This is a genomic window from Amycolatopsis acidicola (assembly GCF_007713735.2).
Lineage (GTDB): Bacteria > Actinomycetota > Actinomycetes > Mycobacteriales > Pseudonocardiaceae > Amycolatopsis_E > Amycolatopsis_E acidicola.
This window is the reverse complement of sequence record NZ_VMNW02000068.1, coordinates 1-50,081: the sequence shown is the minus strand read 5'-3', so window position 1 is coordinate 50,081 and position 50,081 is coordinate 1. Positions and strand designations below refer to the sequence as shown.

Below are 50,081 nucleotides of genomic sequence, written 5' to 3'. Positions count from 1 at the left end.
GGCTAGGTGGACTTCGATGCGTAGGTCCTCGTCGCCGGGCGCGAATTCCAGCTCCTCCACGTTTCCTGCCGCGCGCAGGTCCGCGCCGATCGACGTCAGCGTTTCCACCTGGGCCGCGGGGCCCGCGATGCGCACCGCCTCCACCGGGGAACGCATGGAGCGCTTCGCATCGCTCTTGGCCTTGCGGATGGCGCTGATCGCGGTGCTGGCCAACGTGATCACGTCGGCACCGGCATCCGCGCCGGACGCCACCGGCCACTCGGCCAGGTGCACCGACTCGTCGTGCCACCACGACCACGCCTCTTCCGTGCAGTACGGCAGGAACGGCGCGAACAACCGCTGCAACGAAGACAACGCCTTCCGCAACGCCAACCGGGCCGATTGTGTTGCGGCGCCGCCATCTTCGGCGTACGCGCGCTGCTTGATCAGCTCCAGGTAATCGTCACAGAAGAACCAGAAGAACCGCTCGATCCGCTCCAGCGCGGTCGTGTACTCGAACGTCTCCAGCGCCGAAGTCGCCTGCCGGATCACGTCGTCCAGCGAGGCGAGCATCGCCTTGTCCAGGGTCTCCGTGACCGACGCATCGGCGGCGGGCTCCGGGAAGCTCAGCGCGAACTTGCTGGCATTCAACAGTTTCGTCGCCAGCCGGCGCCCGATCTTCATCTGCCCCTGGTCGAACGCCGTGTCCGTACCGGGCCGCCCGTTCGCCGCCCAGTAGCGCACCGCGTCCGGGCTGAACTGCTCCAGCAGGCCCAGCGGCGTGACGACGTTGCCCTTGGACTTCGACATCTTCTTGCGGTCCGGGTCGAGGATCCACCCGGACAACGCGGCGTGGTACCACGGCAGCGAGTCGTTCTCCAGCTGCGCGCGCAGCACCGTGGCGAACAGCCAGGTGCGGATGATGTCGTGCGCCTGCGGCCGAAGATCCATCGGGAACGTCTGCGCGAACAGCTCCGGCTTCTCCTCCCAGCCGCACACGATCTGCGGCGTGAGCGAGGACGTGGCCCAGGTGTCCATCACGTCCGGGTCACCGGTGAACCCGCCGGCGACCCCGCGCTGGTCCTCGCTGTACCCGGCGGGCGCGTCGGACGACGGGTCGATCGGCAGCTGCGACTCGTCCGGCAGGATCGGCGCCGAGTAGTCCGGCTCCCCGTTCTCGTCCAGCGGGTACCAGACCGGGAACGGCACGCCGAAGAACCGCTGACGGCTGACCAGCCAGTCACCGTTCAGCCCGCGGACCCAGTCGTCGTAACGGGCCTTCATGTACGACGGGTGCCACTGCAGCTCGTCACCGCGCCGCAGCATCACGTCCTGCTTCTCGATGGACTTGATGAACCACTGCCTGCTGGACACGATCTCCAGCGGCTTGTCGCCCTTTTCGTAAAACTTGACCGGGCGCACCGTCTTCTTCGGCTCGCCGTCGAGGTCACCGCTTTCGCGCAGCATGTTCACGACGCGTTCCTTCGCCGTGAACACCGTGGCGCCCGCCAGCTCCGCGTACGCCTTGCGCCCGGCCTCACTGTCCAAACCGGACGGTGCGTCGGCGAGGATCCGGCCGTCGCGGCCGATGATCGTGCGGGTGGGCAGCTTCAGCTCGCGCCACCACTGCACGTCGGTCAGGTCGCCGAAGGTGCAGCACATCGCGATGCCGGCGCCACGGTCCATCTCCGCCGCGCGGTGCGCCACGACCGGCACCTCGACGCCGAACACCGGCGAGGTGACCGTCTTGCCGAACAGGCCCTGGTAACGCTCGTCGTCCGGGTGCGCGATCAGCGCGACACAGGCGGGCAACAGCTCGGGCCGGGTGGTCTCGATGTACACCGGGCCCTCGGGACCATGGAAGGCGACGCGATGCCACGCGCCCGCGTGCTCACGGTCCTCCAGCTCGGCCTGCGCGACCGCGGTGCGGAAACCGACATCCCACAGCGTCGGCGCTTCGGCCTGGTACGCCTCGCCGCGGCCGAGCAGCCGCAGGAACGCGCGCTGCGAGACGCGCTGGGCGTACGTGCCGATCGTGGTGTACGTCAGCGACCAGTCGACCGACAGGCCGAGGTGACGCCACGTCTCCTCGAAGGCCTTCTCGTCCTCCGCGGTCAGCAGCTCGCACAGCTCGATGAAGTTGCGGCGCGAGATGTCCTGGACCGGGCGCTCGCCCTTCTTCACCATCGGCTCGGGCGCCTGGTAGTCCGGGTCGTACGGCAGCGACGGGTCACACCGCACGCCGTAGTAGTTCTGCACCCGGCGCTCGGTGGGCAAGCCGTTGTCGTCCCAGCCCATCGGGTAGAAGACGCGCTTGCCCCGCATCCGCTGGAACCGCGCGATGACGTCGGTGTGCGTGTAGGAGAAGACGTGGCCTACGTGCAGCGACCCGCTGACGGTCGGCGGCGGGGTGTCGATGGAGAACACCGCGCTGCGCTCACCGGGAGCTTCGAACCGGTATACGCCGGTCCGCTCCCACTGGTCCGCCCACTTGGCATCCAGACCGTCCAGCGCTGGGCGGTCAGGCACGTTCGGCGTGGTCTCGGACACGCTTGTTGCCACCTCATCTGTCGCGTTTCGGGAAGTAGATACAGCTTAGCCGGGGACCCATAGCAGGTTTCCAGCGCGGGCACCACCGTTCGGAGCAGCAGTCAGCGAAACCATGATCGACAAGACAAATTGACCAGCCAATCCGGCAGCTTGGTCGCCAGATCGCGCAAACTGATCAGCGAAATCAGGCACTGTTGCCCAGCGCCCGGAACACTGTGCAGGCTCGTTCCCATGGACCTCACGCAACTCCACCGCCTGATGCTGGTGGCCCGGCGCGTCGACGAGGAGGCGATCGCCCTGCAGCGCCAGGGCGTGCTTCCGGGGTACGCGCCGATGAAGGGCCAGGAGGCCGCGCAGGTGGGCAGCGCGGCGGCGCTGGACCGGGCCCGTGACTTCGCCTTCCCCAACTACCGCGACCTCGGCGCGGCGGTCGCGCTCGGCGTGGACCTGCCCGCCTACCTCGCCACCCACCTCGGCACCTGGCACGGCGGCATGTACGACCCGCTGGCCTCCCGGTTCGCGCCGTTCAACGCGGTCGTCGGCGGCCCGGTGACGCACGCGGTCGGCTGGGCGATGGGCGCCCGGCTCGACGGCACGCGGGGCGTGGCCCTCACGTACTTCGGTGACGGCGCGAGCTCGCAGGGGGACGTGCACGAGGCGATGAACTTCGCCGCCGTGTACCGGCTGCCGGTGATCTTCTTCTGCCAGAACAACGGCTGGGCGATCTCGGTGCCCACCGACAGGCAGGTGGGCGGAGGCTCGGTCGCCGCTCGCGCGCAGGGCTACGGCATCGAGGGCGTGCGGGTGGACGGCAACGACGTGCTGGCCGTGCACGAAGCCACCCTGGCGGCGCTGGAGCGCGGCCGCGCCGGAGAGGGCCCGACTGTCATCGAGGCCATGACCTACCGGATGGGCCCACACTCCACTTCGGACGATCCCGGCCGCTACCGCACGCTGGCCGAGGAGCAGGAGTGGGCCGAGCGCGACCCGCTGACGCGCGCGGCGGCGCAGCTGCCGGAAAGCGTTGTGGCGGAAGCGGAACAGCACGCGGCCGAGGTCACCAGGCAGGTCCGCGAGGCACTCACCGCGATGGGTGACCGGCCGGGCGAGGAGCTGTTCGACTTCGTGTACCGGGAGCCGACCAAGGCGCTGCTGGCGCAGCGGCGGGCGTGGAAGGAATGGGCCGATGCCTGAGTTTTCCTTGCAGCAGGCGCTGAATCTCGCGCTCCAGCACGCGCTGGATGACGACGAGCGGGTGCTGGTGTTCGGCGAGGACGTCGGCGGGCTGGGCGGCGTGTTCCGGGTGACCGACGGCCTGCAGGCCAAGTTCGGCGAAGACCGTGTGTTCGACACGCCGCTGGCCGAGTCCGGGATCATGGGCATGGCGGTCGGCCTCGCGCTCGCGGGCTGGCGGCCGGTGCCGGAGATCCAGTTCGACGGGTTCGGCTACCCCGCGATCGACCAGATCGTGAACCAGGTGGCGCGGATGCACTACCGCAGCCGCGGCGCCGTTTCGATGCCGGTCACGTTGCGGCTGCCCAGTTTCGGCGGCATCCGCGCCCCGGAGCACCACGGCGAAAGCCTGGAGGCGCTGTTCGCGCACGTGCCGGGGTTGAAGGTGGCGTCGCCGTCGACGGTGGCCGAGGGATACCACCTGCTGCGCCAGTCGATCGCCGACGAGGACCCGGTGATCTTCATGGAACCCAAGGCGCGCTACTGGAACCGCGAGCTGTTCGACCCGAACGAGCCGGTGGACACGCCTCCGCCCGGCACGAGCCGGGTCGCGCGGCCGGGCAAGCACGCGACGCTGATCGCTTGGGGCGCAATGGTTCCCCGCTGCCTGCAGGCCGCGGAGCTGGCCGCCGAGGACGACGTCGAACTCGAGGTGCTGGACCTGCGCTGGCTCAAACCGATCGACGCCGACGGGCTCGCCGAGTCGGTCGGCCGCACGCGACGTGCCGTCGTGGTGCACGAAGCGCCACTGACGGCCGGCCTCGGCGCGGAGGTTTCCACGCTGGTGAGTGAACGCTGCTTCGACACCCTGCGCGCGCCTGTGCAGCGCGTGACGGGCTACGACGTGCCCTATCCGTCCGGTGCGCTGGAGGACGAGTACCTGCCGAGTATCGACCGCATCCTGACCGCCGTGCAGACCGTGCTGGAGTACCGCCGTGGCTGAAGTGACGTTCCCGCTGCCCGACCTCGGTGAGGGCCTGATCAGCGCGAAAGTGCTGGAATGGCTGGTCTCCGAGGGGGAGTTCGTCGAGCGCAACGCGCCCCTGCTGGAAGTGGAGACCACGAAGGCGGCCATCGAGATCCCGTCGCCGCAGTCCGGCAAGATCCTGCGGCTGCACGTCGGCGAGGACGAGGAGCTCGCGGTCGGCGAGCCGCTCGTGACCTTCGTCGTCGACGACGACAAGGCGGGCATCGTGGGCACCGTGCCCAAGGAGAAGAAGCCGGCCCGGCGGGTCCGGCTGACCCCACCGGAGGACTGAGCGTGTACGCGATCGCGGGCGACGGCTGCAAGATCTGGTACGACGGCGGCAGCCAGGCCGTGTTGCTGATCCACGGGTTCGCCTCGGACAGCAGGCACAACTGGACCGCGCCGGGCTGGGGGCGGGTGTTCCCCGGCGCGGTGGTGGCGGATCTGCGCGGGCACGGGCAGAGCGACAGGCCGCGCGCGGGCTTCACGCCGGAGCAGCTCGCGGCCGACATGGCCGCGGTGCTCGACGCCGCCGGACTGACCACAGTGGACGTCGTGACCTATTCGATGGGCGGGATCGTCGGCTGGGAACTGGCGCGCGCCGGGCGTGTGCGGCGGCTGGTGATCGGCGGCCTCGGCGGCGGCACGGCGTCGAGGGCGGACTTCGAACGTGTACTGGAAGCCTTGCCGGGCAATGACGATCTCCAGCCGTGCATCGACGGCATGGCCGGGCGGCGGCTGGCGGGCGAGCCGCCCGTGCCGGTGTTGTTCGCCGCCGGGGACGCCGACGAACTCGCGGGAGACGCGGCCGCTTTCGCGGAAAGCCTCGGCGCGCCGTTCGTCTCGCTCGGCAAGCGCAACCACTTCAACGCGATCTCGAGCCGCGTGTTCAAACAGGCCGCGCTCGAGGCCTTCGGGAGCTGACGATGTACCCACGAATCCGGCCGGTGCTCGACGACATTCCGGTGTACACCCCGGGGAAAGCGCTCTCCGGGCTGGTGAAACTGTCCAGCAACGAGAACCCGTTCCCGCCGCTTCCCGGTGTGCTGGAGCGCGCGACGGCGGCGGCCACGAACCTGCACCGCTACCCGGATCTCGCGGCCACGGAGCTCACGGCGGAGCTGGCGCGGCACCTGTCCGTGCCAGCCGAGACCCTTGCCGTGGGCACCGGCAGTGTCGGTGTGCTGCAACAGATCGTGCAGTCGGTGGCGCAGCTCGGGGACGAGGTCGTGTACCCGTGGCGGTCGTTCGAGGCTTACCCGATCGTCACGCGGATCGCCGGCGCGACGCAGGTGGAGGTGCCGCTGACGCCGGCCGCGGCGTTGGACCTGCCCGCGATGGCGGACGCGGTCACCGAACGCACGAAGCTCGTGTTGGTGTGTTCGCCGAACAATCCGACCGGGCCTGCCGTGCGGCGCGCCGAGTTCTCGGACTTCCTCGGCCGGATCCCGGAGGACGTGCTCGTGGTGCTCGACGAGGCCTACGTCGAGTTCGTGCGCGATCCCGAGGTGGTCAACGGGCTCGACCTGTTCGCCGCGCACGCGAATCTTTGTTTGCTGCGAACGTTTTCCAAGGCGTACGGGCTGGCGGGGCTGCGGGTGGGTTACGCGATCGCGCATCCGCCGGTGGCCGCCGCCCTCCGCAAATGCGCCGTGCCGTTCGGGGTGTCCACCATCGCCCAGCTGGCCGCCATCGAGTCGCTGCGCTGCGAAGATGCCATGCGCGCCAGGGTTTCCGCGGTGGTCGGCGAACGCACGAGAGTCCGAAGTGGACTGATCGAGCAGGGCTGGCAGGTGCCGGAGACGGAGGCGAACTTCGTCTGGCTGCCCCTGGCCGGACGCACCGGGGATTTCGCCGCCGCCTGCCAGCGGTCCGGCCTGCTGGTCCGCCCGTACGCGCCCGACGGCTGCCGGGTCACGATCGGCGGCCCCGCGGAGAACGACCTGTTCCTGCGCGTGGCGGCGGAGTGGCGCTCGAGCGAGGTCGCGGCTTAGGAAAACCTCAACCCACATCCCGGCGCAGCAGGTCCTCCTCCGTCTCCCGCCGCACCAGCGTGCGAGCTTCGCCGTCGCGCACGCCGATCAGCGGCGGGCGGCCGACGAGGTTGTAGTTCGACGCGAGCGCGTGGTGGTAGGCGCCGGTGACGGGCACGGCCAGCAGGTCGCCGGCGTGGATGTCCTCGGGGAGCTGCACGTCGGCAGCGAGAATGTCGCCGGCTTCGCAATGCCTGCCCACCACGGTCATCGTGCGGCGCTTCGCCCTCGTATGCCGGCCGACGAGCCGCGCGGTGTAGCGGGCGCCGTACAGCGCTGGCCGCGGGTTGTCGCTCATCCCGCCGTCCACGGCGACGAAACCGGGCTTGACGGTGATCACACGGTACAGCGTCACGCCCGCGTTGGCGACGATCGAACGGCCCGGCTCGAGGGTCAGCTTCGGGGGCCGCGCGCACTCGTAGTTCACCGCCGCACGGATGCGCTGCACGAATCCGGCCAGATCGAACGGCCGCTCCCCCGGCAGGTACGGGGCCGCGAAACCGCCACCGAGGTCGAGCTGCTCGACCCGCACCGGCAACGCGCGAAGCAGCCTCGACATCCGGCGGGCGGCCTCCTCGTACGCCGCGACGGAGCGGACCTGCGAGCCGATATGGCAATGCAGACCGGCCAGGCGCAGGCCCGGATGCGCCAGCACCCGCTCGACAGCGCGGGGCACCGAGCCGAGCGGAAAACCGAACTTCTGCCCGGCCGTGCCGGTGGTGATCGCCGGATGCGTGTGCGCGTCCACGTCCGGGATCACCCGGATCAACACCGGCTGCGCGATCGCCAGCGCGCCGAGCTGCTCGATCTCGTCGAACGAGTCGAGCACAATTCGGCCGACACCGGCGGACACCGCGGCCTTCAAGTCTTCGGCCGTTTTCACGTTGCCGTGGAACAGGATCCGCTCGGCGGGCACCCCCGCCGACAAGGCGCACGCCAGCTCCCCGGCCGAGCAGACGTCCACCGACAGGCCCTCCGCGGACAGCCACCGGAACACCGCGCGGCACGGCAACGCCTTACCCGCGAACGCGATCTCGGCCTCGGGCAGCGCCGCCTGGAACGCCCGCGCGCGGCGCCGCACCTCGTTCTCGTCCAGCAGCTGGCACGGGGTGCCGAACCGGGCGGCGAGCTGGGTCATCGCCACGCCCGCGAACAGCAGGTCACCCCCGGCCGCGAACCCGGTGCCCGCGGGCCAAAGGTCCTCCTCCAGCGGCGGCTCCCCGCAGGCACCCACACTCGGTAGCAGCTCGGCCAGTGTCACGGTCTCCTCCTTCGTTCTCGGCAGAACTCCAGGGAAAACCGCGTGCAGAGCCCGGGGGCGGGGCGCACACGCCGCCCTGACACGCGGCGGGCCGATCTTGCCGAGATCTTGATGAACCGCGTGACGGCAGTCATGCTCGGGTCATGGACACCAACCAGCTCCGGGAACTGCAGGCGCCGCTGAAGGACAAGTACCGCGAGGCACCGGAGAGCGCCGTCGTCACCATGCGTTCGGAGGCCGAGCTGGACGCGCTCGGCGTGTCCTGCCGCGTGCAGACGGGCCAGGCGCTGGTCGAGGCCGGTCTGCACCCGGCCGCGGGCGGCGACGGCAGCCTGGCCTGCTCGGGCGACATGCTGCTCGACGCACTCGCCGCGTGCGCCGGGGTGACCCTGCGCGCGGTCGCGACGTCACTCGGCCTGGAGATCCGCGGCGGAAAGATCACCGCCGAGGGTGACCTGGACTTCCGCGGCACCCTCGGCGTGGACAAGGCCGCCCCGGTCGGCTTCCGCGAAATCCGGCTGGGCTTCGACCTCGACACCGACGCCGATGCCGAGCAGCTCGCGACGCTGGAGAAGCTCACCGAGCGCTACTGCGTCGTCTACCAGACTCTCCGCAACGCCATCGACGTCAGCACGTCGTTCGCCAAGGCCTGACAGACAGCATCCGGCGGCCTACCCCCAGGGGAGGCCGCCGGATGCAAGCCCGGCCTACTGCTGCTCGACGTGCGCGGGGTCCATGTAGAGCACCTCGAAGATGTGGCCGTCGAGGTCCTCGAAGGCCCGGCTGTACATGAAGCCCATGTCGCTCGGCTCGCCCGGCTCGGTGCCGCCCGCGGCCAGTGCCTTGTCCACCAGCGCGTCGACCTCCGCGCGGCTGTCCGTGCTCAGCGCGATGATCGCCTCGGCGGTGGTGGCCGAGTCGGCGATCTCCTTCTTGGTGAAGTTCCTGAAGAACGGCTTGGTCAGCAGCATCGCGTAGATGGTGTCGCTGATGACGAGGCAGCCCGCGTTTTCGTCGGTGAACTGCGGGTTGAACGAGTAGCCGAGCCGCGTGAAGAACTCGATCGACTTCGGCAGGTCGGCGACGGCGAGGTTGACGAAGATGTTCGTGGGCATCGGGGCTCCCTGGGGATTTCGGTCTGTTACCCCGGTTGACCCGCGCCACCACGGAAACTCATCGGTCAGCAGTAGTTGAGCATGTCGGTCAACGCCGACTTCTCCGCGTCGGTGACCGTCAGCTGGTAGTAGTGCTTCACCGTGATCCAGTCGGTCGCGTAGGCGCACCAGTCGGTCTGCAGCGGCGGCTTCCACTCGTCCGGCGCCTTGTCGCTCTTGGCCTGGTTCACGTTGTCGGTGACGGCCTTCAGCTGCGGCCGGGTGAGGTCGTTGGCGAACGCCTTGCGCTGGTCGGTGGTCCACGACGCGGCGCCGCTCTCCCACGCCTGGCCGAGCGGGACGGTGTGGTCGATGTCCACATCGGACGACTTCGTCCAGGTGCCGCCGTCGTACGGGCTGTGCCAGGTGCCCGAGGTCGGCGAGCAGTCCGAAGTGGTCACCACGTTCTGCCCGTCCCGCTTCAGCACCGTCTCGCGCGTGTCGCAGGACCCGGAAACCGTTGCCCAGTGGGGAAACTTCTCGCGCGAGTACCCGCCCATGCCGCCGCGCGCCTGCACTTTCAGCTCCGTCAGCTCGGCGCCTGCGGAGCTGGCGGACGCGGGCGGACTGCCCGCGGCGCCCTTCAGCGCCCCGGTCTGCCACGCCACCACCAAGGCGGCGACGACCGTGAACACCAGTGACAGCAACATTTTGTGGGTGAGCTTCACCGTTTCCCCTCCGGAGCGCGGACCGGGAGCAACCCGGCCACCAGCACGACGACGATCTTCGCCATTCCAGCACGCCGGGTGCCGAAAATCGGGATGAACGCGCTGAACATCGGCGGACCGGGGAAAGTCACAGCCCCTTCCGGTGGCCGCGTACAGCCGGACCACACCGCGGCGAAGAGCGCCACGACGGCCGGCGATCAAGGCGGGGTGGGGCAATGGCCCTTGACTCGTTACCCGCCGGTCTGCAAACCTGATTCACTGTACGGCACAGCGGTTTCAATACTCCTCAATCGGTGGGAGGCGGCGATGGCTGTCGGTTTCCGGTCCTTCCTGCGGCTCGCCCCGGGGCAGGAACTCCTCGGCACGGTCGTCGAGCACCTCGGCCGGTGGCTGGCCAGCAAGGAGATCCACCTCGACGCCGGCCGCCAGGGGCACTACCTGCTCGACCACGACGACCTGGTCACGATCCGGCGGGACCGGTGCGGCGCGGGCGAGTTCTACCAATGGCGGCGCCAGCATCCGGACGCGCAACCGCGCGACGTCTGGCGTACCACGTTCACCGTCCTGGAGCAGCCGGCCGAACCCGGCTGGCTGTGGGCGGAAATCGAGACGCGGGACGACGTGACCGCGATCGGCGAGGCCCCGTACAACCGTTGTATGTCGGTGCCCAGCGTGCTTCGCGGGTTGCTGGGTGAGCTGACGGCGATGGACGGGCGCACCGAGATGGCGCCCGGACCGCAGTGGGTCACCGCGAACCACCTGCCGGATCTGATGGACTACCTCGCCGACGAAACCCGGCGCGGCCCGGTGTACATGATCAGCCAGGGCAAGCGGCCGTTCGAGGAGTTCGACCGGTGGGCCAGGGAGATCACCTGGCATCTGGTCGGCCTCGGCAGCGCCTTCCTGCTGGACGAGACCGTCGAGGCCGGGTTCAACGAGATGGTCGGCAAAGCGCACGCGCTGCCCGCCGGCACGATGCGCACGTACCTGCCCGACGTGTGCCTCGACAGCCTCGAAGACCCGTTGCGGCACAAGATTCTCGGCCGCACGCGGATCGTGGCCACCGACACCCGGCGGCTGGCCAGGATGCTCGGCCGCGCGGAACGCGACAGGGCGGCGCGCGTCCAGATCCCGGCCGACGCGCGGGAACTGGCGCAGCGCTACGAACCCACCCCGATGCCGGCAGTGCCGGAGCGCGAACAGCACCGGCTGCTCCAGGAACTCCAAGCGGAGAACGACCGGTTGCGGGAGGCGCTGAAGACCCGGCCGCGCCTCCACGTCGCCGGTCTCCAGGAGGAGCGGCTGAGCGCGTCCTGACACTGCTTCGCGCGGCCTGCCGAGGTTCTCTGTTCCGCCGCTACTCGGCAGGCCGCGCCTTCCCTCTCGGCGCTATTTGCGCCGCGGCACCGTGACGCGGCTCAGGTCCGCGGCCACCACGATCTCCCCGCCGAAAACCTCGGCCGCCTCCTCGTAGAAGAGCGTCGGATCGTCGTAGCGCTGGGAAAAATGCGTGAGCACCAGCTTGCTCGCCTTGCTCTCCGCCGCCACCTGCGCCGCCTGGCGCGCGGTGAGGTGGCCGTACTCCTCGGCGAGCGCGGCCTCGCCGGACAGGAAGGTCGACTCGATCACGAGCAGGTCCGCCCGGTCGGCGAGGTCGTAGACGCCGTCGCAGAGCCGGGTGTCCATCACGAAAGCCACCCGCTGTCCCTTGCGCACCACGCTGACCTGCTCGACGCTGACCACCCGGCTGCCGAACCGCAACGAGCCGGTGCGTTGCAGCTGGCCGACCTCCGGGCCGGTGATCCCGAACCTCGCCAGCAACTCCGGCAGCATCCGGCGGCCGCCGGGCTCGATCAGCTGGTAGCCGAACGAGTCCACCGGATGGTCCAGCCGTCGCGCCCGCAGCTGGCCGAACTCACCCTCGGCGATCGTGCCGTCGTCCGAGATCGGTTCCTCCACCACGTTCGTCGTGTCGTGGAAGACGCTCGCGTGCCGCAGCCGGTCGAAGAACTCCTGACCGGAGCCCGGATAGTGGGCGTAGACCGGATGGAGCACGCCGTCCAGCGACATCCGCTGGATCACCCCCGGCAGGCCGAGGCAGTGATCGCCGTGGAAGTGGGTGATGCAGATCCGGTCGATCGCCGACGCGGAAACCCCGGCCAGCAGCATCTGCCGCTGCGTGCCCTCCCCGGGGTCGAACAGGAATCCCTGACCATCCCACAACAACAGGTAGCCGTTGTGGTTCCGCTCGCGACCGGGCACCTGGCTCGCGGTCCCGAGCACGACCAGCTCACGCACCGACACCCGTCCGACCCTAGCGAAACCGGAGGCCGGCCGCCGGGTTCCAGGACACGTGACCCGAAAAACAGGTCAGATGTCCTGAGTGTCCGCGCGGTGTGGCCAGCGCTGCCGTCGACGACAGGTACGAGACGCGGATCGCCAGATACCACCCGGCGAGGGTGCCGATCAGCAGCGTCGCCACGACGCGACCGCCCAAAGTGGAACCGCGGTCAGCCAGCCTTGGTACAGCGCTTATCCAATGGTCACCGCCGAGCCGAGCACCGCGCCGCTGATCCCGCCGAGTGCCGACAGCAACACCGACTTCGCCAGGAACTGCAGGCGGATCTGCCCGCGCGTCGCCCCGAGCGAACGGCGCAACCCGATCTCCGCCCGGCGTTCCAGCACCGAGATCACCATCGTGTTCGCCACCCCGACCCCGCCGACCAGCAACGCGACCGCGCCGAGCCCGAGCAGCAGCCCGGTGAACGCCTCACCCGCCGCCTGCCTCGCCGCGAGCGCGTCCGACGGCCGTGGGTTGGCGGCGCCTCCGAGCACGGCGCTCACCGAGTTCACCCCGTCCTCCCGCGAACGCGCGTAGACCGCCCGCTTACACGGCGGCGCTTCCGTCGCCCGCCCACCCGAGAGCGGAGGGCGCGTGGTGACGGCGACTTCCCGGAACGCCAGCCGCGCGATCGCCGAGACCGGCTAGGCCACCGCTCCCAACCCTGACTCCAGTAGCTCGAACACTCGCCGCGCCTCGGGTTCGAGTGCCTTGACGATGGTGGCCGTGCGCTGGCCGCCCGCCGTGCGGCGCAGCACCTCGTGGAACAACAGCCTGTGCGCGCCCGCGATCTGCGCGGCGGCGGCCTTCGCCGTCACACCGTCCAAATCGGACGCCAGCGACGCGGCCAGCGTGGCCTCCTGCTCGTCGTGCATCTCGCGCAGCCGGGCCAGCAGCACGGGGCTCGACACGATCATGTGCGCGAAGTCCCGCCCGGAGAAGCCGAGCAGCGCGTCGTGCCGCGCGAGGGCCTCGAAGTAGGCCTCGCGCGCTGTTTCGACCACCGGCGGCGAAACCCTGGCCGCCAGCCGCGCCGCGAACTCCTCGTGCACGTCGAAGACGAGGTCCTCCTTGCGCGGGAAGTGGTTCGTGACCGTCATTTTCGCGACTTCCGCGGCGGCGGCGACCTGCGCGATGGTCACCTCGTCGAACCCGTGCTCGATGAACAGCCTGGTGGCGACATCGGAGATCGCCTGGCGGGTCTGCTGCTTCTTGAGCTCCCTGAGCATGCCCGCCAGTCTACCAACTAAATATGCTTGACCTAGTTTTAGGTGTGACATAACTTTATGTCCATGCTAAAAACTGCGGCGACCGACCGCTCACTCCTGCGGATGGCCTGGGTGCTGATCTGCGGCGCCGTGCTGGCCCTGCTGGACACGACGATCGTCAACGTCGGCCTGCCGTCGGTGGCGCGGGACCTGGACAGCCCGCTGAGCACCGTCGGCTGGGTCGCGACGGGCTACCTGCTCGCGGTCTCGACGGTGATCCCGTTGTCCGGCTGGGCCGCCGAACGCTTCGGCGGCAAGACGATGTGGATGGTCTCGGTGGCGTTGTTCACCGCGGGGTCGACGCTGTGCGGGCTGGCCTGGTCGGCGCCGGCGCTGATCGTGTTCCGCATCCTGCAGGGCCTCGGCGGCGGCATGATGCAGCCGATCGGGCAGGCGCTGTTCGCGCGGGCCGCCGGGCCCCGGCTCGGCAGGCTCATCGGGCTGGTCACGCTGCCCGCCACCTTCGCGCCGGTGCTGGGCCCGGTGCTCGGCGGGGCGATCGTCCGGAACCTGGACTGGCACTGGATGTTCCTGATCAACGTCCCGATCGGCGTCGTGACGCTGGTGGCCGCGGCGCGCGTGCTCCCGGCATCCGAGCGGCAGCCGGGTAAACGGCTCGACGCGATCGGGCTCGCGCTGTTCTCACCGGGGCTGGCGGCGCTGGTTTTCGGCTTGAGCGCGGGGAATTCGGTCGCCTTGGTCGCCGGTGTCGCGGCGTTGACCGGGTACGGGGTGCATGCCCTGCGGCGACGTGACCCGCTGCTGAACCCGAGATTGTTCGCCCGGCGCGGGTTCGCCGTCGCGAGCGGCAGCACCTTCCTGCTCGGCGCGTCCCTGTACAGCTCGATGTTGTTGCTGCCCTTGTACTTCCAGCAGAACATGGACGCGTTCCGGGCCGGGCTGCTGCTCGTCCCGCAGGCGCTGGGCAGCGCCGTGGCCATGCTGTTCGCCGGCCGGATCGCCGAACGCGTCGGGCCGCGCAACGTCCTGCTCACCGGCATCGCGCTCGCCTTACTCGGCACGGTCGCGTTCACCCAGGACGCGCCGACGTGGCTGCTCACGGTTTCCTTGCTGGTCAGGGGAATCGGCCTCGGCGCAACCACCGCGCCGAGCATGGCCGCCGTGTACGCCTCGGTGCCGCGCGAGCAGGTGCACCAGGCCGCGGGCGTGGTCAACGTGCTCAACCGGGTCGGCGGCTCGGTGGGCACCGCGCTGCTGGTCACCGTCCTGCAGGCGCACGGCTTCGCGCCGGCTTTCTGGTTCGCGCTCGGGCTTTCCGTGCTCGCGCTCGGACCGGCCACCCTGTTCCCGAGGAGGTTCTGATGCGGCTGATGGCCGTCCACGCACACCCCGACGACGAGTCCAGCAAGGGCGCGGCGACCACCGCGCGCTACGCGGCAGAAGGCGCCGAGGTTCTGATCGTCACCTGCACCGGAGGTGAACGCGGCGACGTCCTGAACCCGGCGATGGACCGGCCCGAAATCCGGGCGGACCTGGCCGCGGTGCGCCGCCGCGAAATGGCCGCTGCGCGCGAGATCCTCGGTGTGCGCCAACGCTTTCTCGGCTTCGTCGACTCGGGGATGTCCGGCGAACTGCCCGAAGACTCCTTCGCCCGCGAGCCCTTGGAAAGGGCCGTCGCGCGACTGGTCGAGGAGATCGAGGAGTTCCGGCCGGACGTGCTGATCACCTATGACGAGACGGGCGGATATCCCCATCCCGACCACATCCGCACGCACGAGGTGGCAGTCGCGGCTTTCGACGCGGTGGCGGGAACTCCGGCGGAAGTGGCGAAGCTGTACTACTTCTCGGTCTTCACCCGCGACTGGTTCCAAGCCTTGCACGAAGCGATGACCGAACGCGGGATGAAATCGGAAATGGGCCCACTGCTCACCGAACTGCCGCCGCCGAAACTTCCCGTCACGACAAGGATTCCGTGCGCGGACTACTTCGCGGTGCGCGACAGGGCATTGCTGGCGCACGCCACGCAGGTCGATCCGGAAACGGGATTCATGGCGCACCCCCGCGAACTCGAACGCGAGGTATGGCCCACGGAGGACTACTTCCTCGCCCGCGCACTGGTCCCGGTCACGCTCCCGGAAAACGATCTCTTCGCGGGGATCACCCGGTGAGCAATATCCGCACCAAGCGGTGTTCGGGAGAAAAAGTTTCCGTGAATTTGCCGGTAACATTCCTTTTTCCGGAAGCGACAAAGCGGCTGAATTGTCTTTGATCACCCGGAAAAGGACTTCCTCATGCGCATGATCAGCCGTGTGCTCGGTACCGTCGCAGTGGCCGGTATCGCCATGCTGGGCTCGGCTCCCGTCGTTTTCGCGGCACCATCGGCCGATCTCGACTGCCGCGACTTCCAATACCAGGAAGACGCGCAGGCCGTTTACGACCAGGATCCCTCCGACCCGAATGGCCTGGACGGCGACGACAACGACGGCATCGCCTGCGAAAGCCTTCCCCACCGGCCGAGCGGCGGCCAGACCACTACGACGACCGAAGCGCCGGTCACCACCGAGGCGCCGGCCACCACGAAGACCACCACGCAGAAACCCAGCAGCACCACCAAGAAGTCGACCAGCGCGCAGGTGCAGGTCAAGCCGGTCGGCGGGGTGGACACCGGCGGCGGTGACGGCGGCGACTCCGGCAACGGCGCCGCGATCGCGCTCGGCGCGCTGGTGCTGGGTGGTGGCGCGGTGACCACCGTCGTGGTGCGGCGGCGCGCGAATCGATGACCGGGCTCCGCTGGCGCCGGTGGCTCGCGGTCGCGGCCATCGGCGCCACCCTCACCGCCTGCGGCGGTCAGCCGCGCACGTCCACCGCGCCGACGGTGATCACCACCCCGGGCACGACCACGAGCGCCGCGCCCGCCACGGTCGACGGGCCGCTGCCCCAGTCGCGTCCGGACACTTTGGAGGTTCCGGCGATCGACGTCAGCACCGGGCCGATCGTCGACCTGGGACTGACCGGTGACGGCGCGCTCGAGGTGCCGAAGGACGCGCGGACCACCGGCTGGTTCACCGGCGGCCCCGCGCCAGGCCAGACCGGGCCCGCGGTACTCGCCGCGCACGTGAACTACAACCACGTGGACGGCCCGTTCTCCCGGTTGAAGGACGTGAAATCCGGGGACACCGCGATCGTGCACCGCGCGGACGGGATCACCGCCGTTTTCACGGTCTACCGCGTCGCCGAATACTCGAAGACCGCGTTCCCCACCGACGAGGTCTACGGCGACACCGCGGGGCCCGAGCTGCGGATGATCACCTGCGGCGGCGCCTACGACCGGGCGACGCGGAACTACGAGGACAACATCGTGGCGTACGCGAAGCTCACGCAGGCTTATCGGGCGTAGGGGGCAGCAGGGTGGTGGTCGGCCCGGCCTCGACCTGTGGTTTGGGCCGGCGCTCCCGGAAGAGCCACCCGCCGACCACCCCGGCGACGAAACCGAACAGGTGCGCCTGCCAGCCGATGCCCTCGCCTGCCGGGATCAGCAGCGAGAACTGGTAGGCGAAGCACAACGCCATCACCAGTCCGATCACGAGATCGATCGGCCGCCGGTCGAACAGCCCGCGCACGATGATGTACCCGAAATAGCCGAACACGATCCCGCTGGCACCGGCCCCGACCGTGCCGGTGCCGGCGGTGAACCACGCGCCGAGCCCGCTGGCGACGAAGATCAGCGCGGTCACGCCGAGGAACTTGCGCACCCCGCGGTAGGCGGCGAGGAAGCCGAAGATGAAGAACGGCCCCGAGTTCCCCTCGATGTGCGACCAGCTGAAGTGCAGGAACGGGGCGGTGAAGATCTCCGGCAGCGAGCCGAGGTCCCGCGGCCGGATACCGTAGGCCATCGCGAGCCGGTACCCGGTGGCCGCGTTGACGATCTGCACCACCCACAGCACGGCGAGGAAGCCGACCATCACCCACAAGGCCTTACGCGCCTCCGCGAGCAGGGCCTCGGCGTCCCCACCGGGCAGCGGGCGGGTGTCGTTCATCCGGTACCCCTTCCCGTTTTCCGTTCAGCGTAACGGAAATTCCTACTTCCGACGGGTGTGGACAACTCGAAGCGAGGCTAGTGTTCGCCTGCGTGAAACGTCTCGCAGCGCTGGCCGCGGCAGTATGCGCCGCGGCTTCGATCGCGACCGCGCTCCCCGCCACCGCAGTGGCGGCCGAGCCGATCACGTGGGGCCCGTGCACGGACCCCACCCTCGTCGCCGCCGGCGGGGAATGCGGCTACCTCACCGTGCCACTGGACTACGACCACCCGTCCGGCAAGAAGATCCAGCTCGCCGTCGGCCGGATCCGGCACAAGGTCCCCGATGCGCAGTACCAGGGCGTCATGCTCACGAACCCGGGCGGCCCCGGCGGCTCGGGGCTGTACCTCGCGGCGCGCGGCGGCAAACTGCCGAACCACGCGGGCGACGCCTACGACTGGATCGGTTTCGACCCGCGCGGCGTGGGTACGAGCAAGCCGGCGCTTTCGTGCGACCCGACGTACGCCGACTACAACCGGCCGAACTACCTGCCCCTGACGCCGCAGCTGGAGCAGACCTGGCTGCAGCGCTCGCGGAATTACGCGCAGGACTGCGCCAAGAACAACGATCCCGATCTGCTGCAGCACATGAAGACGGTGGACACGGTGCGGGACATGGATTCCATCCGCGCCGCGCTCGGGGCGCAGCAGGTGAACTTCTACGGCTACTCCTACGGCACCTACCTGGGCCAGGTGTACGGGACGCTGTTCCCGCACCGGGTGCGGCGGATGGTGCTGGACAGCACGGTGGACCCGCGGAACGTCTTCTACCAGGCGAACCTGAACCAGGACCTCGGTTTCGACCGCAACCTCGGCATCTGGTTCGGCTGGGTGGCGAAGTACGACTCGGTGTACCACCTCGGCACCACGGCCGAGGCGGTGCAACGGGTGTTCGACGAGCAGCTCGCGAAGATCACCGCGCAGCCGGCGGGCGGCGTGATCGGGCCCGACGAATGGCTCGACGTGTTCCTCCAGGCGGGGTACTACCAGCTGCGCTGGCCCACGCTCGGCGACGCGTTCGCGAAGTTCGTCAACCAGGGTGACTGGCAGACGATGAAGTCGCTGTTCGAGGCCTTCGGCGGGTACGGCGACGACAACGGTTACGCGGTGTACCTCGCGGTGCAGTGCACGGACGTGCAGTGGCCGACGAACTGGAACAAGTGGCGCGCGGACAACTGGCGCACCTTCACGCAGGCGCCGTACTTCACCTGGCTGAACGCCTGGTACAACGCTCCGTGCGTGTACTGGCCGGCGAAGGCGGGCAAACCCGTGAACGTCGACGGCCGTGGCGTGGACAGCGTGCTGATGATCGACGAAACGCTCGACGCGGCCACGCCGTACGAGGGCAGCCTGGAGGTGCGCAAACGTTTCCCCGGGGCGGTGCTGATCGGCGAACCCGGCGGCACCAGCCACGCGATCACCCCGCGCGGAAACGCTTGCGTGGACGACAAGATCGCGGACTACCTGCTGACCGGCGCCCTGCCGGCGCGCAAACCGGGTAACCGCGCGGACGTCACCTGCGATCCGCTGCCACAGCCGGTGCCGACCGGCACTTGATCGTCAGGTCTCGTTTTTGAACACGTGGTCGTCGAGGCGGTAGTGGAGGCGCAAGGCGGACGCGATCAGGGTGATGGCCAGCCCGGCCACCGCCCAGATCGCGATCACCAGCAGCGGGCGCAGCGTCGCGTGCCCGTCGAAGTAGGTGAAGTTCCGCAGCGCCTCCACGCCGGCGCCGTTCGGCAGCGCGCCGCCGATGGCGCGCCAGAAACCGGGCAGCAGCTCGGACTGGTAGGCGCCACCGGCGCTCGGGTTGCCGAGGATCACGAAGATCAGCACCGTGACGCCGACGCCGATCACCCCGAACAGCACCTGCAGCGCCATCGTCACGGTGGCGGCGGTGAACGTCAGCAGCGCGCCGACCCACCACAGCTGCAGGAACTTCCCGTCCAGCGCGCCCAGCCACTGGTCGAGGATCAGCGCGCCGCCGAGCCCGGACACGATCGCGTAGGGCACCATCGCGCCGAGCCGGACGACGGTGCGGCGGAGCGTCGCGGGCCTCGAGCCCTTCGCGATGCCCAGCGCCGCCGCGGCGAGATACCCGCCGACGAGCCAGCCGATCACCGCGTAGAAGCCGGTCAGCGCACGCCCGTCACCTACCTGCGGGGCGGCGATGTCGACGACGTCCACGGTTCGCCCCTGGGTGGCGTCGACCTTCGTCAACACCTCCTGCACAGCGGTCGCCAGTGCGGGCCCGCCCGCGGACGCGACCAGCACGGTGTCCTTGGTACCGCTCGGATCGAGCACGAATCCGGCGGCGGCGTCGCGGTCCATGATGCGCTGCCGGGCCTCGTCCTCGCTGGCGGCGACGGAGGCTTTCACAGGCGAGCCAGAGATCTCGTTCAGCTGTTCGACCGTCGCTTGTGGACCGACGACGGCGAGCTTGATGCCATGCGGCGACGGACTGTGGAAGGCCCCGACATACGAAAGGATGAAACCCAGCTGCAGCAGCAGGACACCGAACACGAGCAGCACGGTGCGCGGTGAGATCGCGTCGCGGAGGCGTTCCTCGGTGCTCATGGGTCCGACAGTAGGACGGGCTCCTCCGCCGCGCGCGCCGAATTCACTCGACCCCGGCGTCCTCCGGCGAAGACCGCGCCAGCCCGGCCAGCACGTCAAGCGCCCCCGCCAACACCTCCACCGGCGGCGACGCCAACGCCAGCCGGACAGCGCTCGGCGCCCGCCCGGACCCGACCGCGAACGCGGCCGCGGGCGTCACCGCGATACCACGCCGAGCCGCCGCCGCGACGAAAGTCTCCGCACGCCACGGCTCAGGCAACTCCCACCAGCAATGGTACGAACGCGGATCCGAGCGCACCGCCAACCGGGCGCGCACGATTTCCTGGCGCGCCTTGGCATCCTGGCGTTTCGCGGCTTCGATCTCGGCGAGCGCGCCGGTGGACATCAGCCTTGTCGCCGCCTCGACAGCGAAATGCGCGGGCGCCCAGCCGCCCGACCGGACAGCAGTTGCAACCTGCGCCGTCAACGCGGGCGGCGCCGCGACGAAGCCCAGCGTCAGCCCGGGCGCCAGCCGCTTCGACAGGCTGTCCAGCACCAGCGTGCGCTCCGAAGCCAGCGGCGCGAGGTCGTCGGCGAGGAAGCCGTTGATCCCGTCGTCGATCAGGTAACTACCTTGGGCGGCAACGGTTTCCACGATCTCCGCCCGCCGCCGCCGCGACATCGTGACGCCCAGCGGGTTGTGCAGCGAAGGCTGCAAATACACCGCGCGCAGCCGAGCGGCGTCGGCGATCGCAGCCGGGAGCACGCCGTCGGAGTCCATCGCGAGTGGCACCAGCGTGACCCCCAGCCGCGCTGCGATCCCTTTCACCACGGGATAAGTCAGCTCCTCGACGCCGAGGCGCTCCCCGGCCGGGACGAGCGCGGCGATGGCGGCGGCGATCGCCTGCCTGCCGTTGCCCGTGAGCACCAGCTCCCGCGGGTCCGGGCTCCAGCCGCCCCGCGACAGGTGTTTCGCGGCGATCTCGCGCGTGGCGTTCTGGTCCACCACCGGGCGCAGCACGGAAGTGAGCGCGTCGGACCTCAGCAGAGGCGCCAGTGTGTCCGCGACCAGCTGGGATTTCTCCGGCAGCACCGGGAAATTCAGCTCCAGGTCGATCCCCCGCGCTGGCTCGGCCAGCGCCGGCTCGGGCCGGGGCGCGCCGGCCCGGATGAACGTGCCGCGACCGGTCTCCCCGACCGCGAGCCCGCGCCGGACCAGCTCCGCGTACACCCTGGCGGCGGTGGAGTTCGCGATGCCGCGCTCGCGGGCGAAACGGCGTTGCGGCGGCAGCCGGTCGCCGGGCCGCAACTGTCCACTTCGGACGTCGTCGGCCAGCGCGTCCGCGATCGCGCGGTAGTCGTCCATCGCGTTCTCCTCGATTGCACCGAGAGCATTGTTTTTATTGCACTGCGCCTGCGGCGAGCTTAGCTTGAAACGATGAGCGTTGTCCCCCTCGGCGAAATCACCGTCGGCCTCACCGACCATGGCAGTGGCGAGCCGCTGGTCCTCGTGCACGGCCACCCCTTCGACCGCACGATGTGGCGGCCGCAGATCGAGCACTTCTCCCGCGCTCACCGGGTCATCGCCGCCGATCTCCTCGGTTACGGCGAAACCACGGTGGTACCGGGAAAAACTCTGCTGGAAACGTTTGCGTGCGACCTCGCGGCACTACTGGACGAACTCGGCGTCCCGCGGTTCCATCTCGGCGGGCTGTCGATGGGCGGGCAGATCGTGATGGAGTTCCACCGGCTGTTCCCGGAGCGGGTGCGCGGCCTGCTGCTGGCCGACACCTCACCCGTCGCGGAAACGCCGGAGGGGCGCCGGAATCGCACCGAGATGGCGGAGCGATTGCTCCGAGAAGGGCTCGGCCCCTACGCCACCGAAGTGCTGCACAGAATGGTCGCTCCGGGCAATCCCGCGGTGGACGAGCACGTGCTCCGCATGATGCGCGCGACCTCACCGGAGGGCGCCGCCGCCGCGCTGCGCGGGCGCGCGGAACGGCCGGACTACGTGGATTCGCTGGCGAAAGCGCGCGTGCCGACGCTGATCGTGGTGGGCAGCAAGGACGAATACACCCCGATCGCCGACGCCGAACTCCTGCACGCGACGATCCCCGGCTCCACGCTCGCGGTGATCGACGGCGCCGCGCACCTGCCGAACCTCGAACGCCCGGCCGAGTTCAACTCCGCCGTCGACGCCTGGCTCAGGGCTTGACGCCGATCCCGCCGACGAAGCAGCAGCTGGACGGGTTCTTCGCCATCTTCCTGGTCTGCTGGGACGGGCCCGCGTCGAGATGCCATTCCGGCAGCCACACCAGACCCGGCTCCACGAGGTCGAAATCCCCGAAGTACTCCCGGATGACCGGCCTGTCCTGCGGGTACGCCGGGTTGCCCGAAGCGTGGTAGAGATCGACCGCCGCCTGGAACTGGGCCAGGTCGTCGGGCTGCACGGAGTCGAGCGTGCAGTGCGAGATGGCCATCCGGGAACCGGAGGGCAGCAGGTCGCGGTACTGGCGCACGACCTCCGCGACCTGGTCCTGCGGGTCGAGGAAATGCAGTACGGACACCATGAGCAGGCCGACCGGCTTGGTGGGGTCGAGCACGCCGATCTTCATCGCGGCCTTCCACACCTGGCGCACGTCGCGCAGGTCCGCGTGCAGCACCGCGTGACGCTCCTCGTCGCCGTGGCGCTCCAGCAACACGCGCGCGTGCGCGACGGCGACCGCTTCGCAGTCGACGTAGACGCAGCGGCTGTCCGGGTCCATCTCGTCGGCGACCTCGTGCACGTTGCCGACCGTGGGGACACCGGAGCCGAGGTCGAGGAACTGGGTGATCCCGTTCTCGAGGCAGTTGCGCACCACCCGGCCGAGGAACTCGCGGTTCACTCTGGCGCCGGCGCGGATGATCGGGACCATTTCGGCCAGTTTGTCCCCGAGAACCCGATCGATCGCCCAGTTCGCCGTGCCGCCGAGAAAGTAGTCGTAGACGCGCGCCGCGTTGGGATGATCCAGATCCACGCCCTCGGGGGCCGAAGCGGAGTGCTGTGTCCAGTTCACCCCGTGACCCCCTTGTTAGTCAGCGTTCAACCTTGAGCAGGTTACCAAGCCCCGCTCGGTGTCACGAGACCTTGTCAGCTTAGCCGTGCGAAACAAGAGTGCCCCGCCCCACTCGTCTCGGCTTGACTGTTACTTCAGGTCACAGTTACCGTCAGGTAGCAGGTATTCCCGGACCCGGTGAGGATCCATGAGCGTCGACGAGGACCTCGTGCTCAAGGCACGGGACGTGCATTGGGACTGGCAGGGGCTGCCACCGCACTGGTTCGGCAGCGACCCGTTCCTGACCCACTGGGCCAACGTCATGAACATGCTCCTGCCCGAGGGCGAGATCTGGTTCGTCAAGGTGTTCCGCCAGGCGCTGCCGCTGATCCGCGACGACCGGCTGCACGAGGCGGTCACCGGGTTCATCGGGCAGGAGGCGATGCATTCGACCTCGCACCAAAGCGTGCTGGAGCATTTCGACCGCGACGGCTTCGACACCGGGCCGTTCACGCGCCAGCTGTCCTGGTTCTTCGAGGGCCTGCTCGGCGACCGCGCGCTGACCGGCAGGGCGGAGCGGCGCTGGCTGCTCGAACGTGTCGCGCTCGTCGCGGCGATCGAGCACGTCACGTCGTTCCTCGGGGACTGGCTGCTCAACGCCCGCGCGCTCGACGACTACGGCATCGACCCGACGATGCTCGACCTCTTCCGCTGGCACGGCGCGGAAGAAGTCGAGCACCGCAGCGTCGCGTTCGACCTGTTCACCCACCTCGACGGCGGCTACGCCCGGCGCGTGCGCACGCATCTGCTCGCCTATCCCGCGCTGTTCTTCTGGTGGATCCGCGGGCTGAAGTTCCTGCTCGCGATCGACAAGGAGACGGACGCGAAACCCCGGTTGCGTGACTGGTTCCGCCGCTCCCGCAAGGGTTTGATGCCGGGACCGCTCAGCGTCGCCAAGGCGTTCTTCACCTACCTGCGCCCGTCGTACCATCCGTCGCGGTACGGCTCGACCGACCAGGCCGTCGCATACCTGGCCGCGTCGCCCGCCGCACGGGCGGCTGGATGATCGTCCCGCCGAGCCCCGGGCTGCGCCGGCTCGCCCGCGCCGCCGAGCACTACCACCGCTGGATCATCAGCAGATCGCGCGACGTGCGGGTGCGCGCGGTCAACCGCGACCTGCGGCTGCGCGTCGAGCGCGTACGCCGCGAGGCCGAGGACGTGGTGAGCCTGCGGCTGGCCAACGGCTCGCCCCTGCCGACCTGGCGGCCTGGCTCGCACCTCGATGTGCACCTGCCTTCGGGAAGACGCCGTCAGTACTCGCTGTGTGGTGATCCGGCCGACCGGTTCTCGTATCGGATCGCGGTGCGCCGCATCGGTGCGGGATCGGCCGAGCTGCACGCGCTGACCGAGGGCGACGAGCTCACCGTTCGTGGTCCGCGTAACGCTTTTCCTTACGCACCAGCGGATCGCTCGTTGTTCATCGCGGGCGGCATCGGCATCACCCCCATCCTCCCGATGGTCAAGGCGGCCCGCGGGGACTGGCGGCTGATCTACTGTGGACGGTCGCGCGATTCGCTGCCGTTCCTGGACGAACTCCCCGAAGACCGCGTGCGGATCCGCACCGACGACGAACACGGCGTCCCGGACGCGGCGGAGCTGCTCGACGGGTTCGACGGTTCGGTATACCTCTGCGGCCCGGCGCCGCTGCTCGAAGCCGTGCGCCGCACGCACCATGGCCCGCTGCACTTCGAGCGGTTCGCGCCGCCGCCGGTCGTGGACGGCAGGCCGTTCGAGGTCGAACTCGCGCGCACCGGCGACGTGCTCCCGGTGCCGGCGGACGCCTCCGCGCTTTCGGTCGTGCAGGAACGGCTGCCCGGCGTGGCGTACTCGTGCCGGCAGGGGTTCTGCGGGACCTGCCGGGTGCGCGTGCTGGCCGGGGAGGTCGATCATCGCGGCGGCGCGACGTTCGGCCATACCGAGGATTCGATGTTGATCTGTGTGTCCCGGGGCACCGGCCGGATTACGCTCGATCTCTAGGAGGCTGCTGATGAGGATTGTGGAATCGGGCGACGTCCGGCTCGCGGTGTACGAGGAAGGCCCGAGTGACGCACCGACCGTGTTGCTGGTGCACGGATATCCCGACACCCACACGGTGTGGGACGACGTCGCCGCGGTGCTGGCCGAGCGGTTCCACGTCGTGCGCTACGACGTGCGCGGGGCCGGGAAGTCCAGCGCGCCAAGGGGTACGGCGGCGTACCGGCTGGAGAACCTGCGCGCGGACCTCTTCGCGGTGGCGGACGCGGTCAGCCCGGACGAACCGGTGCACCTGATCGCGCACGACTGGGGCTCCATCCAGGCTTGGGAGGCGGTCACCGAACCGGGTGCGGAGAAGCGGATCGCCTCGTACACCTCGATGTCCGGGCCCTGCCTCGACCACGTCGCGTACTGGATGCGGGAACGCTGGAGCCGCCCGACGCCGCGACACGTCAAGCAGGCCCTCACCCAGCAGCTGCATTCCTGGTACATCCTGGCTTTCCACGTGCCCGTGCTGCCGCAGTTGTTGTGGCGCCTCGCGATCGCGCAGCGCTGGCCCGTGCTGCTGGAGAAGCTCGAAGGCGTGCCGCGGCGTCCGGACCACCCGGCGGACACACTGGCCGGGGACGCCGCACGCGGGGTTTCTTTGTACCGCGCCAATTTCCGTGAGCGCCTGAGCAAGCCCCGCCAGCGCGGCACGCGGATCCCCGTGCAGGTGCTGATGCTGACCGGCGACCACTACGTTTCGCCCGCGCTGTCCGAGGGCCTCCAGCGGTGGGTGCCCAACCTGTGGCGGCGCCGGTTGCACGCCGGGCACTGGTCGGCGTTGCTGCGGGACGGCGGCGCGGTCGCGCGGATGGCCACCGAGCTGATCGACCACGTCAGTGCGGGGAAGCCCGCGCCACGGCAGGTGACGGGCAAGAAGCTCGTCGTCGTCACAGGCGCGGGGAGCGGCATCGGCCGGGAAACGGCGCGCGCCTTCGCGAAGCGGGGCGACGAGGTGGTGGTCTGCGACCTCGACGAGGCGGCCGCACGCGAGACCGGCGGGCACGCCTACCAGGTCGACGTCTCCGACGAAGCCGCCATGCGGAAGTTCGCCGACGACGTGGTGGCCCAGCACGGGGTGCCGGACATCGTCGTGAACAACGCGGGCATCGGGCACGCCGGCTCGTTCCTGTCCACGACGCACGAGGAATGGCAGCGGGTGCTCGACGTGAACCTGTGGGGTGTGATCCACGGCTGCCAGGTCTTCGGCGAACTGCTGGCCGAGCGCGGCGAAGGCGGCCACATCGTCAACGTCGCGTCCGCCGCCGCGTACCTGCCGATGAAATCGCTGGCCGCGTACTCGACGAGCAAGGCCGCCGTGCTGATGCTCTCGGACTGCCTGCGCGCGGAGGTTTCCGGCCGCGGCATCGGGGTGTCCACGATCTGCCCGGGCCTGGTCAACACGAACATCACGCGCACGACCACGTTCTCCGGGGTGTCGGCGGACGAGCAGGCCCGCAAGCAGGCGAGCGCGGCGAAGGCCTACCAGCGGCGGAACTTCGGGCCGGAGAAGGTGGCCGCGGAGATCGTGCGTGCCGTGGAACGTGACAAGGCGACCGTCCCTGTCACCCCGGAAGCCAAGGCGGGCCTGCTCCTTTCGCGGCTTTCGCCCGCCGCGCTGCGCGCCGCCGTCCGCTTCGCCTGACGGTCACGCCGCCATGTTGGCCCCTCCCGCGCGTGTGTTGGCCCCTCCCGCGCGCGAGTTGGCCCCTCCCGCGCGCGAGTTGGCCCCTCCCGCGCGCGAGTTGGCCCCTCCCGCGCGCGAGTTGGCCCCTCCCGCGAGGGAGTTTGCCCCTCCCGTGCGCGGCGGCGCGTTGGCTGTGCGCGGCGCTCGACCGGCGGGCCCGGCCAACACGCGAACCCGGCGAGCCAACACACCCACGCGGGCGGCCAACACGCGAACCCGGCGAGCCAACACACCCACGCGAGCAGCCAACACACGAACGCGAGCGGCCAACACACCCGCGTGGGCGGCCAAGATGCGGTCACGCCTCGCTCAAGCCGCGGAACAGTTTCTGGCTCAGGGCACCGAGTTCGGCGAATTCGTCTTCGCTGAGGACGCCGAGTACGGTGTCGCGCACCGTTTCCTGGTAGCCGGGGGAAACGCGCTCCAGGAGCTCTCGGCCGGTCTCGGTGAGCACCGCGTACAGGCCGCGGCGGTCGGTCGGATGCTGTTCGCGGCGGACGAGGCCGACCCCGGCGAGCCTGGTGATGCGGTAGTTCAGCCTGCTGCCCGGGGAAAACAACGCCGCCGCGAGCGCGCCCATCCGCATCCGGCCGTGCGGCGCGCGGCCGAGCCGCGCCAGGATCTCGTACTCGGCGTGGGAAATCCCGGCGACCTCGTGCAGATACCGTTCCAGCGCGCGTTCCACGAGCGTGTGGGCGCCGAGAAAGCCGGTCCACCCGTGTAGCTGTTGTTCGGACAAGGACATCGCCGACGAGAATATCCGGATCGAGCGCCCGCGTAAGGGCTTTCCGGCGCAAACCCGAGCCGGGGGCGAATCCCACCGCCGGGCTCAGGTCGCGACAGTCGCCAGTGGACGTTCGGCCTTCGCCGCGCGCTGGGCGAGGAACAGCCAGATCGTCCAGCCGACCGCGACCACCGACGCCCCGGTCACCCACCAGAAGGCGAGCTGGAAAGCGTGCTCGGCCCCGCCCGGCAGGTGCTGCGCCAGCACCACCGCGAACAGCGCCCCGCCGACGGCGCCGCCCACCCGTTGCAGGATGTTGACCTGCGTCGTGGCGTCCGGCAACTGCTCGCGCCGCACCGCCGCGAAAGCCGTTGTGCCCGCGGGAACCGCGGACAACGCGAGCGCCAGACCACGCAGGAACAACAGGATCTGCAGCGTCACCGCACTGGTGCCCGCGCCGAGGAACGCGAACGGCAACGTGGTGACGACGCTGAGTACGTTCCCGCACAGCGCGACGATCCCGCCGCCGTACTTGTCGGTCAGCCAGCCGGAAAGCGGCAGCACGATCATCGTCCCCACGCCGAGGGAAATCAGCGACAGCCCCGTGGTGACCACGTCCGCGCCGCGCAGGATCTGGAAGTACAGCGGGAACAACAGCATCGCGCCGAACATGGCCGCGCCGATGAACGCCGACGACGTACTCGCCGCCGCGTACACCGGGTCACGGAACAAGCGCAGATCCAGCAACGGGTGTTCCCGGCGGCGCAGCCCGAACGCCACCAGCCCCGCGATTCCGAGCACCAGCGGGACGAGCACCGACGCGTCGGCCAGTGTGGCGCGCTCGCCCCACCTCGTGACGGCGTAGACGAACATCGGCAGTCCCAGCCCGATGAGCGCGAACCCGGTCCAGTCCAGCCGCGGCACCTCGGCCCGTTCCCCGCGCGGGACGTACCGCAGTCCCAGCGCGATCCCGATGACGCCGATCGGCAGGTTGATCAGGAACAACCATTGCCACGACAAGGAGTTCAGCAGCACCCCGCCGACCGACGGGCCGATCGCGGGCCCGCTGCTCACCGCGATGCCGAGGATGCTCATCACCCGGCCCAGCCGCTGCGGCCCGACCGCCTGCCCGAGGATCGTCTGCCCCGCCGGCACGAGCAGCCCGGCGGCAGCGCCCTGTACGACTCGCAGCGCGACGAGCCAGCCGACGTCACCGGCGAGCGCGCACAGTCCGGACGCCACGGTGAAAGCCGCGAAGGCCGCCAGCCAGAGCCGCCCGACCCCGACCTTCCGGCCGAGCCAACCGCACAACGGCAGCGAGACCGCCAGCGCGATCAGGTAGGCGCTGGCCACCCACTGCACCTGCGCGAGCGAGGCGTGCAGATCCGTGCCGATCGCGTCGAGGCCGACGTTGACGAGCGAGGTGTCGAGCATGCTGACGAACGCGCCGAACACGATCACCAGCGAGATTCGCCAGATGGGCCAAGGGATTCTGGTCATGTCAGCAGCAACGTCTTCCCGGTCACCGCACGAGCTTCGATCGCCGCGTGCGCTTCGGCGGCCCGCGCGAGCGGGAGGGTCTGGCCGATCACCGGCCGCAAGCGTCCGGCCGCGGCCTCGGCCAGCGCCTGTTCCACGCGGGCGCGTGCGGTGGCAGCGAACGAGAACAGCTGCTCGATTCCGAGCACGGTCACCCCGTCCGGCCCCGAGCCCATCGTGGGCGTGCCGCTCGACGCGCCGTGCACCGAGAACCGGCCGCCGGGCGCGGTGATCTCCAGCGCGGCCCGGCCGATCTCGCCGCCCACCCCGTCGAACACCACATCCGGCCCGCCGCCGATGAGCGCGCGCACCTGTTCGGTCCAGTCCGGTTCGCTGTAGTCCACCGCGCCTTTCGCGCCCAGCTCGCGGATCAGCGCCAGCTTCCGCTCCCCGCGCGCGGCACCGATCACCTGCGCGCCTGCCGCGATGGCGAGCTGGACGAGCAGGCTGCCCACACCCCCGGCCGCCGCCTCCACCAGCACCCATTCCCCCGGCCGCACGGCCACCCCGTTCAGGAGCCCGATCGCCGTGCTCCCGTCGTCGTGCAGCGCCGCGGCCTCGGCGAGCCCGAGCCCGTCCGGCACCTCGACGAGACCGTCCACATCGGACACCGCCTGTTCCGCGTAGCCACCGAACGCGGTCGCGGTGCGCGCCACCACCCGGCGCCCCAGCCACCGTCCGTCCACGCCCTCGCCGAGCGCACGCACCTCGCCCGCGACCGTTCCCCCTGGCACGTAAGGCAATTCCGGCAACGGTGGCCCCGGGGTGTACCCGCGGCGGAGCTGCGTCTGCACGAAGTCGATGGCCGCCACCGCGACCCCGACCACCACCTGTCCCGCGCCGGCTTCCGGCGCCGGGAGCTCGGCCGCGGCCAGCACCCCCGGGCCGCCGAACTCGGATACCTGGATCGCCCGCATCGATCGTCCTCCTGATCTTGTGTGGGAACCAGGATGAAACCTCTAGTAAGGTTGAGGTCAAGGCCCGCCGACCCGGTACGTTTACGATGAGCGGATGGAGCACATCTACACCGGCAAGGTCCGTGACCTGTACCGCGACGGAACCGACATCCTGCTCGTGGCCTCGGACCGGATCTCGGTCTACGACGTGGTCTTGCCCACACCGATCCCGGACAAGGGCGCGCTGCTGACCCAGCTTTCCGCGTGGTGGTTCCGGCATCTCGCCGACGTGGTGCCCAACCACGTGCTCTCCTACACCGACGTGCCGGCCGAGTTCGCCGGGCGCGCGGTGCGCTGCAAACCGCTGCAGATGGTGCAGGTCGAGTGCATCGCGCGCGGGTACCTGGTCGGGATGGGGCTCAAGGAGTACCAGAAACGGGGCACTGTTTCCGGCGTGCAGCTGCCGCCGGGGCTGGTGGAGGGCAGCAAACTGCCCGAGCCGATCTTCACCCCCACCACGAAGGCCGACGAGGGGCACGACGAGTTCATCACCTTCGACGACGTGGTGGCGCAGGAAGGTCGCGAGACGGCCGAGCGGCTGCGCGAGCTGACGCTGGAGGTCTACCGGCGCGGCGCCGAGCACGCGGCGAGCCGCGGGATCATCGCCGCCGACACCAAACTCGAGTTCGGCTGGGACGCCGACGGTGTGCTGACCCTCGGCGACGAGGTGCTCACCTCGGACTCCTCGCGCTTCTGGCCAGCCGACGAATGGGAGCCGGGCCACCCGCAGCGTTCGTTCGACAAGCAGTTCGTGCGCGAATGGGCGTCGAGCACGGACTGGGACAAGACCCCTCCCGGCCCCGAGGTGCCGGCGGAGATCGTGGCCGCCACGCGGCAGCGCTACCTGGAGGCGTACGAGCGCATCACCGGGGAGGCCTGGGGCAAGTAGCTCGGGGGCGCCTCTCGATGACTGTTGCCTGAGCCGTGGCAGCCCCACCGCGTAGCCGCTCAGGCGGCGCCCGAGTCCGCCGGGACGATCGGCGGCCTGCCCTGAGTCCACACGATCCGCAGCGCCGACGCCGAGATCCGCCAGCCGTCCGGGGTTCGGACCAGTTCGGTCTCCGCGTGGCCCGCCGAGATGAACAGCGTCTCGGAGTCGTCCGCGAGGATGTGCGTGCTCAGCTGGGGATGGTGTGCCGTGGCGCGGTCGCCGTCGATCTCGAGGACGGCGTTCCCGCCCATGTGCACGGTGCGGTCGAACCGGGCCATCCCCTCCCGGATGCTCGCCACCACGGCCTCGCGGCCCTGGATGGCGCCGATGGGCATGTCGGCTCTCGCATCCTCCGCGAAGAAGGCGAGGCCCCACGCGTCATCGAAGACGCCCACGTCCAGTGAGCGCAGGAAACGGTCCAGCAGGTCGGTGATCTCGGCTCGGTCGGTGAGGTGCTGAAGCTGCCGCGCCATGCGGTCGTTTTCGGTCATGTGCCGAGCGTGCAACCTCGACCTTACTAGAGGTCAACTCGCGAGTTGCCGTTGCGCGTAGGCGAGTTTGGCCGGGTCCGCCACCGTGTACAGCGCCGCTATCCGCCCGTCGCGCGCCAGCACGGTGGTGACGCCCAGCAGCTTGCCGTCGTTCAGGAACAGCAACGCGGTGGTGCCGTTGACCTCCGCCACGCGGTGCTCGGTCACGAACCGGGCGAGCACCTCCACCGGGACGTCGCCGCGCCCGCTCGTGCGCCGGCGGCGGCCGGGGCCCGCGTCCATCCACGTGCGCACGTCTTCGGTCAGCAGCTTTTCCAGCGCACCAAGGTCACCGGATCGCGCCGCGGCGAGGAAGCTCTCCGCGAGGTGAGCGGAATCCGTTGCGGCGAAACGGTTCTCGTCCACCGCCACCCGCCGCTTCGCCCGGCTGTGCAGCTGCCGCGCGTTGGCCTCGGAGACCTCGAGCAGCCCGGCGACCTCGGGATACTCGTACCCGAAAGCCTCCCGTAGCACGAACACCGCCCGCTCGGCCGGGGTCAGCCGCTGCAGGACAGCCAGCAGCGCCAGCGAAACCGACTCGCGCAAGGCGACGGTCTCCAGCGGGTCGGCCGCCGTCAGCACCGGCTCCGGCAGCTCCTCCTCCGGCCGCACCCGCCGCGCCCACGCCGACGAAAGCCTGTTGAGACACAGGTTCGTGACCGTCTTCGTCAGCCACGGCCCCGCCTGCCGGACGCCCTTCGCCGCGTGCCAGCGCAGGAAGGCGTCCTGCAGGACGTCCTCCGCGTCCACCGCCGACCCGAGCAGCCGGTACGCCAGGCCGAACAACCGGCCACGTTCGTCCTCGAAAGTTGTCACAGCACCCACCCTTGTCCGGTCTCCACTGGTGAGCGAGCAAGCACCGGACAAGACCAGACTAGAGGGTGAGACACGTGGAAAAACTCGAACTCGTGCACCGGTTCTACGACGACATGCTGAACCGGCGGAAGCTGGAGCTCGCGGAGGAGCTGCTGACCCCGGACGTCGTCCTGCACGGACCCGAGGACCGCCACGGCCCGGAGGCCGTGACGGCCGTCGACGCATTCCTGCGCCCGGCCTTCCCGGACCTGCGCTTCGACGTCGAGGACGTGCTGGTGCAGGGCGAGAAGGCCGCGATCAGGTGGACGATGCACGCCACCCACACCGGGGAGTTCCTCGGCATCGCCCCGACCGGCCGCACGATCGCGTTGCGGGCCAACGTGTTCTTCGCATTCCGCGGAGACCGGATCGCCGAGCTGTGGCCGGTCATCGACATCGCCGGTCTCCGCGGTCAGCTCGATCAGTAATACGAATCCAGGACGGCACCGGTGTCGTACCAGAACGTGATCCAGCCGTGCTGGAAGTTGTTCTGGCGGCCGCCGTTGATCCCGAACTCGTCGGTCGTCGGGTAGCCCAGCCTGCTGCGTTCCCAGCCCAGCGACGCCCACTTGTTCCGGATCAGGCCGTAGATCGCGGCCGGACCGGTCGACGGGGTCCAGTAGATCGAACCGGACTTGGTGAAGTGGTTGTACCGCCCGACCCCGTCCGGCGTGGTCAGCTCATCCGTGGTCGGGTAGCCCAGCGGCCCGGCCTCCCAGCCGGTCGCGGCCCACCGATCGCGGATCTGGCCCTGGATCGACCAAGCCCCACCGCTGTTCGGCGCCCAGTAGATCGACGCCCCGTCGGCGCGCGAGAAGTGGTTGTACTTCCCGACGCCGTCCGGCGTGGTCAGCTCGTCGGTGATCGGGTAGCCCTGCGGCCCGGTCTCCCAGCCGAACGACGCCCACTTCGCGCGGATCGCACCCTGGATGGCGTGCGCCCCGGTGTTCGGCGTCCAGTAGATCGACGCGCCGTCCGCCCGCGAGAAGTGGTTGTAGCGGCCGACACCGTCCGGCGTTCCGAGCTCGTCGGTGATCGGGTAGCCGAGCCCGCTCGCCGGACCGCCCAACGCCTTGTAGCGCGCCAGGATGTCGCCGACCACCGCGTGCGCGCCGGTCGCGGCGGACCAGTAAATGGTGCCACCGCGGAAGTCCTGCGCCTTGCCGCCGCCCGCGGTGTCGTACTCCGCCGAAACCGGGTCGCTCAGGTACGAGCCGCGAGCACCGCCGAGCTTGTTGTAGTAGTCGGTGATCGGGTCGGTATTTCCTTGCAGGGTAACGGTTTGCGCGGTGCTGCCGTCGTCGGCGGTGATCTCGTAGGCCGACGTGGCCGGGTTGGCGTCGGTCGGCGTGAACGTCACCTTCACCGTGACCTCGGCTCCCGGCGAGATCGGCAGGCCCTCCGGCAGCTGGTCGGCGCTGGCCACCGAGAACACGCCCGCCGGCGCCTTCGCCTTGGTGATCTGCATCGGGATGGTGCCGGTGTTGGACACCGTGAACGACATCGTCGCCGACTGGCCGACCGGGACGGTGTGGAAGTCCAGCACCGAAGGCTCGAGCGTCAGCTGGGCCTTTCCGGTGAGCGCGACGCCCGTGATCGGCACCGTCACCGAGCCCTGGTCACTGTTCACGACCAGCTGCGAGTTCTGGGTGGTGCCGGTGTCCGTGCCGTTCTCCGGCGTGTAGGTCACCGTGACCGTCGTCGAGGCACCCGCCTGCAGCACGGTCCCGGACGCGGGCAGGTTCATCGCGCTGTACGAGCCGTCCGGCGCCGTGACGCTGGTGATCGTTTCGGCCGTGGTGCCGGTGTTCTGGATGTTCACGCCCAGTTCCTTGGCGGCACCGGTGCGCACCTGTCCGAAGTCAAGCGTCGACGGCGTCGCGCCGAGGCCCGGCTGGGTGCCCTGGCCGTGGAGGTCCATCGCTGTCGACCCGGCGCTCGTATTGAACGTCAGGCTGCCCGTCGAACCACCCCAAGTCGTTGGCGTGTAAGAGATCGGCACGTTCAGCGTCTGGCCCTTGGTCAGCGTGACCGGGGTGGTCACCGAGGCGCCGAAGGGCGCGTCGGCGGTGACGCTGTTGACCGTCAGGTTCGTGTTCGCGGTGACGGTGACCGTGGCGTTCTCCGTGCTGCCGACCGCGGTCGAGCCGAAGTCGTACGGCTTCGTGGTGAGCACCGCCGTCGTCGGCCTGCCGAACCCGAACACCTTGCCGTCACGGGTGCCGACGTACACGCGGCCGTTGTCGGTGGCGGGCACGGAGAACTTGACCGCGGTGCCGATCGGCGCCGAGTAGCGCAGCTTCATGACCCCGTTGACGGGCACCGGGTCGTATGCGCGCAGCTGCGCGTTCTGCCCGCCGGGGCCCGTGCTGTAGACCACCCACACCAGCGCGGAACCCGAGGTGGTGCCGGTGGACGTGACAACGGGCGAACCCGAGGTGTAGCCGAAGTTGTCCGCCGTGGTGCCGACCGAGGTCAGCGACGGGCCGGACGAGGAGTACTTCAGCGCGCGCAACGGGCCGTTGTTGCCGACGACGTAGACATAACCGCCGTCGCCGCCCCAGAACCCGGGCCTGCCCCAGACTCCCTGGAACGGCCCGGTCATCCCGACCACGTCGTCCCCGCCGTTCGCGCCCTGCCCGGCCCCGCCGAGGTGATCGGCGTCGAGCAGGTAGATCCGGCCGTCCTTGCCGACCTCGACGACGAGGTGCGGATGCGCGGCGGTGCCGAAGTTCGACGGCAGCGCGATCGGCCCGCCGGAGCCGAGGTCGGCGTCGTCCTGGTTCAGTTTGGTGTTGTCGTGCGGGCTGAAGAAGCTTTGCGGGGTAAGGGATCCGTCGGCGTTCACGGACAGCCGCACGACGGACTCGCCGAGCGTGGCCGGCGGGTTCTCGCCGTCGCCCGGTGCCGGGGCGACGCCGTTGCCGGTGGCGAAGATGATCCGTCCGTCCCCATCGGAGACCAGCCCGGAGCCCGCCTGCCAGATGCCGCCTTCGTCGGAGACCCCGGCTTCGGTTGCCCACATGGTGGTCTGGACCCCTGTGGACGCGTTGACGCCGACGACGTAGCCGACGTACGGGGTGTAGTCGCAGTGGCTCGCGAACCCGGCGTAGACGACCCCGTTCAGCAACAGCAGTCCCGGCCGCTGCATGGCGGTCATCGGGTTGAACGGGACGTTCGGGTTGTTCGTCGGGGCACCCTTGATCGTGGTCGGGAACCCGGTGCGCTCGACGCCGGTCTTGGCGTCCAGCGCGTGCAGGTACCAGTGCGGGTGCTGCGCGTCGGCGCCGTCGTTGACCTTCGAGGTCAGGTAGACGGTACCGCTCGCGGGGTCGTACACGGGGGTCGAGGTGATGCCGATGTTCGGCACGAGGTCACCGCAGTTCACCGTGGACGCGGGCCACGCCGGCCCGAAGTTCGTGTGCCACTTCTGCGCGCCCGTCACCGCGTCCAGGCCGTAGACCTGGTTGTTCTCGGTGCCGACGACGACAACGCCGTTCGCCACGACGGGCTGGGCGTAGACCTGACCGTCCACCGAGGACGAGAACAGCTGGCCGAAGTCGGTGGCGCTGACCTGCGACGGCACGAGGCCCGGCTCGTTGTCGTCCCAGCCGGTCCGCAGGGTGGTGTTCCCCGCGGTCACGTCGTCGGCGACGGCCGGAGCGGCCAGCCAGGCGGTCAGAGCTGCAACTACCCCCAGTAACAGTATTCGGGCAGCATAACGAGACCGGATGAACAACTGCGCCTCCAATTGCGCCGTTGCGACGCGCACAGTCGCGTCACCCCGTCCGATCTTTCGTAATTTCCCCCGATCGTGTTACCAAGGAAAATCACAAAACCACAACGAGGCCCGGTGAATAGGTAACCTGAAAGCATGACCGAAGCGCACGACTCCGCCGTCGAGTTCTACTGGCGGCCCGGCTGCCCCTTCTGCATGATGCTGCGCGCCGAGCTGGCCGAGACCGGCCTGCCGCTGCGCGAGGTCAACATCTGGGAGGAACCCGAGGGCGCGGCGCGTGTCCGGTCGGCCGCGGACGGCAACGAAACCGTGCCCACGGTCTTCGTCGGCCCCGCCGCGATGGTCAACCCGGGCATCGACGAGGTGCTCGCCGCGGTGCGCACGCACGCGCCGGAACTTCTGGAAGCCCGTACCAACCAGTAGGTACACTCGGCTCCGTGGACACAGCGGAACGGTTGATCCGTAGCACGCAGGAGCTGCTGTGGGAACGCGGCTACGTGGGCACCAGCCCGAAGGCCATCCAGCAGCACGCCAAGGCCGGCCAGGGCAGCATGTACCACCACTTCACCGGCAAGCCCGATCTGGCGCTGGCGGCGATCAAGCGCAACGGCGAAGAGCTGCGCGCCGAGGCCGAGACAGCGCTTTCCCGCCCTGGCACCGCGGTCGAGAAGATCTCGGCGTACCTGCACCGCGAGCGGGAGATCCTGCGCGGCTGCCGGATCGGCGGGCTGGCGCAGGACGCGGACGTGCTCGCCAGCGACGAACTGCGCGCGCCGGTCACCGAGACACTGGACTGGCTGCGCCGGCGGCTCACCGCGGTGCTCGCGGAAGGCGTGGCGCGCGGCGAGTTCACCGCCGACTTCGACCCGGCGGCCACCGCCGCCACGATCGCCGCGGTGGTGCAGGGCGGCTACGTCCTCGCCCGTGCGGCCCGCTCCGAGGAGCCGTTCACCCAAGCGGTGGAAGGCGCGGAAAAGCTGCTGTTGAGTAAGCAACTCTGAGGCGACCCCGCAGCGCCGGGTGCCCGTCCCGTCGCGCATTGTGCCGAAAGCGCTTACCGCGGGCCCATTTCCGCCACTATCCGTGATTTCCCGCTCTTTTTCGCACCCCGCCCATTGGCGGGGCGCCCTGTTGCGCTAAAAATAGCCTCGCGTGCGTCTCCCCTTCGCCCGAAAGGTAACTCCGGTGTACGACGAAGTGTCGGTGACCGAGCTGCTGGAACGCGAGGGCTGGACGCCGGCGGAGCGGCCACGGAAGAAGCGGCTGCCGACCGTCGCGGTCATGCTGGCCGTCATCGTCGGTTGTGGACTGGCGGCCGTGCTCGTCCACTTCGGAGCGCAGGATCCGCAGGCGGATTCCCCCTCTCTCCTCAACGTTCCGCATCTGCCCACCGGCGGGCTGGCCGGCGGTGGCATCCCGTGGGACACCGGCTCCGAGGTGACCGGCACGGAGAGCAGCATCGTGGTCACCGAGGAGGCGCCGCCGCAGCGGAGCACCACGTCCACCACGTCGTCGCGCAGCCGGACGCGCCACACCGAAACATCGACGGTGACGGTCACCGGGCAATCGGCGGAATCCAGCGATTCCTCCGTCACGACGACGAACGGGAACAATCCCGGAAGCGGGACTTCGAGTTCACCGTCCTCGGCGAGCAGCACGGCCACCAGTAAACCGGGATGCTGGCTGCTCCCGCTGTTCTGCTGAGATTTCAAACGCTTTATCGAACACCCCCGGGCGCGGCGTCGTGAGAATTTGACGAGATCACAGCTGTGTAACCCACGGCAACGAAACCACCCTTTCAGGCGAAGAGGACGTATACGCCCAGAAGGGGGACACGTGCTCAGTCAGTACTCAAGACGGCTCAGGACCGCGCTCGTCGCCGCGGTACTGCTCGGGGTCGGCCTCGTCGCCATCCCGCCGACCGCCTCGGCCGCGGTCACCTTGCCCGCCGGGTTCGTGCTCCGGGACACGCCGACCGGCCAAGCGGCCTGGGACCTGACCGATTTCGCTTACCTGCCAGGGGAATCCGGGATCGTCAGCACCGGCAAGAGCGGCAAGGTCACCTGGGTTTCGCCCACCGGCACGAACCGCACCCTGGCGAACCTGACCGTCAAGACGACCGGCGATCTCGGCCTCGTCGGTCTCGCCGTCGCCCCCGACTACGCCACCACGCACCACATCTACCTCGCCCGCGCGATTCCCAGCGGGAGCGGGTTCGTCTTCCGCCTCGCGCGCTGGACCGTCACCGGCTCCCCGGAACCGACCGGCCTCGGCGAGGAAACGACGCTGCTCGAGTTCACCGGGAACTCCGGCGTGCACGGCATGACCGGCATCGTGGCCGCCGACGACGGCACCCTGTGGGTGTCCATCGGGGACGACGCCGACTTCGTCCAGGTCGACCGCCTCGCCCTGCGCACCCAGGACGTCAACGCCCCGCAGGGCAAGATCCTGCACATCAACGCCAACGGTTCCGGCGTCGCGGGCAACCCCTTCTACGACGCGGCGAACCCGAATGCCACCCGCAGCAAGGTGTTCGCCAAGGGCTTCCGCAGCCCGTTCCGGCTCAGCCTCGACCCCAGCAGCGGCCTGCCCGTCGTCGGTGACGTCGGCTGGAACACGTGGGAAGAGGTCGACGTCGTGCAGCCGGGCCGCAACTACGCCTGGCCCTGCTGGGAAGGCAACCACCAGTCGCCCGGCTACATCGATCTGCCCGAATGCGCCGGCGTGGCCAACCAGGCGCCGCTGTGGGAGTACCACCACGGCGACGGGACCGACCAGGGCAACAGCGTCACCGGCGGCATCGTCTACACCGGCGCGAGCTACCCCGCCGACTACAAGCGGCTGTACTTCTTCGGCGACTACGTGACCAACAAGATCTGGACCGCCCGCTACGACAGCTCCGGCAAACTGACGCAGGCCCCGCAGAGTCCCGCGTGGGCAAGGGGAATCGGCGGCCCGGTGAAGTTCGCCGCGGCGCCCAACGGCGACATCTCGTACGCCGACATCCAGACCGGCGCCGTGCGGCGGCTGAGCTACTCGCAGAGCAACAACCCGCCCGTCGCGAAGGCCACCAGCAGCACGGATCCGGACACCCGCACCGTCACCTTCGACGCCACCGGCTCGCAGGACTACGACGGCGACCCGATCACCTACAGCTGGGATTTCGGTGACGGCGCAACGGGTTCCGGCCTGACGACGACGCACACCTATGCCTCCGGCACCGACCGCTTCACGGCCACGCTGACCGTGCGCGACCCGCTCGGCGCCACCGGCACGGCGCAGCTCGTGGTGGCCCCGTCGAACCACTCGCCGCAGCTGACCCTCGCCCCGCCCACCGCCGCGAACTTCGCGGTCAACGAGACGGTGAACGTGGGCGCCACGGCGACGGACACCGAGGACGGTCCGCTCGACATCACCTGGACCAGCACGGTGTTGCACTGCCCGGAGGAAGCGACCTGCCACGCGCACCCGGGGGCCGGGGCCACCGGCTCCAGTTTCGGCGTGCCGTTCACCGAGCACCCCGACTCGCGGATGCAGATCACCGCGACGGCGACGGACAGCCAGGGCGTGTCGACGACCAAGACCTACACGGCCTGGCCGCGGCAGCACCGACTGACGCTGAAGTCGAACCTGCCCGCGTCGCTGCAGATCCCGTCGGAGAGCGGGGTGAACAGTGCGCTCGTGACCGAGGGCGTGACGCTCGACGTGGTCGCCGCGGCGACAGCCAGCGACGGCGCGTCCACCTTCTCCGCCTGGGCCGACGGCCCGGTCAACCGGTCCCGCAGCTTCGTGATGCCGACGACGGACCTGACGCTGACGGCGCTCTACACGACCGCGATCGACGCGCGCTACAACGGCAGTGCCGCCCTGCGGACGCTGCTCGGCGCGCCGACCGCGCCCGAGGTCGCGGACGGCGGCGTGCGGTACCGGGTGTACGAACACGGCCGGATGTACTGGTCGCAGGAGACCGGCGTGCACGAGATCCACGGCGCGATCCTGACCAAGTACCTGTCCCTCGGCGGGCACACGAAGTTCGGCGCCCCGGTGAACGACGAAACGACCACGCCGGACGGGGTGGGCAAGTACAACGAGTTCGTCGGCACACCCGGCACGCTGCGGGCCTCGATCTACTTCACGCCGAACACCGGCACGCACGAGATCCACGGCGTGATCTGGCAGAAGTGGACGGAGCTGAAGCGGGAACAGGGCGGCCTCGGCTATCCGGTCACCGATGAGCTGACCACCCCGGACGGCGTCGGCCGGTACAACCACTTCAGCAAGGCAGGGTCGGTCTACTGGAGCCCGGCGAACTCCGCGCACGCGGTGTGGGGCCTGATCCGCTCGACGTGGGAGTCGCTCGGCTGGGAAGCGGGCCCGCTGGGCTACCCGGTCACGGACGAGCTGACCACTCCGGACGGGAGCGGCAAGTACAACCACTTCAGCAAGGCCGCGTCGGTCTACTTCTCGGGCGCCACCGGCGCGCACGAGGTGTACGGCGCGATCCGGGCACGGTGGTCGGCGCTGGGCTGGGAACGTTCGTACCTCGGCTACCCACGCTCCGGCGAGTTCTCCTTCGACGGCGGGCGCCGGAACGACTTCCAGTACGGCTACATCCAGTGGTACCCCAACGGCCGCGTAATCGACGGCAGGTGGTGAGCTAGTGTCTCGTGACCTTGTGGTCTTTACGTGCGGGTGTGTTTGCCTGCCGGGGCGCCGAGTTGGCCCCTGATGTCGCCGAGTTGGCTCGGGGGGTCGCCGAGTTGGCCGATCGCTGCCGCCGTGGGCAAACTCAGTTACCCGGACCGGCCAACTCAGTGACACAGCGGGCAAACTCACCGACCGCACGGGCAAACACGGGAACGTAAACCGGACAGGATCACGAGACACTAGAAGTAGAAACCCAGGGCTTTGGGGAGGTCGTCCTCGTCGTGGTCGCCGCGGCGGAGTGCGACCTCCTGGCCCAGGGCCTGCGCCAGCGCGGCGAGCGCGGTGAGGGAGTGGAACCCGCCCACACCAACGGTTTCCGCGAACAACGCCGCCTCCGCGTACTCGACGAGCGGGGAGGCGGCGTTGTCCGTCAAGGCGACCACGGGATTGCCGCGGTCCCGCACGTACTCCACGGCGCGCACGGTGTCCGCCGCGTACCGGCGCACGGAAACGGCCACGAACACGTCGCCCTCCGCGACCCCGGGCAGTTCGGCGACCGGCTCCATGAGCCGCCGCGCGTTGCGGAGCCGCCGCGCCAGGAGATCCGCGACCGGCGCCGACTCGCGCAGACCGAGGACGTGCACCTGCTGCGTCTCCGCCAGCAAAGCCACCGCCCGCAGCCAGGACGACCTGTCGAGCCTGCCGAAGGTGCGCGCCAGGTTTTCCTGTTCCTGTTCCAGCGCGGCGGAAAGCACGCCGCCGGGCGACTCGTGCGCGGTCTCCTCCGTGCGCCGCGCGCGATGGGCCTGTTCGGCCAGCCACACCCGGCACAGCTCCATGATGGCCGGATATCCTTGCAGGCCAAGGGAGTTCGCGAGCCGCGTGATCGAGGACTCGTGCACCTCGGCGATCCGCGCCGCCTCGGAGATGCCCCGGTACGCGGTGCCCTCGGGGTCGGCCAGCACGAGATGCGCCACCCGCAGCTGCCCCGAGGCGAGCTTCGGCAGCCTGCCGCGGAGCACGTCCGTCAGCTCCTGGTAGTTCTCCGGCGCCTTCATCCCGGCTCCACGATCGTGACCCCGGCGCGCGCGGGCACCGGTTCGTCCATTTCGGACAGTGCGGCCGGTGCTTCGCCGAGCCCGATCCGGCGGCTGATCAGCTGCCCGAGGTCGATTCCCGCCCTGGCAACGAAATCGAGCATGCCAGGGTACTCGTGCGCCTGCAGGCCGTGGCTGCCGAGGATGCGCAGCTCGTCGGCGATCACCCGGTGCATCGGGATCGGCGGCACGCCCAGCTCCGGCGGCAGCAGCCCGACCTGCACGTGCCGCCCCCGTTTGCGCAGGCTCGCCACGGAGTTCGCGCACGTGACCGGCAGTCCGGCGCAGTCGAGGGAAAGGTGCGCGCCACCCCCGGTGAACGTCCGGATCACGTCGGCCGCGTCCTCGCCGTCGATCGCCAGCTCTGCGCCCATGCGTTTCGCCAGCTCCCGCGCCTCCGGCGACGGGTCCACGGCGATCACTCTGGCTCCGGCGGCGACGGCGATCAGCACCGCGGAAAGCCCGGCGCCACCACAACCGTGCACGGCCACGAACTCACCCGCGCGGAGCCCGCCCTGCCGCAGCACAGCGCGGTACGCCGTGCCGAAACGGCAGCCGAGCGCGGCGACCTCGGCGGGCTCGAACCCTTCCGGCAGCGCAACGAGGTTCACCTCGGCGTGGTCCAGCGCGACGAACTCGGCGAACGAACCCCAGCCGGTGAACCCGGGCTGGAACTGGTTGTCGCAGATCTGCTGGTTGCCCGTGGCGCACTGCGGGCAGGCGCCGCAGGCGCAGACGAACGGCACCGTCACGCGCATGCCCGGCTGCCAGCCGCGTACCCGCGACCCGACCTCGACGATCCGCCCGGCCAGCTCGTGCCCCGGCACGTGCGGCAGCGCGACGTCCGGATCGTGCCCGCGCCAGGCGTGCCAGTCGCTGCGGCAGACCCCGGTGGCCGCCACCGCGACGACCACGCCGTCCGGCGCGGGCTCGGGGTCCGGCACCGCACGGACCTCGGGCACCGCCCCGAACTCGGAGAACACCACAGCACGCATCGGGACCACGATACGTGCCGCGCCTAACCACGAAGGAGTGCGATGACCTCCGCGAACTGCTCCAGGTAACCGGCGTTGATCGTGAAGTAGGAGAACCCCAGCTCCGCACGCCAGCGTCGCAGCCTGTCCGCGGCCTCCTGCGGCTTGCCCGGCAGCGCGGTCATCGCGCCCTCTTCCAGCAGCTGCTTCGGGCTGACCCCCATGAACTCCTCGAGCCACGGCGCGGGGGCGTCGCCGACCGTGAACAGCGCCAGCGCCAGCTCCACCTCGGCGGCACGCTCGTCCGCGCGGCGGAAGTCGTCCACAATGGACCGCGCTTCGTCCTCGGTGGTCCTCGGCAGCCAGGCCATCGTCACGATGTCGGCCTGTTTCGCCGCCAGCGCGCGCATCTTCGGCCCGCCGGCGGCGACGAGCACCGGCGGCCCTGGCTCACGCTTGAGGAATTCGATCGTGTCGGCGAGGTGGGCGCGCCGCTCGGCGGTGCCGCCGAACGTGCCGCCGAGCGATTCGACTCGCGCCGCCGCTCTCGGCAACCCGGTGCCGAGCCCCAGCTCGAACCGGCCACCGGTGAACCGGTGCAGCGAACGCGCCTGCCAGTCCAGCAGCCGCCGGTCGCGGAACTTGTCGACGGCCACCCAGGTGCCCACCTTGAGCCGGGTGGTCACCGCCGTGGCGGCGGACAGGATGGTGAACGGGTCCACGTCGATCTGCGGATCGGGCGAGACCAGGGTGTCGTAGCCGAATTCCTCGGCGCGGCGCGCGAGCGTTGTCCAGGCAGGCAGGTCGGGCGCGCTCCCGACGATGCCGAAGCGAAACGGGCGATCGGTCATGTCCTGATCGTGGCCCGTACGAAAGGTCAAGACATCCGCCGTAGGACGACAACCCGGCGTACGCGCGTCAGAGTACGGCGACGCTGAGCGCCTGCGCGATCTCCTTGCCCAGCGCGTGCGTCGTGATCTCCGGCGGCGAACCGACCTTGACCACCAGCGGGCCGCCGAACGGCTGCCGCTCCACCACCTCGATGCGTTCCCCGAGGCCGATCTCGTTGTCCGTGAGATAGCGCAGCAGGCTGGGGTCGGTGTCCCAGACGCGGACGATCTTGCCGACCGCGCCGGGCTCCAGCTCGTCCAGCAGCCGCGTCGGCACCTCCTCGACGCTGCCGTCCGCCGCCGGGATCGGGTCGCCGTGCGGATCGCGCACCGGGTTGCCCAGCTTCGCCGCGATGCGCTCGACCAGCCTGTCGGACACCGCGTGCTCCAGCGCGTCGGCCTCCGCGTGCACCTCGTCCCAGGTGTAGCCCAGCTCCTGCACCAGGTAGCTCTCGATCAGCCGGTGCCGCCGCAGCACCCCGCGCGCGAGCAGCCGCCCGGCCGGGGTCAGCTCGATCCCGCGATACGGGACATGCTCGACCAGGCCCTGCTGGGACAGCTTCGTGACCATCCCCGACGCCGAGGACGGGCTCACCTCGAGCCGCCCGGCCAGCGACGTGTTCGTGACCGCCTCACCGCGCTCGACCAGGCCATAGATCACCCGGATGTAGTCCTCGATCGAGGACGACGACCGGCGGCTCGGGCTGTCAGGCATGCGAATAACTCTACGTGTAACCCTCGTACCCGGTCAGCCTCGCTACTGCTCCGGGGACCACCGGTACTTCGTCCACCCCGGCACCGGCTCGGCGCCGAGCTGCGCGTAGAACGCCGCCGCGCGCTCGTTGCCCTCCTTCATCTCCCACTCCACGCGCCCCGCCGTGCGCGCCCGCAGCGCGGCCAGCAGCTCCCCGCCGAGCCCGTGCCTGCGGTGGTCCGGCCGGACGAACAGGTCGTCCAGCCAGATACCCGGCCGCGCCTCCCAGGTGGAGAAGTTCCAGGAGCAGAACGCCATCCCGGCCACGACCTCCGGCCGCCCCGGCGGGGAAGCGATCAGCACCCACGCCTTGGGCTCGGGCCCGAACAGGTGCTTGGTCATCTCCGCCCTGTCCAGCACCAGCTCGTCGTTGCCCTCGTAGCGCGCGTGCTCCTCGATCAGCGCGCAGATCTCCTCCGCGTCGGCGACTTCCGCTTCACGGACCGGCATGGCGTCAACCCCTCTCGTACACGAGCTCGCCGCCGACCACTGTCGCCAGCACGCTCGCTGCTTCCAGGTTCTCAAGCGGATCGGCGCTCAGCACGGCGAAATCGGCGAGCTTCCCCTCCTCGATGGTGCCCACTTCGTGCTCCCGGAACGCGGCGTACGCGGAGCCGAACGTGTACGCACGCAGGGCCTCGCGCGGGGTGAGCCGCTCGGCCGGCCCGAGCAGTTTCCCGCCGGACGTGCGGCGATGCACCAGGTCGAGCATCCCGAGCAGCGGCGCGCCCTGCACGACCGGCCGGTCCGAGCTGCCGGGCAGGATGATTCCCGCGTCGAGGAAGGATTTCTGCCGGTAGCACCAGTCCTCCCGCGCCGGGCCGAGCGCGGCCGCCATGCCGTCGCCGATCTCGCTGACGAACCGGCCCTGCGGCACCGGAATCAGCCCGTTCATCGCCACGCGCCGCACTTCTTCGGGCGACAGCACCGCGCAGTGCTCGATGCGGTGCCGGTGATCGAGACGCGGATGCTCCCGCAGCGCGGCTTCGTAGGCGTCCAGCACGACGGAAATCGCCCTGTCGCCGATCGCGTGCGTGGCGATCTGCCAGCCCGCGGCGTGCGCCTTGCGGATGGTCTCGGTGAGTTCTTCCTCCGGCTGCTGGAAATACCCGCGGTTGCCCGGCTCGCCGGCGAAGTCGTCGTGCATCGCCGCCGTGCGCCCGATGAGCGAGCCGTCGGCGAACAGCTTCATCGGCCCGATCCGCAGCCATTCGTCGCCGAGGCCGCTGCGCAGGCCGAGATCGAGCCCGAAACCCGTTTCGTGCGGCAGCTCGTGCAGCACCGCGGAGGACACCATCAACGTGGTGCGCACGCGCAACAGGCCCCGGTCCCGCGCCTGCTGGTACGCCGCGACCTCGATCGGCGTCTGCCCGACAAGACCGCCGCCCACCCCGGCTTCCTGCACGCTCGTGATGCCCTCGGCCAGGTATCGCTCGCCCGCCCCGTCGATAGCGCCGATCACCGTCTCCACCGGGGTCGGGTACGTCAGCGGATCCAGCAGCGACTGGGCTTGTTCACGCAGCAGCCCCGTCGGCGAACCCGTTTCGTCCCGCACAACGTCGCCACCCACGGGCACGTGCGCGAGGTCGAGCTGGTCGAGCACGCGGGTGTTGACCACGCACATGTGGCCCGAGGTGTGCCGCAACCGCACCAGGTGCGCCGGCGCCGCGCGATCCAGCCCCTGCCGCGTGGGATGTCCGCCCACCAGGCGGTTCTGGTCGTACCCGCTGCCGATCACCCAGCCGCCCTCGGGAGTCTCGGCCGCCCGCTCGGCGATCGCGTCGTACACCTCGTCCACGCTCTTGCAGTCGCCCAGCCGCACCTCGCCGAGGCTCATCCCGAACCAGGCCATGTGGTTGTGCGCGTCGTGAAACCCGGGCACCACCACGGAACCGCCGAGATCCACCCGGCGGTTCGTGCCCAGCGCCTCGGCCTCCTCGTCGAGCGCGACGACGCGGCCGTTCAGCACCGCGACCGCGGAAACCCACCGATCACCGGACAGCACGTGGGCGTTCTCGTACACGGCATCGACTCGCATACCGCCGACCCTATCGATCGATCGATCGGTTCACTAGGCTTCCCGGCATGGCTTCGGTGGAGGTTTCCCGCGCGGGCGGCGTCGCGCGCATCTGGCTGAACAGGCCGGAAAGGCTCAACGCCGTGGCTCCGGTGCTGGTCGACGACCTGCTCGCGGCGCTCGACGAAGTGGCGCGGGCCGACGTGCGCGCGGTGGTGCTCGCCGGGCGCGGGCGCGCGTTCTGCGCCGGCCACGACCTGAAGGAGCCCACACCCGAGGGCGATTCCCGCGCCAGGCTGGAGCGGCTGCAGGACGTCACGCGGCGGCTGCGCGCGCTGCCCCCGGTGGTGGCCGCGGTGCACGGGTACGCGATCGGCGCGGGGGCGGAGTTCGCGCTGGGCTGCGACCTGATCCTGGCCGCCGAGGACGCGGTGTTTTCCTTCCCTGAAACGGGTCTCGGCCTCAGTGTCACAGGCGCGGCTTCGCGGTTGCTGCCACAGCTCGTAGGCCCGTTGAAGGCCAAGGAACTCGTGTTGCTCGGCGAGCGCATCGATGCCCGCGAGGCCGCTCGGCTGGGCCTGGTCAACGCCGTGGTTCCGGACGTGCACGCCGCGGCCGCGGACTGGGCGTCCCGGATCGCGCAACGCCCTTCGGCCAAGCTGGCGAAGCGCGCGCTCGACGCGGGCACGGACCTGGAAGCGGCGCTGGAGCTGGAGGTCAGTCACGCGTTGATCACCGAGCACACCCCCGAAGTCGCCCGTGCCACCGAGGATTTCCGGGGCCGCGGATGATCCCGCTCGAAGAGGTGGACGACCTCGTCACCCTGCTCCGGCGCGCGGCGGCGCAGTGGCCCGATCGCGTCGCGTGGATCTTCGACGAGCCGGGCCGACGGTTCACGTTCGCCGAGGTGGAGCAGCGCAGCACGAGTCTCGCGCTGGCGTTGCTGGAACTCGGTGTGGCACACGGCGACCGGGTCGCGGTGATGCTGCGCAACGAGCCGGAGTTTCCGCTGCTCTGGCTGGCGCTGGCGAAGATCGGCGCGGTGCTCGTCCCGGTGAACACCGGCTACCGCGAGTTTGACGGCGCGCACGTGCTGCGGCATTCCGGGGCCAGGTTCGCCGTCACCAGCCCGGAGTTCACCGGCCTGCTCGACCGGATCGCCCCGGAGACGGCGCTGGAGCGAGTGCTCACGGTGTCCGAGCTGCGGGCGGAATCCCTTGCGGCGTCACAGTTCGAGGCCGCGGGCGAACAGCCGGTGAACATCCAGTACACCTCCGGCACCACCGGCGCCCCCAAGGGGTGCGTGCTGCCGCACCGGTACTGGCTCACCCTCGCGCGCGGGCTGGTCACCGACTTCCCGGCGATCTCGCCGGAGGACACGATCCTGACCGCGCAGCCGTTCCACTACATAGATCCACAGTGGAACGTCGTGCTCGGGCTCGTTTCCGGCGCCGCCCTCGTGGTGCTGGACAGGTTCCATCCCTCGACGTTCTGGGACAAGGTCCGCGAGCACCACGTCACGTGGTTCTACTGCCTCGGCCTGATGCCCACGTTGTTGTTGCGCAACCCCGAATCCGCCGTCGACCGAGAGCACGAGGTGCGCGCCATCAGCGCCTCGGCCATCCCACCCGACCTGCACGCGGCGCTGGAGAAACGCTGGGGCGTGCCGTGGTTCGAGGCGTTCGGCATGACCGAGACCGGCGGCGACCTCCGGATGTCCGAAGTGGACCACGACGAGCTGGTCGGCACCGGCTGCATCGGCAGGCCGATCAGGGAGCGCGAGGCGATGATCGTCGACGAGTCCGGGAAACCGGTGCCGCGCGGGCAGACGGGTGAGCTGGTGCTGCGCGGGGTCGGCCTGATGCACGGCTACCACGAGGATCCCGAAGCGACCGCGCGGGCCTTTCGCAGCGGCTGGTTCCACACCGGCGACCTGGCCACAATGGACGTCCGCGGCCGGGTGTTCTATGTCGGCCGCACGAAGGACATGATCCGGCGCAGTGGTGAGAACATCTCCGCCGACGAGGTCGAGCGGGCGCTGCTGCTGCACCCGTCCGTCCGGCTCGCGGCGGTGGTGGCGGCGCCGGACGAGCTGCGGGGCGAGGAGGTGAAGGCGTTCGTGGTGCTGGCACAGCACGCGACGCCGCACCAGCTGGCGGAGTTCTGCGCGGAGAAGCTCGCCTACTTCAAGGTGCCCCGGTACTGGGTGATCGCCGACTCGCTGCCGCTGACGCCGTCGGAACGCGTGGCCAAGGGGCAGCTGCGGGAGTCCGCGCTGCCCACCTACGACCGGGTCCGGCGAACATGGTGTTGACCAGTGCACAACGAGTGCGCCGCGCGGCCGTGAAACTGTTCGCGGACAAGGGTTTCCACGGCACCGGGATCCGGGACCTCGCACAGGCGGCCAAACTCTCCCCGGCCAGCCTGTACCACTACATGGGCACCAAGGAGGAACTGCTCGGCGCCATCATGCGGGAATCGCTGAACCGCCTGCTCACCGGCGCGCACGAGGTGACGGCGGGGTTGGCGGAACCGCCGGAGAAACTGGCCGCGCTGGTGGCGCTGCACGTGTTCACACACGCGAAACAACCGGCGGAAACGAAGGTCGTCGACAACGAAGTGCGCGCGCTTTCCGCGGGTCTGCGGCGGGAGATCGTGCGCCTTCGCGACGAATACGAGCAATTGTGGGCCGAAACGATGGAAACCGGGCTGGCAGCAGGGGTTTTCCACGACGATGAACCGGCCGTGACCAGGCTCGCGCTGCTGGAAATGTGCAACGGCGTCGCCAGGTGGTACTCGCCACGCGGGCCGCTGGGGCTGGACCGGCTCGCCGCGCATTACGCGAAGCTCGCGCTACGCATGGCCGGTGCTGCGGAAAGTGATTGCGCGAATGCGGTGCGAGCGGCGGCGCGAGTGGTATCGACGGTGTGGCGCACGCCCCTCTAGCTGGGGATTCTCGGCCAATACCTTGCCCGGACGGCGTAACTGAGGGACCCTCGAAGGGTGAGTGAGCAAACGATCCAACTGGAACTGGACGACTCGGGTCTCGCACCGGGGCTGCCGGTCCCGACAAACCCTCGCGATCAGGTTCAGGACGTGCCTTACCGTCCCGTGGAATTCCGCGACGACGACCTACCCACCGCACTCGAGCGCTGTGCCCACTGGCTGCGCTCCGCCCAGGAGTGGCTCGGAGAGCCGCTAGACGTGCTCGCCATTCACCTCGACTACGACGACCGTGAGGGTGCGCCCTACTACGACGTCAAAGTCCTCTGCAACGAGGAGGACCTGGCAGGTGCTCCGCTGGCCATCCGGGCCCAGAAGTAACGGAGGCAGCGCCCGACCGGGCCGCTTGCCGATTTAGTCCTCTTTCCTGACCGCGCGGGAGGGGCCGCCGCTCGGAGCGGCGCCCCTCCCCAGGTCCGGTCTTGCACGTCGCGCTTTCTCCCGGCCCGGACGGTCTGGTCTGGTCCCGCGTCTCACGTCTCGCCGTCCCGCGTCTCGCCGAACGGCGCCCCACCCCCGGCAGGATCTTGCCGCCCGGCGCGCCGCGCCCGTTCCCTGATCAGGCCCCGCCGCCCGGC

The 50,081-nt window shown here is 69.9% G+C and carries 51 protein-coding genes; 26 read left to right on the top strand and 25 right to left on the bottom strand.

Annotation, left to right across the window (positions count from 1 at the left end):
* The coding region (gene valS, locus FPZ12_RS32800; RefSeq protein ID WP_150980593.1) for a valine--tRNA ligase at window positions 1–2,529 on the bottom strand (2,529 nt) is incomplete at its 3' end.
* A gap of 231 nt (window positions 2,530–2,760) precedes the next feature.
* Between valS and FPZ12_RS32795 the strand changes: the two genes are divergently transcribed.
* Genes FPZ12_RS32795 through hisC form a run of 5 tightly spaced genes read left to right on the top strand, consistent with a single transcriptional unit; the run spans window position 2,761 to window position 6,723 of the window.
* Window positions 2,761–3,723, top strand: a complete 963-nt coding sequence (locus FPZ12_RS32795; protein WP_243770156.1) for a thiamine pyrophosphate-dependent enzyme — start codon at window positions 2,761–2,763, stop codon at window positions 3,721–3,723.
* On the top strand, window positions 3,716–4,705 hold the full coding sequence (locus FPZ12_RS32790; protein WP_144756507.1) for an alpha-ketoacid dehydrogenase subunit beta: 990 nt from the start codon (window positions 3,716–3,718) through the stop codon (window positions 4,703–4,705). Before FPZ12_RS32795 ends, FPZ12_RS32790 begins: the two co-directional genes overlap by 8 nt.
* A complete protein-coding gene (locus tag FPZ12_RS32785) occupies window positions 4,698–5,021 on the top strand; it encodes a biotin/lipoyl-containing protein (RefSeq protein ID WP_144756509.1) in 324 nt (107 codons plus the stop codon). Before FPZ12_RS32790 ends, FPZ12_RS32785 begins: the two co-directional genes overlap by 8 nt.
* Window positions 5,022–5,023: 2 nt before the next feature.
* Entirely contained in the window at window positions 5,024–5,653 is a 630-nt protein-coding gene (locus FPZ12_RS32780) for an alpha/beta fold hydrolase (RefSeq protein ID WP_144756511.1), read from the top strand.
* A gap of 2 nt (window positions 5,654–5,655) precedes the next feature.
* Complete coding sequence (gene hisC, locus FPZ12_RS32775; RefSeq protein ID WP_144756513.1) at window positions 5,656–6,723, top strand: histidinol-phosphate transaminase; 1,068 nt, start codon at window positions 5,656–5,658, stop codon at window positions 6,721–6,723.
* 7 nt (window positions 6,724–6,730) lie between these two features.
* Here the strand turns inward: hisC and lysA are convergent, their stop codons facing one another.
* A complete protein-coding gene (gene lysA / locus FPZ12_RS32770) occupies window positions 6,731–8,023 on the bottom strand; it encodes a diaminopimelate decarboxylase (RefSeq protein ID WP_144756515.1) in 1,293 nt (430 codons plus the stop codon).
* A 143-nt stretch (window positions 8,024–8,166) separates the two neighbouring features.
* On the opposite strand from lysA, the gene FPZ12_RS32765 reads away from it, so the two are divergent.
* Entirely contained in the window at window positions 8,167–8,676 is a 510-nt protein-coding gene (locus FPZ12_RS32765; RefSeq protein ID WP_144756516.1) for an OsmC family protein, read from the top strand.
* A 54-nt stretch (window positions 8,677–8,730) separates the two neighbouring features.
* Here FPZ12_RS32765 and FPZ12_RS32760 read toward each other — a convergent pair whose 3' ends face one another.
* The 3 genes from FPZ12_RS32760 to FPZ12_RS46930 all read right to left on the bottom strand — a co-directional run bounded on the left by FPZ12_RS32760 (window position 8,731) and on the right by FPZ12_RS46930 (window position 9,976).
* Window positions 8,731–9,138, bottom strand: coding sequence for a VOC family protein (locus FPZ12_RS32760; protein ID WP_144756517.1), 408 nt, complete (start codon window positions 9,136–9,138; stop codon window positions 8,731–8,733).
* 65 nt (window positions 9,139–9,203) lie between these two features.
* On the bottom strand, window positions 9,204–9,827 hold the full coding sequence (locus FPZ12_RS32755) for an HNH endonuclease family protein (RefSeq protein WP_144756556.1): 624 nt from the start codon (window positions 9,825–9,827) through the stop codon (window positions 9,204–9,206).
* A 14-nt stretch (window positions 9,828–9,841) separates the two neighbouring features.
* Window positions 9,842–9,976 carry a hypothetical protein gene (locus FPZ12_RS46930; RefSeq protein WP_279537843.1) on the bottom strand — a complete coding sequence of 45 codons (135 nt, stop codon included), beginning with the start codon at window positions 9,974–9,976 and terminating at the stop codon, window positions 9,842–9,844.
* A gap of 175 nt (window positions 9,977–10,151) precedes the next feature.
* On the opposite strand from FPZ12_RS46930, the gene FPZ12_RS32750 reads away from it, so the two are divergent.
* Entirely contained in the window at window positions 10,152–11,162 is a 1,011-nt protein-coding gene (locus FPZ12_RS32750; protein WP_144756519.1) for a hypothetical protein, read from the top strand.
* A gap of 72 nt (window positions 11,163–11,234) precedes the next feature.
* Here FPZ12_RS32750 and FPZ12_RS32745 read toward each other — a convergent pair whose 3' ends face one another.
* The 4 genes from FPZ12_RS32745 to FPZ12_RS32735 all read right to left on the bottom strand — a co-directional run bounded on the left by FPZ12_RS32745 (window position 11,235) and on the right by FPZ12_RS32735 (window position 13,415).
* The gene (locus tag FPZ12_RS32745; protein WP_144756522.1) at window positions 11,235–12,149 is read right to left on the bottom strand and encodes a ribonuclease Z; all 915 of its coding nucleotides are present in this window, start codon (window positions 12,147–12,149) and stop codon (window positions 11,235–11,237) included.
* Between the two features lie 10 nt (window positions 12,150–12,159).
* On the bottom strand, window positions 12,160–12,327 hold the full coding sequence (locus FPZ12_RS46695; protein WP_243770154.1) for a hypothetical protein: 168 nt from the start codon (window positions 12,325–12,327) through the stop codon (window positions 12,160–12,162).
* A gap of 50 nt (window positions 12,328–12,377) precedes the next feature.
* A complete protein-coding gene (locus tag FPZ12_RS46690) occupies window positions 12,378–12,689 on the bottom strand; it encodes an FtsX-like permease family protein (RefSeq protein WP_243770153.1) in 312 nt (103 codons plus the stop codon).
* 141 nt (window positions 12,690–12,830) lie between these two features.
* Window positions 12,831–13,415: a TetR/AcrR family transcriptional regulator gene (locus FPZ12_RS32735; RefSeq protein ID WP_243770152.1), complete on the bottom strand. Its 585-nt coding sequence runs from the start codon at window positions 13,413–13,415 to the stop codon at window positions 12,831–12,833.
* Between the two features lie 63 nt (window positions 13,416–13,478).
* Here FPZ12_RS32735 and FPZ12_RS32730 point away from each other — a divergent pair, with 63 nt between their 5' ends.
* The 4 genes from FPZ12_RS32730 (at window position 13,479) to FPZ12_RS32715 (ending at window position 16,812) form a co-directional block, all read left to right on the top strand.
* Window positions 13,479–14,777, top strand: a complete 1,299-nt coding sequence (locus tag FPZ12_RS32730) for a DHA2 family efflux MFS transporter permease subunit (protein WP_166462984.1) — start codon at window positions 13,479–13,481, stop codon at window positions 14,775–14,777.
* On the top strand, window positions 14,777–15,583 hold the full coding sequence (gene mca / locus FPZ12_RS32725; RefSeq protein ID WP_144756528.1) for a mycothiol conjugate amidase Mca: 807 nt from the start codon (window positions 14,777–14,779) through the stop codon (window positions 15,581–15,583). The genes FPZ12_RS32730 and mca overlap by 1 nt, the downstream gene beginning before the upstream one ends.
* 123 nt (window positions 15,584–15,706) lie before the next feature.
* Window positions 15,707–16,195 carry a calcium-binding protein gene (locus FPZ12_RS32720; protein ID WP_144756530.1) on the top strand — a complete coding sequence of 163 codons (489 nt, stop codon included), beginning with the start codon at window positions 15,707–15,709 and terminating at the stop codon, window positions 16,193–16,195.
* Window positions 16,192–16,812 (top strand): class F sortase, encoded by a 621-nt coding sequence (locus FPZ12_RS32715; protein ID WP_144756532.1) that lies wholly within the window; start codon window positions 16,192–16,194, stop codon window positions 16,810–16,812. Before FPZ12_RS32720 ends, FPZ12_RS32715 begins: the two co-directional genes overlap by 4 nt.
* On the opposite strand, the gene FPZ12_RS32710 is transcribed toward FPZ12_RS32715, so the two are convergent.
* Window positions 16,790–17,452, bottom strand: coding sequence for a rhomboid family intramembrane serine protease (locus FPZ12_RS32710; RefSeq protein WP_144756534.1), 663 nt, complete (start codon window positions 17,450–17,452; stop codon window positions 16,790–16,792). The genes FPZ12_RS32715 and FPZ12_RS32710 overlap by 23 nt on opposite strands.
* A gap of 92 nt (window positions 17,453–17,544) precedes the next feature.
* Between FPZ12_RS32710 and FPZ12_RS32705 the strand changes: the two genes are divergently transcribed.
* Complete coding sequence (locus tag FPZ12_RS32705; RefSeq protein ID WP_144756536.1) at window positions 17,545–19,047, top strand: alpha/beta hydrolase; 1,503 nt, start codon at window positions 17,545–17,547, stop codon at window positions 19,045–19,047.
* Between the two features lie 3 nt (window positions 19,048–19,050).
* Here the strand turns inward: FPZ12_RS32705 and FPZ12_RS32700 are convergent, their stop codons facing one another.
* Both FPZ12_RS32700 and FPZ12_RS32695 read right to left on the bottom strand, forming a co-directional pair.
* Entirely contained in the window at window positions 19,051–20,067 is a 1,017-nt protein-coding gene (locus FPZ12_RS32700) for an ABC-2 transporter permease (RefSeq protein WP_144756538.1), read from the bottom strand.
* 43 nt (window positions 20,068–20,110) lie between these two features.
* Complete coding sequence (locus tag FPZ12_RS32695; RefSeq protein WP_144756540.1) at window positions 20,111–21,412, bottom strand: aminotransferase-like domain-containing protein; 1,302 nt, start codon at window positions 21,410–21,412, stop codon at window positions 20,111–20,113.
* A 72-nt stretch (window positions 21,413–21,484) separates the two neighbouring features.
* Here FPZ12_RS32695 and FPZ12_RS32690 point away from each other — a divergent pair, with 72 nt between their 5' ends.
* The gene (locus FPZ12_RS32690) at window positions 21,485–22,261 is read left to right on the top strand and encodes an alpha/beta fold hydrolase (RefSeq protein ID WP_144756542.1); all 777 of its coding nucleotides are present in this window, start codon (window positions 21,485–21,487) and stop codon (window positions 22,259–22,261) included.
* On the opposite strand, the gene FPZ12_RS32685 is transcribed toward FPZ12_RS32690, so the two are convergent.
* A complete protein-coding gene (locus FPZ12_RS32685) occupies window positions 22,251–23,102 on the bottom strand; it encodes an SAM-dependent methyltransferase (RefSeq protein ID WP_144756544.1) in 852 nt (283 codons plus the stop codon). The two genes, FPZ12_RS32690 and FPZ12_RS32685, sit on opposite strands and share 11 nt — an antisense overlap.
* 187 nt (window positions 23,103–23,289) lie before the next feature.
* Here FPZ12_RS32685 and FPZ12_RS32680 point away from each other — a divergent pair, with 187 nt between their 5' ends.
* From FPZ12_RS32680 to FPZ12_RS32670, 3 genes are read left to right on the top strand one after another with little or no spacing between them, the layout of a single operon-like run.
* Entirely contained in the window at window positions 23,290–24,147 is an 858-nt protein-coding gene (locus tag FPZ12_RS32680) for a metal-dependent hydrolase (protein ID WP_144756547.1), read from the top strand.
* Entirely contained in the window at window positions 24,144–25,118 is a 975-nt protein-coding gene (locus tag FPZ12_RS32675) for a PDR/VanB family oxidoreductase (RefSeq protein WP_144756549.1), read from the top strand. The genes FPZ12_RS32680 and FPZ12_RS32675 overlap by 4 nt, the downstream gene beginning before the upstream one ends.
* Before the next feature lie 10 nt (window positions 25,119–25,128).
* Entirely contained in the window at window positions 25,129–26,805 is a 1,677-nt protein-coding gene (locus tag FPZ12_RS32670; protein WP_150980590.1) for an SDR family oxidoreductase, read from the top strand.
* A gap of 340 nt (window positions 26,806–27,145) precedes the next feature.
* On the opposite strand, the gene FPZ12_RS32665 is transcribed toward FPZ12_RS32670, so the two are convergent.
* The 3 genes from FPZ12_RS32665 to FPZ12_RS32655 form a co-directional block, all read right to left on the bottom strand.
* Complete coding sequence (locus FPZ12_RS32665; RefSeq protein ID WP_144757510.1) at window positions 27,146–27,592, bottom strand: MarR family winged helix-turn-helix transcriptional regulator; 447 nt, start codon at window positions 27,590–27,592, stop codon at window positions 27,146–27,148.
* 84 nt (window positions 27,593–27,676) lie between these two features.
* Window positions 27,677–29,071 carry an MDR family MFS transporter gene (locus FPZ12_RS32660; RefSeq protein WP_243770151.1) on the bottom strand — a complete coding sequence of 465 codons (1,395 nt, stop codon included), beginning with the start codon at window positions 29,069–29,071 and terminating at the stop codon, window positions 27,677–27,679.
* Window positions 29,068–30,027 (bottom strand): zinc-binding dehydrogenase, encoded by a 960-nt coding sequence (locus FPZ12_RS32655; protein WP_144757509.1) that lies wholly within the window; start codon window positions 30,025–30,027, stop codon window positions 29,068–29,070. Before FPZ12_RS32655 ends, FPZ12_RS32660 begins: the two co-directional genes overlap by 4 nt.
* A gap of 94 nt (window positions 30,028–30,121) precedes the next feature.
* Here FPZ12_RS32655 and FPZ12_RS32650 point away from each other — a divergent pair, with 94 nt between their 5' ends.
* Entirely contained in the window at window positions 30,122–30,955 is an 834-nt protein-coding gene (locus tag FPZ12_RS32650; protein ID WP_144757508.1) for a phosphoribosylaminoimidazolesuccinocarboxamide synthase, read from the top strand.
* Between the two features lie 59 nt (window positions 30,956–31,014).
* Here FPZ12_RS32650 and FPZ12_RS32645 read toward each other — a convergent pair whose 3' ends face one another.
* Window positions 31,015–31,488, bottom strand: a complete 474-nt coding sequence (locus tag FPZ12_RS32645; protein ID WP_208026099.1) for a nuclear transport factor 2 family protein — start codon at window positions 31,486–31,488, stop codon at window positions 31,015–31,017.
* Between the two features lie 33 nt (window positions 31,489–31,521).
* A complete protein-coding gene (locus FPZ12_RS32640; protein WP_243770150.1) occupies window positions 31,522–32,343 on the bottom strand; it encodes a sigma-70 family RNA polymerase sigma factor in 822 nt (273 codons plus the stop codon).
* Between the two features lie 74 nt (window positions 32,344–32,417).
* Here FPZ12_RS32640 and FPZ12_RS32635 point away from each other — a divergent pair, with 74 nt between their 5' ends.
* A complete protein-coding gene (locus FPZ12_RS32635; RefSeq protein WP_144757506.1) occupies window positions 32,418–32,810 on the top strand; it encodes an ester cyclase in 393 nt (130 codons plus the stop codon).
* Here the strand turns inward: FPZ12_RS32635 and FPZ12_RS32630 are convergent.
* The gene (locus tag FPZ12_RS32630; RefSeq protein WP_166462983.1) at window positions 32,804–36,154 is read right to left on the bottom strand and encodes an Ig-like domain-containing protein; all 3,351 of its coding nucleotides are present in this window, start codon (window positions 36,152–36,154) and stop codon (window positions 32,804–32,806) included. The two genes, FPZ12_RS32635 and FPZ12_RS32630, sit on opposite strands and share 7 nt — an antisense overlap.
* A 102-nt stretch (window positions 36,155–36,256) precedes the next feature.
* Here FPZ12_RS32630 and FPZ12_RS32625 point away from each other — a divergent pair, with 102 nt between their 5' ends.
* From FPZ12_RS32625 to FPZ12_RS32610, 4 genes are all read left to right on the top strand, one after another.
* Window positions 36,257–36,544, top strand: a complete 288-nt coding sequence (locus FPZ12_RS32625) for a glutaredoxin family protein (protein WP_144757504.1) — start codon at window positions 36,257–36,259, stop codon at window positions 36,542–36,544.
* Between the two features lie 14 nt (window positions 36,545–36,558).
* Window positions 36,559–37,122 carry a TetR/AcrR family transcriptional regulator gene (locus FPZ12_RS32620; RefSeq protein ID WP_144757503.1) on the top strand — a complete coding sequence of 188 codons (564 nt, stop codon included), beginning with the start codon at window positions 36,559–36,561 and terminating at the stop codon, window positions 37,120–37,122.
* A gap of 184 nt (window positions 37,123–37,306) precedes the next feature.
* Window positions 37,307–37,825, top strand: coding sequence for a hypothetical protein (locus FPZ12_RS32615; protein WP_144757502.1), 519 nt, complete (start codon window positions 37,307–37,309; stop codon window positions 37,823–37,825).
* Window positions 37,826–37,957: 132 nt separating this feature from the next.
* A complete protein-coding gene (locus FPZ12_RS32610; protein ID WP_144757501.1) occupies window positions 37,958–40,777 on the top strand; it encodes a PQQ-dependent sugar dehydrogenase in 2,820 nt (939 codons plus the stop codon).
* Between the two features lie 230 nt (window positions 40,778–41,007).
* Here the strand turns inward: FPZ12_RS32610 and FPZ12_RS32605 are convergent, their stop codons facing one another.
* The 6 genes from FPZ12_RS32605 to FPZ12_RS32580 all read right to left on the bottom strand — a co-directional run bounded on the left by FPZ12_RS32605 (window position 41,008) and on the right by FPZ12_RS32580 (window position 46,521).
* Window positions 41,008–41,826 carry a MurR/RpiR family transcriptional regulator gene (locus tag FPZ12_RS32605; RefSeq protein WP_144757500.1) on the bottom strand — a complete coding sequence of 273 codons (819 nt, stop codon included), beginning with the start codon at window positions 41,824–41,826 and terminating at the stop codon, window positions 41,008–41,010.
* Window positions 41,823–42,860 (bottom strand): zinc-dependent alcohol dehydrogenase family protein, encoded by a 1,038-nt coding sequence (locus tag FPZ12_RS32600; protein WP_144757499.1) that lies wholly within the window; start codon window positions 42,858–42,860, stop codon window positions 41,823–41,825. Before FPZ12_RS32600 ends, FPZ12_RS32605 begins: the two co-directional genes overlap by 4 nt.
* 23 nt (window positions 42,861–42,883) lie before the next feature.
* Window positions 42,884–43,690 (bottom strand): LLM class flavin-dependent oxidoreductase, encoded by an 807-nt coding sequence (locus tag FPZ12_RS32595; RefSeq protein ID WP_144757498.1) that lies wholly within the window; start codon window positions 43,688–43,690, stop codon window positions 42,884–42,886.
* Between the two features lie 67 nt (window positions 43,691–43,757).
* Window positions 43,758–44,444: a metal-dependent transcriptional regulator gene (locus FPZ12_RS32590; RefSeq protein WP_144757497.1), complete on the bottom strand. Its 687-nt coding sequence runs from the start codon at window positions 44,442–44,444 to the stop codon at window positions 43,758–43,760.
* 42 nt (window positions 44,445–44,486) lie between these two features.
* Window positions 44,487–44,933 carry a GNAT family N-acetyltransferase gene (locus tag FPZ12_RS32585; protein WP_144757496.1) on the bottom strand — a complete coding sequence of 149 codons (447 nt, stop codon included), beginning with the start codon at window positions 44,931–44,933 and terminating at the stop codon, window positions 44,487–44,489.
* A 4-nt stretch (window positions 44,934–44,937) separates the two neighbouring features.
* Complete coding sequence (locus FPZ12_RS32580; protein WP_144757495.1) at window positions 44,938–46,521, bottom strand: amidohydrolase; 1,584 nt, start codon at window positions 46,519–46,521, stop codon at window positions 44,938–44,940.
* 47 nt (window positions 46,522–46,568) lie between these two features.
* On the opposite strand from FPZ12_RS32580, the gene FPZ12_RS32575 reads away from it, so the two are divergent.
* The 4 genes from FPZ12_RS32575 to FPZ12_RS32560 are packed head-to-tail and all read left to right on the top strand — an operon-like array spanning window position 46,569 to window position 49,824.
* On the top strand, window positions 46,569–47,291 hold the full coding sequence (locus FPZ12_RS32575) for an enoyl-CoA hydratase/isomerase family protein (RefSeq protein ID WP_144757494.1): 723 nt from the start codon (window positions 46,569–46,571) through the stop codon (window positions 47,289–47,291).
* The gene (locus tag FPZ12_RS32570) at window positions 47,288–48,814 is read left to right on the top strand and encodes an ATP-dependent acyl-CoA ligase (protein WP_144757493.1); all 1,527 of its coding nucleotides are present in this window, start codon (window positions 47,288–47,290) and stop codon (window positions 48,812–48,814) included. Before FPZ12_RS32575 ends, FPZ12_RS32570 begins: the two co-directional genes overlap by 4 nt.
* The gene (locus FPZ12_RS32565) at window positions 48,805–49,446 is read left to right on the top strand and encodes a TetR/AcrR family transcriptional regulator (RefSeq protein ID WP_144757492.1); all 642 of its coding nucleotides are present in this window, start codon (window positions 48,805–48,807) and stop codon (window positions 49,444–49,446) included. The genes FPZ12_RS32570 and FPZ12_RS32565 overlap by 10 nt, the downstream gene beginning before the upstream one ends.
* A gap of 57 nt (window positions 49,447–49,503) precedes the next feature.
* The gene (locus tag FPZ12_RS32560) at window positions 49,504–49,824 is read left to right on the top strand and encodes a hypothetical protein (RefSeq protein WP_144757491.1); all 321 of its coding nucleotides are present in this window, start codon (window positions 49,504–49,506) and stop codon (window positions 49,822–49,824) included.
* Window positions 49,825–50,081 lie beyond the last annotated feature (257 nt).

Excerpts from the sequence above, each read along its gene's own strand:
- FPZ12_RS32715 (WP_144756532.1), top strand. The coding sequence starts at position 16,192 with ATGACCGGGCTCCGCTGGCGCCGGTGGCTCGCGGTCGCGGCCATCGGC.
- FPZ12_RS32600 (WP_144757499.1), bottom strand. The coding sequence starts at position 42,860 with ATGCGTGCTGTGGTGTTCTCCGAGTTCGGGGCGGTGCCCGAGGTCCGT.
- FPZ12_RS32735 (WP_243770152.1), bottom strand. The coding sequence starts at position 13,415 with ATGCTCAGGGAGCTCAAGAAGCAGCAGACCCGCCAGGCGATCTCCGAT.
- FPZ12_RS32565 (WP_144757492.1), top strand. The coding sequence starts at position 48,805 with ATGGTGTTGACCAGTGCACAACGAGTGCGCCGCGCGGCCGTGAAACTG.
- FPZ12_RS32585 (WP_144757496.1), bottom strand. The coding sequence starts at position 44,933 with ATGCCGGTCCGTGAAGCGGAAGTCGCCGACGCGGAGGAGATCTGCGCG.
- mca (WP_144756528.1), top strand. The coding sequence starts at position 14,777 with ATGCGGCTGATGGCCGTCCACGCACACCCCGACGACGAGTCCAGCAAG.
- FPZ12_RS32595 (WP_144757498.1), bottom strand. The coding sequence starts at position 43,690 with ATGACCGATCGCCCGTTTCGCTTCGGCATCGTCGGGAGCGCGCCCGAC.
- hisC (WP_144756513.1), top strand. The coding sequence starts at position 5,656 with ATGTACCCACGAATCCGGCCGGTGCTCGACGACATTCCGGTGTACACC.
- FPZ12_RS32605 (WP_144757500.1), bottom strand. The coding sequence starts at position 41,826 with ATGAAGGCGCCGGAGAACTACCAGGAGCTGACGGACGTGCTCCGCGGC.
- FPZ12_RS32590 (WP_144757497.1), bottom strand. The coding sequence starts at position 44,444 with ATGCCTGACAGCCCGAGCCGCCGGTCGTCGTCCTCGATCGAGGACTAC.
- FPZ12_RS32750 (WP_144756519.1), top strand. The coding sequence starts at position 10,152 with ATGGCTGTCGGTTTCCGGTCCTTCCTGCGGCTCGCCCCGGGGCAGGAA.
- FPZ12_RS32625 (WP_144757504.1), top strand. The coding sequence starts at position 36,257 with ATGACCGAAGCGCACGACTCCGCCGTCGAGTTCTACTGGCGGCCCGGC.
- FPZ12_RS32700 (WP_144756538.1), bottom strand. The coding sequence starts at position 20,067 with ATGAGCACCGAGGAACGCCTCCGCGACGCGATCTCACCGCGCACCGTG.
- FPZ12_RS32730 (WP_166462984.1), top strand. The coding sequence starts at position 13,479 with ATGCTAAAAACTGCGGCGACCGACCGCTCACTCCTGCGGATGGCCTGG.
- FPZ12_RS32675 (WP_144756549.1), top strand. The coding sequence starts at position 24,144 with ATGATCGTCCCGCCGAGCCCCGGGCTGCGCCGGCTCGCCCGCGCCGCC.
- FPZ12_RS32660 (WP_243770151.1), bottom strand. The coding sequence starts at position 29,071 with ATGACCAGAATCCCTTGGCCCATCTGGCGAATCTCGCTGGTGATCGTG.
- FPZ12_RS32680 (WP_144756547.1), top strand. The coding sequence starts at position 23,290 with ATGAGCGTCGACGAGGACCTCGTGCTCAAGGCACGGGACGTGCATTGG.
- FPZ12_RS32575 (WP_144757494.1), top strand. The coding sequence starts at position 46,569 with ATGGCTTCGGTGGAGGTTTCCCGCGCGGGCGGCGTCGCGCGCATCTGG.
- FPZ12_RS32665 (WP_144757510.1), bottom strand. The coding sequence starts at position 27,592 with ATGTCCTTGTCCGAACAACAGCTACACGGGTGGACCGGCTTTCTCGGC.
- FPZ12_RS32755 (WP_144756556.1), bottom strand. The coding sequence starts at position 9,827 with ATGTTGCTGTCACTGGTGTTCACGGTCGTCGCCGCCTTGGTGGTGGCG.
- FPZ12_RS32670 (WP_150980590.1), top strand. The coding sequence starts at position 25,129 with ATGAGGATTGTGGAATCGGGCGACGTCCGGCTCGCGGTGTACGAGGAA.
- FPZ12_RS32760 (WP_144756517.1), bottom strand. The coding sequence starts at position 9,138 with ATGCCCACGAACATCTTCGTCAACCTCGCCGTCGCCGACCTGCCGAAG.
- FPZ12_RS32720 (WP_144756530.1), top strand. The coding sequence starts at position 15,707 with ATGCGCATGATCAGCCGTGTGCTCGGTACCGTCGCAGTGGCCGGTATC.
- FPZ12_RS32690 (WP_144756542.1), top strand. The coding sequence starts at position 21,485 with ATGAGCGTTGTCCCCCTCGGCGAAATCACCGTCGGCCTCACCGACCAT.
- FPZ12_RS32710 (WP_144756534.1), bottom strand. The coding sequence starts at position 17,452 with ATGAACGACACCCGCCCGCTGCCCGGTGGGGACGCCGAGGCCCTGCTC.
- FPZ12_RS32580 (WP_144757495.1), bottom strand. The coding sequence starts at position 46,521 with ATGCGAGTCGATGCCGTGTACGAGAACGCCCACGTGCTGTCCGGTGAT.
- FPZ12_RS32790 (WP_144756507.1), top strand. The coding sequence starts at position 3,716 with ATGCCTGAGTTTTCCTTGCAGCAGGCGCTGAATCTCGCGCTCCAGCAC.
- FPZ12_RS32655 (WP_144757509.1), bottom strand. The coding sequence starts at position 30,027 with ATGCGGGCGATCCAGGTATCCGAGTTCGGCGGCCCGGGGGTGCTGGCC.
- FPZ12_RS32570 (WP_144757493.1), top strand. The coding sequence starts at position 47,288 with ATGATCCCGCTCGAAGAGGTGGACGACCTCGTCACCCTGCTCCGGCGC.
- FPZ12_RS32765 (WP_144756516.1), top strand. The coding sequence starts at position 8,167 with ATGGACACCAACCAGCTCCGGGAACTGCAGGCGCCGCTGAAGGACAAG.
- FPZ12_RS32650 (WP_144757508.1), top strand. The coding sequence starts at position 30,122 with ATGGAGCACATCTACACCGGCAAGGTCCGTGACCTGTACCGCGACGGA.
- FPZ12_RS32695 (WP_144756540.1), bottom strand. The coding sequence starts at position 21,412 with ATGGACGACTACCGCGCGATCGCGGACGCGCTGGCCGACGACGTCCGA.
- FPZ12_RS32795 (WP_243770156.1), top strand. The coding sequence starts at position 2,761 with ATGGACCTCACGCAACTCCACCGCCTGATGCTGGTGGCCCGGCGCGTC.
- FPZ12_RS32645 (WP_208026099.1), bottom strand. The coding sequence starts at position 31,488 with ATGACCGAAAACGACCGCATGGCGCGGCAGCTTCAGCACCTCACCGAC.